At 37.0% G+C, this 57,671-nt stretch carries 54 protein-coding genes and 1 tRNA gene (1 of these 55 running past the window's edge); 18 read left to right on the forward strand and 37 right to left on the reverse strand.

The features are described from left to right. Window positions 1-2,154: 2,154 nt before the first annotated feature. The 4 genes from EGI31_RS20375 to EGI31_RS20390 form a co-directional block, all read right to left on the reverse strand. A tRNA-Arg gene (locus EGI31_RS20375) sits at window positions 2,155-2,228 on the reverse strand. 52 nt (window positions 2,229-2,280) lie between these two features. Further along, window positions 2,281-2,586: an NADH-quinone oxidoreductase subunit NuoK gene (gene nuoK, locus EGI31_RS20380; RefSeq protein ID WP_255039008.1), complete on the reverse strand. Its 306-nt coding sequence runs from the start codon at window positions 2,584-2,586 to the stop codon at window positions 2,281-2,283. Beyond that, on the reverse strand, window positions 2,579-3,097 hold the full coding sequence (locus EGI31_RS20385; RefSeq protein ID WP_255039009.1) for an NADH-quinone oxidoreductase subunit J family protein: 519 nt from the start codon (window positions 3,095-3,097) through the stop codon (window positions 2,579-2,581). Before EGI31_RS20385 ends, nuoK begins: the two co-directional genes overlap by 8 nt. Then, on the reverse strand, window positions 3,098-4,513 hold the full coding sequence (locus EGI31_RS20390) for a 4Fe-4S dicluster domain-containing protein (RefSeq protein ID WP_255039010.1): 1,416 nt from the start codon (window positions 4,511-4,513) through the stop codon (window positions 3,098-3,100). A gap of 54 nt (window positions 4,514-4,567) precedes the next feature. Here EGI31_RS20390 and EGI31_RS20395 point away from each other — a divergent pair, with 54 nt between their 5' ends. Together EGI31_RS20395 and EGI31_RS20400 are read left to right on the forward strand one after the other, a co-directional pair. Next, the gene (locus tag EGI31_RS20395) at window positions 4,568-6,151 is read left to right on the forward strand and encodes an NAD(P)/FAD-dependent oxidoreductase (RefSeq protein WP_255039011.1); all 1,584 of its coding nucleotides are present in this window, start codon (window positions 4,568-4,570) and stop codon (window positions 6,149-6,151) included. Window positions 6,152-6,212: 61 nt separating this feature from the next. Continuing rightward, entirely contained in the window at window positions 6,213-6,833 is a 621-nt protein-coding gene (locus EGI31_RS20400) for an NUDIX hydrolase (RefSeq protein ID WP_255039012.1), read from the forward strand. On the opposite strand, the gene EGI31_RS20405 is transcribed toward EGI31_RS20400, so the two are convergent. Further along, the gene (locus EGI31_RS20405; RefSeq protein ID WP_255039013.1) at window positions 6,830-7,711 is read right to left on the reverse strand and encodes a serine hydrolase; all 882 of its coding nucleotides are present in this window, start codon (window positions 7,709-7,711) and stop codon (window positions 6,830-6,832) included. The genes EGI31_RS20400 and EGI31_RS20405 overlap by 4 nt on opposite strands. 76 nt (window positions 7,712-7,787) lie before the next feature. Here EGI31_RS20405 and EGI31_RS20410 point away from each other — a divergent pair, with 76 nt between their 5' ends. From EGI31_RS20410 to EGI31_RS20430, 5 genes are all read left to right on the forward strand, one after another. Beyond that, window positions 7,788-9,185: a PQQ-dependent sugar dehydrogenase gene (locus EGI31_RS20410; RefSeq protein ID WP_255039014.1), complete on the forward strand. Its 1,398-nt coding sequence runs from the start codon at window positions 7,788-7,790 to the stop codon at window positions 9,183-9,185. Between the two features lie 65 nt (window positions 9,186-9,250). After that, window positions 9,251-10,192, forward strand: coding sequence for a formylglycine-generating enzyme family protein (locus tag EGI31_RS20415; RefSeq protein WP_255039015.1), 942 nt, complete (start codon window positions 9,251-9,253; stop codon window positions 10,190-10,192). Window positions 10,193-10,288: 96 nt separating this feature from the next. After that, entirely contained in the window at window positions 10,289-11,596 is a 1,308-nt protein-coding gene (locus tag EGI31_RS20420) for a Gfo/Idh/MocA family protein (RefSeq protein ID WP_255039016.1), read from the forward strand. 28 nt (window positions 11,597-11,624) lie between these two features. Then, window positions 11,625-12,308 carry a hypothetical protein gene (locus EGI31_RS20425; protein WP_255039017.1) on the forward strand — a complete coding sequence of 228 codons (684 nt, stop codon included), beginning with the start codon at window positions 11,625-11,627 and terminating at the stop codon, window positions 12,306-12,308. Then, window positions 12,301-13,020: a hypothetical protein gene (locus EGI31_RS20430; protein ID WP_255039018.1), complete on the forward strand. Its 720-nt coding sequence runs from the start codon at window positions 12,301-12,303 to the stop codon at window positions 13,018-13,020. Before EGI31_RS20425 ends, EGI31_RS20430 begins: the two co-directional genes overlap by 8 nt. Here EGI31_RS20430 and EGI31_RS20435 read toward each other — a convergent pair. The 3 genes from EGI31_RS20435 to tsaE are packed head-to-tail and all read right to left on the reverse strand — an operon-like array spanning window position 12,992 to window position 15,037. Further along, on the reverse strand, window positions 12,992-13,396 hold the full coding sequence (locus tag EGI31_RS20435) for a hypothetical protein (RefSeq protein WP_255039019.1): 405 nt from the start codon (window positions 13,394-13,396) through the stop codon (window positions 12,992-12,994). The genes EGI31_RS20430 and EGI31_RS20435 overlap by 29 nt on opposite strands. A gap of 11 nt (window positions 13,397-13,407) precedes the next feature. Further along, window positions 13,408-14,625, reverse strand: coding sequence for an alanine dehydrogenase (locus EGI31_RS20440; RefSeq protein WP_255039020.1), 1,218 nt, complete (start codon window positions 14,623-14,625; stop codon window positions 13,408-13,410). Between the two features lies 1 nt (window position 14,626). Continuing rightward, a complete protein-coding gene (tsaE, locus tag EGI31_RS20445) occupies window positions 14,627-15,037 on the reverse strand; it encodes a tRNA (adenosine(37)-N6)-threonylcarbamoyltransferase complex ATPase subunit type 1 TsaE (RefSeq protein WP_255039021.1) in 411 nt (136 codons plus the stop codon). 159 nt (window positions 15,038-15,196) lie between these two features. Between tsaE and EGI31_RS20450 the strand changes: the two genes are divergently transcribed. Both EGI31_RS20450 and rodA read left to right on the forward strand, forming a co-directional pair. After that, window positions 15,197-17,155, forward strand: coding sequence for a peptidoglycan D,D-transpeptidase FtsI family protein (locus tag EGI31_RS20450; RefSeq protein ID WP_255039022.1), 1,959 nt, complete (start codon window positions 15,197-15,199; stop codon window positions 17,153-17,155). Next, window positions 17,155-18,429 carry a rod shape-determining protein RodA gene (rodA, locus tag EGI31_RS20455; protein ID WP_255039023.1) on the forward strand — a complete coding sequence of 425 codons (1,275 nt, stop codon included), beginning with the start codon at window positions 17,155-17,157 and terminating at the stop codon, window positions 18,427-18,429. Before EGI31_RS20450 ends, rodA begins: the two co-directional genes overlap by 1 nt. On the opposite strand, the gene EGI31_RS20460 is transcribed toward rodA, so the two are convergent. The 3 genes from EGI31_RS20460 to EGI31_RS20470 form a co-directional block, all read right to left on the reverse strand. After that, window positions 18,426-19,145, reverse strand: a complete 720-nt coding sequence (locus tag EGI31_RS20460; RefSeq protein WP_255039024.1) for an alpha/beta fold hydrolase — start codon at window positions 19,143-19,145, stop codon at window positions 18,426-18,428. The two genes, rodA and EGI31_RS20460, sit on opposite strands and share 4 nt — an antisense overlap. Further along, complete coding sequence (locus tag EGI31_RS20465) at window positions 19,142-19,681, reverse strand: phage holin family protein (protein WP_255039025.1); 540 nt, start codon at window positions 19,679-19,681, stop codon at window positions 19,142-19,144. The genes EGI31_RS20460 and EGI31_RS20465 overlap by 4 nt, the downstream gene beginning before the upstream one ends. Before the next feature lie 92 nt (window positions 19,682-19,773). Beyond that, a complete protein-coding gene (locus EGI31_RS20470) occupies window positions 19,774-20,130 on the reverse strand; it encodes a hypothetical protein (RefSeq protein WP_255039026.1) in 357 nt (118 codons plus the stop codon). A gap of 221 nt (window positions 20,131-20,351) precedes the next feature. On the opposite strand from EGI31_RS20470, the gene EGI31_RS20475 reads away from it, so the two are divergent. Then, the gene (locus tag EGI31_RS20475; RefSeq protein ID WP_255039027.1) at window positions 20,352-21,074 is read left to right on the forward strand and encodes a DUF11 domain-containing protein; all 723 of its coding nucleotides are present in this window, start codon (window positions 20,352-20,354) and stop codon (window positions 21,072-21,074) included. Between the two features lie 315 nt (window positions 21,075-21,389). Here EGI31_RS20475 and EGI31_RS20480 read toward each other — a convergent pair whose 3' ends face one another. Further along, complete coding sequence (locus EGI31_RS20480; RefSeq protein ID WP_255039028.1) at window positions 21,390-21,731, reverse strand: hypothetical protein; 342 nt, start codon at window positions 21,729-21,731, stop codon at window positions 21,390-21,392. Between the two features lie 696 nt (window positions 21,732-22,427). On the opposite strand from EGI31_RS20480, the gene EGI31_RS20485 reads away from it, so the two are divergent. The 3 genes from EGI31_RS20485 to EGI31_RS20495 are packed head-to-tail and all read left to right on the forward strand — an operon-like array spanning window position 22,428 to window position 27,342. Continuing rightward, complete coding sequence (locus tag EGI31_RS20485) at window positions 22,428-23,327, forward strand: class I SAM-dependent methyltransferase (protein WP_255039029.1); 900 nt, start codon at window positions 22,428-22,430, stop codon at window positions 23,325-23,327. A gap of 8 nt (window positions 23,328-23,335) precedes the next feature. Beyond that, window positions 23,336-25,831 carry a putative glycosyltransferase family protein gene (locus EGI31_RS20490; RefSeq protein ID WP_255039030.1) on the forward strand — a complete coding sequence of 832 codons (2,496 nt, stop codon included), beginning with the start codon at window positions 23,336-23,338 and terminating at the stop codon, window positions 25,829-25,831. Window positions 25,832-25,851: 20 nt separating this feature from the next. Then, complete coding sequence (locus tag EGI31_RS20495) at window positions 25,852-27,342, forward strand: polysaccharide biosynthesis C-terminal domain-containing protein (RefSeq protein WP_255039031.1); 1,491 nt, start codon at window positions 25,852-25,854, stop codon at window positions 27,340-27,342. Here EGI31_RS20495 and EGI31_RS20500 read toward each other — a convergent pair. The 7 genes from EGI31_RS20500 to EGI31_RS20530 form a co-directional block, all read right to left on the reverse strand. Then, complete coding sequence (locus tag EGI31_RS20500) at window positions 27,331-28,401, reverse strand: TDP-N-acetylfucosamine:lipid II N-acetylfucosaminyltransferase family protein (RefSeq protein WP_255039032.1); 1,071 nt, start codon at window positions 28,399-28,401, stop codon at window positions 27,331-27,333. The two genes, EGI31_RS20495 and EGI31_RS20500, sit on opposite strands and share 12 nt — an antisense overlap. A gap of 4 nt (window positions 28,402-28,405) precedes the next feature. Continuing rightward, complete coding sequence (locus EGI31_RS20505) at window positions 28,406-29,023, reverse strand: acetyltransferase (RefSeq protein ID WP_255039033.1); 618 nt, start codon at window positions 29,021-29,023, stop codon at window positions 28,406-28,408. Between the two features lie 55 nt (window positions 29,024-29,078). Next, window positions 29,079-29,978 (reverse strand): Gfo/Idh/MocA family protein, encoded by a 900-nt coding sequence (locus EGI31_RS20510; RefSeq protein WP_255039034.1) that lies wholly within the window; start codon window positions 29,976-29,978, stop codon window positions 29,079-29,081. Beyond that, complete coding sequence (locus EGI31_RS20515; RefSeq protein ID WP_255039035.1) at window positions 29,975-30,553, reverse strand: acyltransferase; 579 nt, start codon at window positions 30,551-30,553, stop codon at window positions 29,975-29,977. The genes EGI31_RS20510 and EGI31_RS20515 overlap by 4 nt, the downstream gene beginning before the upstream one ends. Beyond that, window positions 30,543-31,679 carry a DegT/DnrJ/EryC1/StrS family aminotransferase gene (locus tag EGI31_RS20520; protein ID WP_255039036.1) on the reverse strand — a complete coding sequence of 379 codons (1,137 nt, stop codon included), beginning with the start codon at window positions 31,677-31,679 and terminating at the stop codon, window positions 30,543-30,545. The genes EGI31_RS20515 and EGI31_RS20520 overlap by 11 nt, the downstream gene beginning before the upstream one ends. Window positions 31,680-31,811: 132 nt before the next feature. Then, a complete protein-coding gene (locus tag EGI31_RS20525; RefSeq protein ID WP_255039037.1) occupies window positions 31,812-32,522 on the reverse strand; it encodes a DUF5672 family protein in 711 nt (236 codons plus the stop codon). Then, window positions 32,519-33,655, reverse strand: coding sequence for a glycosyltransferase family protein (locus tag EGI31_RS20530; RefSeq protein ID WP_255039038.1), 1,137 nt, complete (start codon window positions 33,653-33,655; stop codon window positions 32,519-32,521). Before EGI31_RS20530 ends, EGI31_RS20525 begins: the two co-directional genes overlap by 4 nt. Before the next feature lie 114 nt (window positions 33,656-33,769). On the opposite strand from EGI31_RS20530, the gene EGI31_RS20535 reads away from it, so the two are divergent. Beyond that, window positions 33,770-34,531: a glycosyltransferase family 2 protein gene (locus tag EGI31_RS20535; protein ID WP_255039039.1), complete on the forward strand. Its 762-nt coding sequence runs from the start codon at window positions 33,770-33,772 to the stop codon at window positions 34,529-34,531. Here EGI31_RS20535 and bshB1 read toward each other — a convergent pair. From bshB1 to EGI31_RS20575, 8 genes are all read right to left on the reverse strand, one after another. Further along, window positions 34,514-35,233 (reverse strand): bacillithiol biosynthesis deacetylase BshB1, encoded by a 720-nt coding sequence (bshB1, locus tag EGI31_RS20540; protein ID WP_255039040.1) that lies wholly within the window; start codon window positions 35,231-35,233, stop codon window positions 34,514-34,516. The genes EGI31_RS20535 and bshB1 overlap by 18 nt on opposite strands. Next, window positions 35,233-36,450: a peptidoglycan DD-metalloendopeptidase family protein gene (locus EGI31_RS20545; protein WP_255039041.1), complete on the reverse strand. Its 1,218-nt coding sequence runs from the start codon at window positions 36,448-36,450 to the stop codon at window positions 35,233-35,235. The genes bshB1 and EGI31_RS20545 overlap by 1 nt, the downstream gene beginning before the upstream one ends. Before the next feature lie 79 nt (window positions 36,451-36,529). Further along, a complete protein-coding gene (locus EGI31_RS20550) occupies window positions 36,530-37,666 on the reverse strand; it encodes a glycosyltransferase family 4 protein (protein WP_255039042.1) in 1,137 nt (378 codons plus the stop codon). A 2-nt stretch (window positions 37,667-37,668) separates the two neighbouring features. Next, window positions 37,669-38,751: a DegT/DnrJ/EryC1/StrS family aminotransferase gene (locus EGI31_RS20555; protein WP_255039043.1), complete on the reverse strand. Its 1,083-nt coding sequence runs from the start codon at window positions 38,749-38,751 to the stop codon at window positions 37,669-37,671. A gap of 52 nt (window positions 38,752-38,803) precedes the next feature. Next, window positions 38,804-40,045, reverse strand: coding sequence for an ABC transporter ATP-binding protein (locus tag EGI31_RS20560; RefSeq protein WP_255039044.1), 1,242 nt, complete (start codon window positions 40,043-40,045; stop codon window positions 38,804-38,806). 13 nt (window positions 40,046-40,058) lie between these two features. Then, on the reverse strand, window positions 40,059-40,898 hold the full coding sequence (locus EGI31_RS20565; protein ID WP_255039045.1) for an ABC transporter permease: 840 nt from the start codon (window positions 40,896-40,898) through the stop codon (window positions 40,059-40,061). A gap of 10 nt (window positions 40,899-40,908) precedes the next feature. Beyond that, window positions 40,909-42,000 carry a hypothetical protein gene (locus EGI31_RS20570; RefSeq protein WP_255039046.1) on the reverse strand — a complete coding sequence of 364 codons (1,092 nt, stop codon included), beginning with the start codon at window positions 41,998-42,000 and terminating at the stop codon, window positions 40,909-40,911. A 2-nt stretch (window positions 42,001-42,002) separates the two neighbouring features. Next, entirely contained in the window at window positions 42,003-44,501 is a 2,499-nt protein-coding gene (locus tag EGI31_RS20575; protein WP_255039047.1) for a polysaccharide biosynthesis/export family protein, read from the reverse strand. 159 nt (window positions 44,502-44,660) lie between these two features. On the opposite strand from EGI31_RS20575, the gene EGI31_RS20580 reads away from it, so the two are divergent. Both EGI31_RS20580 and pheA read left to right on the forward strand, forming a co-directional pair. Continuing rightward, on the forward strand, window positions 44,661-46,544 hold the full coding sequence (locus tag EGI31_RS20580; protein WP_255039048.1) for a DNA topoisomerase IV subunit B: 1,884 nt from the start codon (window positions 44,661-44,663) through the stop codon (window positions 46,542-46,544). Between the two features lie 12 nt (window positions 46,545-46,556). Then, window positions 46,557-47,630, forward strand: a complete 1,074-nt coding sequence (gene pheA / locus EGI31_RS20585) for a prephenate dehydratase (RefSeq protein ID WP_255039049.1) — start codon at window positions 46,557-46,559, stop codon at window positions 47,628-47,630. Here pheA and EGI31_RS20590 read toward each other — a convergent pair. The 10 genes from EGI31_RS20590 to EGI31_RS20635 all read right to left on the reverse strand — a co-directional run bounded on the left by EGI31_RS20590 (window position 47,627) and on the right by EGI31_RS20635 (window position 56,137). Next, the gene (locus EGI31_RS20590; RefSeq protein ID WP_255039050.1) at window positions 47,627-49,315 is read right to left on the reverse strand and encodes a hypothetical protein; all 1,689 of its coding nucleotides are present in this window, start codon (window positions 49,313-49,315) and stop codon (window positions 47,627-47,629) included. The two genes, pheA and EGI31_RS20590, sit on opposite strands and share 4 nt — an antisense overlap. Further along, window positions 49,308-50,243 (reverse strand): bifunctional riboflavin kinase/FAD synthetase, encoded by a 936-nt coding sequence (locus tag EGI31_RS20595; protein WP_255039051.1) that lies wholly within the window; start codon window positions 50,241-50,243, stop codon window positions 49,308-49,310. The genes EGI31_RS20590 and EGI31_RS20595 overlap by 8 nt, the downstream gene beginning before the upstream one ends. Continuing rightward, entirely contained in the window at window positions 50,227-50,910 is a 684-nt protein-coding gene (gene truB / locus EGI31_RS20600; RefSeq protein ID WP_255039052.1) for a tRNA pseudouridine(55) synthase TruB, read from the reverse strand. The genes EGI31_RS20595 and truB overlap by 17 nt, the downstream gene beginning before the upstream one ends. Beyond that, complete coding sequence (locus EGI31_RS20605; RefSeq protein WP_255039053.1) at window positions 50,910-51,701, reverse strand: undecaprenyl-diphosphate phosphatase; 792 nt, start codon at window positions 51,699-51,701, stop codon at window positions 50,910-50,912. The genes truB and EGI31_RS20605 overlap by 1 nt, the downstream gene beginning before the upstream one ends. Before the next feature lie 3 nt (window positions 51,702-51,704). Continuing rightward, complete coding sequence (locus EGI31_RS20610; RefSeq protein ID WP_255039054.1) at window positions 51,705-51,938, reverse strand: DUF3098 domain-containing protein; 234 nt, start codon at window positions 51,936-51,938, stop codon at window positions 51,705-51,707. Between the two features lie 4 nt (window positions 51,939-51,942). Beyond that, complete coding sequence (locus EGI31_RS20615) at window positions 51,943-52,821, reverse strand: cell division protein FtsX (RefSeq protein ID WP_255039055.1); 879 nt, start codon at window positions 52,819-52,821, stop codon at window positions 51,943-51,945. A gap of 87 nt (window positions 52,822-52,908) precedes the next feature. Then, window positions 52,909-53,769 (reverse strand): lysophospholipid acyltransferase family protein, encoded by an 861-nt coding sequence (locus EGI31_RS20620; RefSeq protein ID WP_255039056.1) that lies wholly within the window; start codon window positions 53,767-53,769, stop codon window positions 52,909-52,911. 39 nt (window positions 53,770-53,808) lie between these two features. After that, a complete protein-coding gene (locus EGI31_RS20625) occupies window positions 53,809-54,393 on the reverse strand; it encodes a bifunctional nuclease family protein (protein ID WP_255039057.1) in 585 nt (194 codons plus the stop codon). A gap of 61 nt (window positions 54,394-54,454) precedes the next feature. Further along, a complete protein-coding gene (locus EGI31_RS20630) occupies window positions 54,455-55,231 on the reverse strand; it encodes a TIGR02757 family protein (protein ID WP_255039058.1) in 777 nt (258 codons plus the stop codon). Between the two features lie 12 nt (window positions 55,232-55,243). Then, a complete protein-coding gene (locus EGI31_RS20635; protein ID WP_255039059.1) occupies window positions 55,244-56,137 on the reverse strand; it encodes a LysM peptidoglycan-binding domain-containing protein in 894 nt (297 codons plus the stop codon). Between the two features lie 112 nt (window positions 56,138-56,249). On the opposite strand from EGI31_RS20635, the gene kdsB reads away from it, so the two are divergent. Continuing rightward, window positions 56,250-57,005, forward strand: a complete 756-nt coding sequence (gene kdsB / locus EGI31_RS20640) for a 3-deoxy-manno-octulosonate cytidylyltransferase (protein WP_310586236.1) — start codon at window positions 56,250-56,252, stop codon at window positions 57,003-57,005. 35 nt (window positions 57,006-57,040) lie between these two features. Further along, window positions 57,041-57,671, forward strand: partial view of a T9SS response regulator signal transducer PorX gene (gene porX, locus EGI31_RS20645; protein WP_255039060.1) — the 5' end (the start) only. 935 nt of this gene lie beyond the right edge of the window; only the first 631 of its 1,566 coding nucleotides appear in the window; its start codon is at window positions 57,041-57,043; its stop codon lies beyond the right edge, outside the window.

Consider the following 57,671-nt stretch of genomic DNA (forward strand, 5'->3'; position numbering starts at 1 on the left):
CCCAACCTTCTCATCCGTAGTGATACTCTCCAAAACAAAAAAAGCGAACCTTTCGATTCGCTTTGTGACGACACCTTGTCGGCCACGTAGTGATCCAAAGTCGGAAGCGACCCCTGCCCAACCTTCTCATCCGTAGTGATACGCTCCAAAATAAAAAAAGCGAACCGTTCGATTCGCTTTTTGATCGCACCTTGTCGGCCACGTAATGATCCAAAGTCGGAAGCGACCCCTGCCCAACCTTCTCATCCGTAGTGATACTCTCCAAAACAAAAAAAGCGAACCTTTCGATTCGCTTTGTGACGACACCTTGTCGGCCACGTAGTGATCCAAAGTCGGAAGCGACCCCTGCCCAACCTTCTCATCCGTAGTGATACGCTCCAAAATAAAAAAAGCGAACCGTTCGATTCGCTTTTTGATCGCACCTTGTCGGCCACGTAATGATCCAAAGTCGGAAGCGACCCCTGCCCAACCTTCTCATCCGTAGTGATACTCTCCAAAACAAAAAAAGCGAACCTTTCGATTCGCTTTGTGACGACACCTTGTCGGCCACGTAGTGATCCAAAGTCGGAAGCGACCCCTGCCCAACCTTCTCATCCGTAGTGATACGCTCCAAAATAAAAAAAGCGAACCGTTCGATTCGCTTTTTGATCGCACCTTGTCGGCCACGTAATGATCCAAAGTCGGAAGCGACCCCTGCCCAACCTTCTCATCCGTAGTGATACTCTCCAAAACAAAAAAAGCGAACCTTTCGATTCGCTTTGTGACGACACCTTGTCGGCCACGTAGTGATCCAAAGTCGGAAGCGACCCCTGCCCAACCTTCTCATCCGTAGTGATACGCTCCAAAATAAAAAAAGCGAACCGTTCGATTCGCTTTTTGATCGCACCTTGTCGGCCACGTAATGATCCAAAGTCGGAAGCGACCCCTGCCCAACCTTCTCATCCGTAGTGATACTCTCCAAAACAAAAAAAGCGAACCTTTCGATTCGCTTTGTGACGACACCTTGTCGGCCACGTAGTGATCCAAAGTCGGAAGCGACCCCTGCCCAACCTTCTCATCCGTAGTGATACGCTCCAAAATAAAAAAAGCGAACCGTTCGATTCGCTTTTTGATCGCACCTTGTCGGCCACGTAATGATCCAAAGTCGGAAGCGACCCCTGCCCAACCTTCTCATCCGTAGTGATACTCTCCAAAACAAAAAAAGCGAACCTTTCGATTCGCTTTGTGACGACACCTTGTCGGCCACGTAGTGATCCAAAGTCGGAAGCGACCCCTGCCCAACCTTCTCATCCGTAGTGATACGCTCCAAAATAAAAAAAGCGAACCGTTCGATTCGCTTTTTGATCGCACCTTGTCGGCCACGTAATGATCCAAAGTCGGAAGCGACCCCTGCCCAACCTTCTCATCCGTAGTGATACTCTCCAAAACAAAAAAAGCGAACCTTTCGATTCGCTTTGTGACGACACCTTGTCGGCCACGTAGTGATCCAAAGTCGGAAGCGACCCCTGCCCAACCTTCTCATCCGTAGTGATACGCTCAAAAATAAAAAAAGCGAACCGTTCGATTCGCTTTTTGATCGCACCTTGTCGGCCACGTAATGATCCAAAGTCGGAAGCGACCCCTGCCCAACCTTCTCATCCGTAGTGATACGCTCTAAAACAAAAAAAGCGAACCTTTCGATTCGCTTTGTGACGACACCTTGTCGGCCACGTAGTGATCCAAAGTCGGAAGCGACCCCTGCCCAACCTTCTCATCCGTAGTGATACGCTCCAAAATAAAAAAAGCGAACCGTTCGATTCGCTTTTTGATCGCACCTTGTCGGCCACGTAATGATCCAAAGTCGGAAGCGACCCCTGCCCAACCTTCATGTCTATAGTGAGACGCTTCAAAACAAAAAAAAGCGAACCTTTCGATTCGCTTTGTGACCGCACCTTGTCGGCCATGTAGTGATTCAAAGTCGGAAGCGACCCCTGCCCAACCTTCTCATCCGTAGTGATACGCTCCAAAACAAAAAAAGCGAACCTTTCGATTCGCTTTGTGACGGCACCTTGTCGGCCACGTAGTGATCCAAAGTCGGAAGCGACCCCTGCCCAACCTTCTCATCCGTAGTGATACGCTCTAAAACAAAAAAAGCGAACCTTTCGATTCGCTTTGTGACCGCGTAGGGATTCAAACCCCAAACCTTCTCATCCGTAGTGAGACGCTCTATTCAGTTGAGCTACGCAGCCAATTGGACTGCAAAAGTAGTGGTTTTCTTATGTATTCCAAAAAAAATGTCAGTTAATTTTTCAATTCTGTTAGTTTTTCTGGGTTGATATTCTCGTAATATTTCTTTATTTTCAGGATAATTGCCAAGCCCACAGCTACTTCCGAAGCCGCAACTAGCATTATGAATAATGCAAAAATTTGACCCTGCTCTGGGATTTTATCAAATTTACTAAAGGCCACAAAGTTTATATTTACGGCATTTAGCATTAATTCCACACCCATAAGCATCAAAATTAGATTTTTTTTGGTAACTATTACCGCAAATCCTATGGCAAACAATATGGCTGAAACAATAATATAGGGTGTTAAATTATTCATCTTTTTTAGCAATATAAGTGGCACCAATCAAGGCCATCAGCAATAACACACCAATAATCTCTAGTACCAAAACCGAGTCGGTCATTAAATTATATCCAAGGTTTTTGATGTGCTGTTGTGGTTTGAAACTGCTGGTGCTAAACTTTGACTCCAAAACCAAAAATGAGAGTAATAAAGACAAACTGACGGCTATGGTTAGACTAAAAACCATATCCATGTTCTCAATATTAAGCTTACCTTTTCCCATTTTTTTGTTGGAGCTTAGCATGATACCAAAAATAAGTAGTATCAATATGCCGCCTATGTAAATCATGATTTGGGCAGCAGAAACAAACTCTCCACCAGCAAAAACAAATATACCCGCTACGCCCAAAAAGCTCACCAAAAGTCCATAGGATGCATATAAGACGTTTTTTGAAAACAAAACATACAATGCTCCGATAACTGCTATCAAACAAAATATACCAAATGCCACATTGCCATTTTGTAATTCCCTAAGTACTATTTCCATTTATGATTTTGGTTTAAGTTTAGGTACAAATTTGGCTGGACTTACTGGCGTTTCTATCCTTGCTTCAGCCTCATTAATTGAATCAATTGGGGTACTTTCGGTAACTACGGGTTTGAGTTTAGGTACAAATCCAACAGGTTTTGGCGTTTCTCTCGTCTCATTGTTAGCAACTTCCGGTTTTATTTTTGGAATGAATGCCGACGGTTTATTTTCTGATGCAATTTGTTCTGGCTTTGCTTTCGGAACAAATTTTGGCTTGGCATTTTCAACATTTGGTACTGGTTGATAGACTGCCTCCGAAACTACTTCTACTGGTTTTTTGGGAACGAATTTCGGTTTAGAATCACCATCTGATACTGAACTCACTGATTCGTCAGTAGCAATCACCGTCGGTTTTTTGGGAACAAACTTAGGTTTCGTTTCTGCACCTGAATTTTCATTTGCTATTTCAACTGGCTTTTTAGGTAGAAATTTAGATTTTTCTGTTGGAGCAACATTTTCAGTCAGGATCTCTGAAGCACTTAACGGTTTCTTCGGAACAAACTTTGGTTTCGTATCTTCTGATTTAGCTTTAATCGCTTCTGCATTATCTGCTGCAGCCATAATTGGCTTCTTAGGACTGAAAATTGGTTTTGGTTTATCAGCGGTTGATTGTTCTAGGTTTACTGGTGTTGATTCTGACTGAATAGGCTTTTTCGGAGCAAAAATTGGTTTTTTCACGGGTTCAACCTCCGTTTTTACTTGATCAGTCGCTGGTGGCTTAGGCTGAAATGCACTCGGTATTTTTGGTTTAAAAACAGAATCTACCTCTGGATTGGGTGTTGCATCAGTTTTGGCCAATTTGGCTGCCTCTTTTTCGGCAACAAATTGCTCATAAAGATTTCTTTTTTCCTCAGCTTCTTTTTCTGATAAATTAGAGAAGGCCAAGTTTAAAAGATTGACATCTAGCACACTGTAGTCATACTCACTATTCATCGTAAGGCACTCGGTTGGGCAAACAGTGGTGCAAAGTCCACAAAAGCAACATTTGGCCAAGTCGATGTCGAATTTGGCCGCATGAAGTCTCACAGGAGAGCCATCTGAGGTGGTTCGGATCAATTCTGGCGACTTTATGGCTTCTATTTCGATACAATCTACCGGGCAGATTTTGGCACATTTATCACAAACTATACAGTCGTCAATCTCGCAATCTAACTGATATCTACCGATTTCTGGAACAGAAATGCTTTCGTGGGGATACTGGAGCGTTACAAATCCTTCCGAAATTTTGAAATAATTTTCGTCCTGAACATTCAAGGCACCTTTGGTTTTTCTGGCTGCCCACAAATGCTTCAAGGTCAGACTTAAGCCCTTGGTGGTGGTTTTGATTCCTCTTTTTATGTTCTGAAAGAAGGCCATGTGCAAATATAGCTTCATTTTGAAACAATTTTAGTAGTTTTGAGAGAAAATTAAAGGATAAAAACCTTTCCGATGGAAAATATACATGCATTTGTCTTACCTCCAAATATTGCTCTTGATGAGCAACTTTTAGAGCAATTTCTCAGAGATAATTTTAAAATTTCAGCTGACAAGAACTTTTATTTCAGGAAGTTAAAGCAGTCGATAGATGCCCGAAAAAGAGAAGTTAAGATCAATCTAGAAATAGAAATCTCGCTTAATAGTCCTTTTCAAAATGCAGATTTTGTAAAGTATGATTATTTCAAAAAGCAATTTACCAAGACTTTAATAATCGTTGGATCAGGGCCAGCAGGTCTATTTGCTGCACTTAGGTGCCTGGAGCTGGGCATAAAGCCAATAGTATTGGAAAGAGGGAAAGACGTCAGAGCCAGAAGGCGAGACATTGCGGCCATTAACAAGGAGCATATCGTAAATTCGGATTCCAACTATTGCTTTGGCGAAGGTGGGGCAGGGACGTATTCCGACGGCAAACTTTATACCCGTTCAAAAAAACGCGGCGATGTTAGGCGGATTTTGGAAATATTGGTCAATCACCAAGCCACAGAACAGATTTTGGTGGATGCCCACCCACATATAGGTACCAACAAACTTCCAGTGGTAGTGGCCAACATTCGGCAGACAATTCTGGATGGTGGTGGTGAGATTCATTTTGAGACCAAAATGACAGATGTCCTGCTAAAAAACAATAAAATTTTAGGAATAGTAATTAATAACCAAACTGAAATCCTTGCTGATGGTGTCATCTTAGCAACTGGGCACTCGGCCAGAGACATATTTCAGTTGTTGTTCGAAAGAAAGGTCCTGATTCAGGCTAAACCTTTTGCCATGGGTGTAAGGGTAGAACATTCGCAATCGTTTGTGGATCAATGCCAATATCATTCAGACGACAGAGGGCTTTTGCCGGCGGCATCTTATTCTTTGGTTGCTCAAACTTACTACAATCAAATCCAGAGAGGCGTTTTTAGTTTTTGCATGTGTCCAGGAGGTTTCATTGTTCCGTCCTCAACTGAACAACATGAGCTAGTGGTGAATGGAATGTCGCCATCTAGAAGAGATTCTGTATTTGCTAACTCGGGGGTTGTAGTGGCTGTTAATGAGCATGACTGGAAGGAATTTGAGTCATTTGGTCCATTGGCGGCACTGGAATATCAAAAATCTGTTGAGCAAAATGCTTATAAAAAGGTAAGGGAGGCAGTGGGTATGTCCAAAGAATATGTACAAACTATGCCTGCCCAAAAAATCAAAGATTTTTATAGAAGCAAGAAATCTTTTAAATTAAACGATACCTCCTATCAACCTGGACTTTTGGCTATGGATTTCAATGATGTTCTGCCCAAGTCAATTGCGGAGCCATTAAAGGAGGGATTTAAGCAGTTCAGTCAAAAAATGCGTAATTATGACGAAGGCCAGATGATCGGTATTGAAAGCAGAACTTCTTCGCCTGTGAGGGTTCCAAGAGACAAGGAGACGCTGGAACATCCAGAAATTGAAAGGCTCTTTCCTTGTGGAGAAGGTGCTGGTTATGCAGGAGGTATAGTTTCAGCCGCAATGGATGGCGAAAGATGTGTAGAAGCATTTGCAAAGAAGTATTTATAGGTTAGTTATTTCAATTCTCGTTTTTTAAGCCTATCTTTAACTATCAAACTAGAGTCCAAACGTGTATTTTGAACCCTTCGTAAACTCGCTTTCAAGCAAACTAAAAGGTCCTCTACCAGGTGTAGAGTTTCAGAGGAAATTTATGCATGAGGAACGCCTGTTATCTCACATTCAGCCTAACGAAACTACCAGACAAAGTGCAGTTTTGGTAGCTTTTTACCCGTCAGATGGTGAAGTGTTTTTACCATTAATACTCAGACCTGCCTATGACGGAACCCACGGTGGGCAAATGGCACTTCCTGGCGGAAAAATGGAATACGCCGATGAAAACTTGGTAAGAACAGCATTGAGAGAGGCTCAGGAGGAGATTGGGGTAAAGGCGATGGACGTAAATATTATAGGCGAACTAACGGATGTTTTTATTCCGGTTAGTAATTTCATTGTAAAACCTATCGTGGGTTATTTGGACTACAAACCTGATTTTTTCCCTGACAAAAGAGAAGTAGAAAAAATAATTGAGGTTAAGTTTTCGGAGTTTTTAAAGCTTGAAAATAAAGGTATTCGGAGCATCACCGTTGGGAAAAGAAACCTAGTAGTACCCGGCTTTGATATTCAGAATCAGTGGGTTTGGGGTGCTACTGCGTTGATAATTAACGAGATAGTAGAGGTTGTGGTTTCTTAATTCATGTAATCATAAATGAGTTTTGATATTTGGGCCAAGGTTTTGACGCCATCATCTTCATTTTTTAGGTTTTTTGAAAGTAGTATTAATACATATTTTCGTCCGTCGGGTAAAAAAACAATTCCAGAGTCATGCTGAACTCCCTTTATAGAACCTGTCTTATGAGCCACTTTTACGTTTTTCGGTAAATTAGCAGGTATAATCTCATTAAATTTCTGGTCGAATAAGATGTTCATCATCAAAGAGTTATGTGCTTGTGTTGATGCTATGTGTTCAAAAATTTGCATAAGACCGTAAGGGGTGGTTTTGTTATTCAAGCCCGCCTCAAATGCTTTTTGGTCCTCTACACCCCTTAGAACAATGTTTTCTTTGATATTTAAACTTTCCAATAGTTTTGTGACATTTTCAGCACCCACTTTATCTATCAGAATATTCGTGGATAGGTTGCTACTTTTGGTCATCATTTCATAAGTCAGGTCTTGAATAGTCATTTTTTTGCCAATTTTTGCATAAAGTATGTCGTCACTATCGTCGAGTATGCTTAAAGAATAACTGCTTTTATCTACAATACTCTGAAATTCATTCTTTACAATAATTGAATCCGTAATTTTGAATTTTGCTTGTTTTTCCTGATTAAATACCTCCAACATCACGGGAGTTTTCATAGTGCTGGCGGCATGAAAATACTCATGGGCATTAATGAAGATGGTGTCGTTGTTTTGTAGGTTTTTAAAAGCAATGCCAAAACGACCTTCAGTCTGTTCTATCAAACGATTGATTTCATTTACAAGGCTCACGGTCTCTTGGCTTTTTTGGCCTGAAACGCTCACAATTTTAAAACAAACAAAAAGCAAAGAAAGAAGGGCGTATTTTTTCATTATTTTAAAATCAAGAAGAAAAAAAAATTAATTACGTCAAAATTATTTAGTTTCGCAATTGAACCAAGAATCAAATATGAAAAACATTTTACTCGGGCTATTTTTAGTTTCTCATTCTATTATTTCTTTCGCAAAAGAAAATAATGTAATTGACCCTAAAGCTGATGCCATTTTTACCCAATATTGCTCTAGTTGTCATGGTGAAAAGATTGAAGCCTTTGTGGATAGGAAATGGAAATATGGTACCTCTAAAACCGAAATAATCAAAACCATCACCACAGGAGCGGTAGATGCGGGTATGCCTTCTTGGAAAAATACGCTTTCTTCAAAACAAATAGACAATTTAGCTGCCCAAATAGTTAAAAGTCTGGCAAATGTTGATCAATACAAGTTCTCTTCTAAACCTAAAACAAACGTTTTTCAATCTGGAACGATGACACTAAAGTTGGATACTGTTGCTACAGGATTCGACAGTCCGTGGGGAATTACTCAGCTTCCAGACGGTCAGCTTTTAGTAACCGACAGATCCGGTAAACTTTATAAAATTGACCAGAATAAACAGAAAATCGAAATAAAGAATACTCCCAAAGCTCTTTCAAAAGGACAAGGTGGCTTACTAGATGTGGAGATTCATCCACAATATTCGGCCAACGGTTGGGTATATTTGAGTTACTCCAAATTCAAGGAGGAAGCTGGATCAACCTGGACGACAACCGCACTCGTAAGAGGGAAAATAGTAGGGGATGAGTTTACAGAGTCAAAAGAAATATTTGAAGCCAACCCTTATACCAAAACTACCCATCACTACGGTTCTAGAATTGTTTTTGATGGCAAAGGGTATCTTTATTTGAGTGTGGGCGAAAGAGGAAAGCATTTTGAGTATGCACAGGGAACCGATAATGACCTAGGTAAAGTGCATAGAATGTATGATGATGGAAGAATTCCAGAGGATAATCCATTTTATGGCAAATCACCTAATAGTCAGACTCTTTTTACCTATGGCAATAGAAACCCTCAAGGCTTAACACAAAATCCTGTAACAAAAGAAATTTGGGAGCATGAACACGGTCCAAGAGGTGGTGATGAGATAAACATTGTAAAGAACGGAGTGAATTATGGCTGGCCTACAATCAGTTACGGGATAAACTATGACGGAAAACCTATTACCAATCTCTCTAAAAAAGAAGGAATGGAGCAACCACTTCACTACTATTTGCCCTCTATTGCTCCTTCGGGTATGGCCTTTATTACAGGTGATAAATATCCTGCTTGGAAGGGAAGTCTTGTAATTGGTTCTTTAAGGTTTAATTATTTGGAAAGAGTGGTTTTGAAAGATACAAAAGTTATTGAGAACCATAAAGAACTTCTAAATATTGGAAGAATGAGAAGTGTAAAAATGGGTCAAGATGGTTACATTTACATTGGAGTTGAGAATCCAGGAATGGTTTTCAGGTTGCTTCCTTCGGGCAAGTAATTATATTCCTGTGGTTGGTTTGATTTTTTAGTATGTTTTTAAGTATTTAATTATAAGTTTATTATATGTTAAAGGTTGTGCTTTTTGTGTCGTTTTTTCTTTCACTATTTATGGTGGATGATTTTGCGTCTTATACCCAGAATATACCAAATTCTAACGAAAAAATAGAAATGGTAGCCATAAAGGGAGGCAAGTTCTTAATTGGTAGTCCCGAAACAGAGCCCTCTCGAAGACAAGACGAAGGGCCGCAAAAAGAAATTGAAATAAGTCCGTTTTGGATGTCAAAATTTGAGACAACTTGGGATACCTATTTGATTTTTCAAAATAGGGAACTCGAAACGGAGAAAAATCTTAAAGTAGATGCGATTGCCAGACCTACTAAACCATATGTGGAAATGAGTTTCGGGCAAGGCAAAAATGGAGGATTTCCGGTATGTAATGTAACGCAATTCGCCGCAAGAGCTTATTGTAAATGGCTTTACCAGACTACAGGTATTTTTTACAGATTACCAACCGAAGCAGAATGGGAATATGCTGCCAGAGCCGGTACAAATACTCCATTTTATTTTGGAAATAATTCCAAAGAGCTTGGAGAGTATGCGTGGTTTTTCGATAATTCGGATGGAGCCTACAAAAAAGTAGGTGGTAAAAAGCCGAATGCTTGGGGATTCTACGATATGTATGGCAACGTGGCAGAGTGGACCTCGGATTTCTATGAAGAAAACTACTATGCTAAAGTTTCGGTTAAAGATCCTAGTAATCAAAGGTTTGAGCTGTATCCGCATACCATAAAAGGTGGGCATTGGGACGACGATGCTGACATGTTGCGAAGTGCAGCTAGAAGACCGTCAACCCCTCGATTGAAACAACGTGACCCCCAGATACCTAGATCTAAATGGTGGCTAACAGATGCTCCTTTTTTAGGTTTTCGTATTGTGAGACCTTTGTTGGTACCATCTCAAAAGGAAATTGACGCCTATTTCGCCCTTCCCCCTGTAGACGAGTGAAAGTGCGGGCTTTATTTTCCAGCATAGTTTGAAATCCAATTTAAAAAGTCTATTTTCGATAAAAAATAAAATTCAACCATTTTAAAAAATATTAATATGAGCAATTTGGACAGACGATCCTTCTTAAAAACTTCAAGCATTGCTTCTGGAGCATTGTTAACAGCTGCACCTCAAATGAGTTCTGCTTTTTATGCTTCGGCTGCGGATGAAATCAAAGTAGCACTGATAGGCTGCGGTGGCAGAGGTACTGGTGCGGCATTTCAGGCTCTCTCAGTGAAAGAAAATGTTACTCTGGTGGCAATGGCAGACGCCTTTAAAGATAGAGTAGACAAATGTTACACCTCTTTAATGTCAGATAAAAACCCAAAAGTGAAGGCCAGAGTAAAGGTTGCTGAAGAAAATAAGTTTGTGGGTTTTGAGGGTTACAAAAAGGCCATAGCCCTGGCCGATGTGGTGATTTTAACTACACCTCCTGGTTTCAGGCCCATACATTTTGAGGAGGCAGTGGCACAAGGAAAGCACGTTTTCATGGAAAAGCCTGTTGCTACAGATGCTTTAGGAATCAGAAGAGTGTTAAAAGCGGCCGAAGAATCAAAAAAGAAAAACCTCAAAGTGGTAGTAGGTTTACAAAGACATTATCAGAAGTCTTACCTAGAAACTTACGAAAGGGTCATTAATCAGAAAATGATTGGAGATATTGTGTCGGCTAGGTGTTATTGGAACAACGATGGTGTTTGGATGGTGAAGCGTGAAAAGGAAATGACCGAAATGGAGTACCAAATGCGTAACTGGTACTATTTTGTTTGGTTATGTGGTGATCATATCTGTGAGCAACATATACATAACATAGACGTAATAAACTGGTTTAAAGGAGGTCATCCGACGGAGGCAATAGGAATGGGCGGCCGTGAGGTAAGGAAAGGAAAAGAGTATGGTGAGATATTTGATCACCACTATGTGGAGTTTCAATACGGCGATGGCATGATTCTAAACAGTCAGTGCAGACATCAGCCGGGTACGGTTTCCAACGTTTCGGAGCATTTGGTCGGAACTAAAGGTCGTGCCACAGAGGGGAAAATAACTGATATTGCAGGAAACAGCATTTGGAGGCACCGTGATACTGACGACAAAAATCCTTACCAAGTGGAGCATGATGTATTATTTGATTGCATTGTGAACAACAAACCTATAAATGATGCTGAAAATGGTGCAATGGCTACCATGACGAGTATATTGGGTAGAATGGCCACCTATTCGGGGCAGAAAGTTAAATGGGAAGATGCACTTAACTCAAATATCAATCTTATGCCAGATAAGTTTGATTGGAATGCTATGCCAAAAGTACTACCAGACAGCAACGGTTTTTATCCAATTCCTGTACCCGGTAAAGATAAAATCATTTAATACTTTCAGAATTAACACTGATTTTTGAATGAGAAGAATTTCTTTTATTTTTCTAGTAGGCCTTGGCATTACTGGTATTTGCACCAAGTTATTGAAACTCGAAACCTATTTCGATATCTTTCTTGGTTTGTTCATACCAATCTTGATGTTTTACTATACGGGAAAAAAAAAGAATGATAATTTAGATCCTGAGTATGCCGTGATAGGTGGCTTGGTTTTACTTTTTGTATCTGATATTCTTGAACTTAGTTATTTCAAGAATTTTATATTTAAGGATAAGATTCAAATTGTTCTTCATTTATTGGTTCAGTTTTTATTTCTAACAGTTTTTAGAAAAGAGGGAGCTATATTAGTGCAGGAATCAAAAGTCGATGTTTTTAAGATTTTTATTCCTGCACTTCTTGTTTTTTTGATGTTTGGTTATTTCGTTTTTGAAGAAAATGAAATTCTAAACTATTTCTTACTAATTGTTTTTGCTATACAGCTAGCCATATTTTTGATCTTAACCATGTTCAGGCCTGTCAACAACTATTCTTTTTATTTTGGAGTGGCCGGTGTTAGCTTTCTTTTATTGTACGGGCTATTCTATTTTTTATTTACCTTTGGACCTCATCATAAAACCTTCTATGACATTAGTTTCAGCTTTTATGTATTTTCACAGGTCTTCCTGATTGAGAGTTTCTCAACAAACGTAAAAACTGAACATGAATAGGAATCTACTTCTTTTTGGCTCGATAATTTTACTTTTGATCGTCGAGATTTTCCTCTATCGGTTTGGTTATATTTACTTAAACATTCTCTCGAAATTCTTCATAGCTGCTCTGCTTATTTATTTTTACAAAATGCAGCACGGCGGTAATATTATTTACACCGATAAAATTTTCTTTACAGCTTCTTTTTTTGGTTTTCTGGGCGAAATAGTCTTTGTATTTCAAAACACCGAAGTTTTGAAGTCTATACTTTTGTTTTTGTATCTTATTGAACACCAGTTGTATATCGTGTTGCTAAGGTATCCAGGATTTCAGAAAAAGAATATGACCAATTTAGATTTACTTAGAAAAGGCTGGCCATATATACTAACAGCTTTTCTATTTTTCGGTTTCTTTTTGATGGAAATAGTACCAGATTCAATATTCGTATTGATGATATTTTACGTTTTTCAGTTTGCTATTTTGGGTGCTTATTCTCTTATGCTCAACAATAATTTTGAAGGTAAAAAATACATTATTGCGGGCGTGTTTGTGATGGCGGCTACTGACATTATATCGTCTTGGTATGTTTTTCTTGGCGATTTTTGGAATGATTATCCAATTATACGAACACTGTATATCGCTTCGAAATTTCTATTGGTATGGGGTTTTGCACTTAATCGCAAAAGAGTCATTTCTGACTCTGTTAATCATTGGGGAACGGAAGATATATAAAACCCGCAAACGCATTGTCTATCACAAAAAGGCAGCAATATTCTTCGGGGTCTTTGTAGTTTTCCTTAAAAAACTCAATCGATTCTTCTCCTATCATTCCTCTAGTTAAAAACTCTTCCAAATAGCTTGCTTTGTATTCGTAAATGGTCTTGAAATCTTGTTTTTGGAACAAGGTAACGCCAATTTCAACCGAAGTTTCAGCTAAGACAAAAATAGGATTCTCAGAGTATTTGCGTTTTATTATCTGATAGGCGGCCTCTTTTAAGTGTTCGGATACTTTTATAAAATCAGAAGAAACCTTCCCCATCAATTTTTGATTGATTTCTGGTGAATTTGCATCATCCATCAATGCGTTTTCGTTACTATGACTTATCATCTTTTATTGAATTAAAATCTGGCCGATAAAATCAGTCCTAGGTCTTTATATTTTAAATTATATCTTTTGGCAAGGTGTAGATTGGTCACACTTCCTTTGTAACACACCACACCTTTCATAAACCATTTATTTTGAAAAATCATTTCATTTACTCCTCCCAATCCTTCCGTTTTTATTAGAACTGGTGTGAAAATATTGCTTAAAGCTATGCTGGCCGTATGAGCAAAACGCGATGCGATGTTTGGCACACAATAGTGAATAACCTCGTGTTTTTTGAAAACAGGTTTGCCATGACTCGTCATCTCGGAAGTTTCGCAGCAGCCACCTTGGTCAATGGCTACATCAATAATCAACGAATTGGGTTTCATTTGACTCACCATTTCTTCTGTTATTACTTGTGGTGCCATGCCTATTTCACTTCTTAATGCTCCAATTACCACATCTGCCTCTTTGATGGCTTGACCAAGGTTAACTGAGTCTATTATTGAGGTGAAAATCCTACTCCCAACGGCATATTGTAATCTCTGCAGTCTGTACAATTGCCTGTCAAATACTTTAATATTGGCTCCCAAACCCAGTGCAGACCTCGTTGCAAATTCACCTACTGTTCCTGCTCCGAGTATGACAACATTTGTTGGAGGCACCCCCGTTATACCACCGAGTATTATACCTTTTCCGTTGTTTACACTACTCAAATACTCCGTTGCAATCAATAATACCGCACTTCCCGCAATTTCGCTCATCGCCCTAATGATAGGAAATTCGCCAACTTTGTCCTCAATAAATTCGAAGGCGATAGCCGTAATTTTCTTTTTGTTGAGGTTACTAAAATAGGTTTGATCTAAGGTTGGCAGATTGAGCGTAGAAATTAACGTGGTGTTGGGTTTAATAAAGTCAAACTCTTCATTTTTAAGAGGTTCTATTTTTAAAATTATGTCATTTTCGAAAATCTCTTTGTGGCTGTAAACTATCTGAGCTCCAGCATTGGCATAATCTACATCGGAATAGTTGGCACTTTGACCTGCGAGCGTTTCCACTGAAACCGACATGCCATTTCTTACTAAAATAGCGACGGCATCTGGTGTTAATGCTATGCGTTTCTCAAATTCAGACGATTCCTTGGGCAAACCTAGGCTTAGATTAAACTGTTTGGCTTGAATCGCGAATGGGGATTCTTTCGGACTAATGGCCGATGCTCTCGCCAACTCTTTTAAAGTATCAGTTGCCATCTTAATTAATAGTTTTTACAGAAATATTTCGAGAAAAATTTTGGGCGTGTTCAATCACAATTTCAAGCTTGGGGAGAGGAATAATACTCTCTATGATTTGCGGCCATTCGACCCAACACATTTTGCCTGAGTCGAGGTATTCTTCAAGTCCAAAGTCTAGAGCTTCCTCTACTGATTGCAGTCGATAACAATCAAAGTGAAAAATTTTGTGGTCGTATTCATTAACATACGAAAAAGTAGGACTGCTGATGGGGTCTATAATTCCTAGTTTTTTTGCCAATATTTTAATCAAAGTTGTTTTGCCAGCACCAAGATTACCCTCAAATGTCCAAATCGGAATTTTACTTCCTATTCGAATAATTTCATCGGCCACCGCAGACATATCCACTTCTTTGATTTGTAAAAAATTCAAGCGTTTTAATTTTTTACAAATTTAATATTTTTACTTGGACGACTTAAGCTTTTGGATTTTTTTTGAAGGTATGGTGACTTCTTTATAAATGAAAATGCTAAAAATCAGCTTTTTATCCAAAATTGTAAATTCTTGGTGATTTTGTAAGATTATAACAACATGCTCAAATATTTTTTATTGATGTTTGTACAAAAATCATCCAAAATTTTCGGAACTTTGGGGTGTAATTTTGTCCTCATTACATTCATGCTCGAAAGTAGAAAACCAGTTATTTTAATATTCTTTTATTCTATAGGTATCATCTATATCCTTAGATTATTTTATTTACAAATATTAGACCCCAAGTATCAGTCTTTAGGTGCTTTGAATTCCATTCGTCGAGAAATAAATATACCACTTCGAGGGCAGATTTATGACAGAAATGGTAAGCTTATTGTGGCCAATGAAGAGGTTTACGACGTATATGTAACCCCCAAGAAAGTTGTAAATTTTGACACCACTTCGTTTTGTAAATTATTTAACATAACAAAAGGGTTTTTAGATAGCACACTTACAGCTGCCAGAGAGTATTCCAAAGACAGACCCTCTCTCTTTCTGCGTCAACTGACCAAAGAAGAATATGCAAGCGTAGTAGATGCCATGATTCAGTATCCAGGCTTTACCTTCGAGCAGTCGTTCTTTAGAACTTACCCAGGTAAAACAATGGCAAACGCCTTGGGATATATTGGTGAAATTCCCCAAAAGAAATTTGAGGAACAGGAGGAAGAATATTACAGAAAAGGAGATTATATTGGTCTTTCGGGTTTAGAAAAATATTACGAGAATGAACTTCGAGGAATTAGGGGCGTGAAGTTTACTTTGATGAATGTGAAAGGTGAGGAGAAAGGTCAATACAATGATGGCAAATATGATACTTTAGCAGTTATTGGTCAAAACCTTTACACCTCAATCGATCTAGAACTTCAACAGTTGGCGGATACGCTGTTTAGAAACAAAGTAGGCTCGGTTGTGGCTATCGATCCTTCCACTGGAGAAATATTGGCCATGGGTTCATACCCAACCTATGATCCAAGTTTATTATCAGGTAAGCAATTTTCGAAAAATTACGCAGCACTTAGCCGAAATCCTGATAGACCACTTAACAACCGTGCAATTTCGGCCTTTTATAGACCCGGTTCAACTTTCAAATTGGTTCAAGCTGCTATAGGTTTAGAAATGGGCGTTATAACGCCAAGAACTTCCTTTGTTGGTTCTCCAACAATGTTCGCTTATCACAGTGGCACCTATGAGGCAGCCAATCTTTACAACGCAATTGAGAAATCAAGTAATCCATATTTCTATAATGTTTTTAGAAAAATTATAGCCAATAATAGTGAGACCAGCCCTTTTGCACAAGCTAGGGTAGGTTTAGAGACTTGGGGCGAGATTGTTTCTAAATTTGGATTTGGTAAAAAATTGGGAATTGATCTTCCATCAGAAACCAAAGGAGTACTACCAGATGTCAAAAGATATGATAAAGTTTATGGAAAAAATCAGTGGAAATTTTCAAATATCTATTCACTTAGTATTGGGGAGGGTGAATATGGGGTAAATGTACTTAAACTTGGAAACCTCTGTGCCACATTGGCCAATAGAGGTTATTGGTTAACACCTCATTTGGTTAGAAGCACTGGAGTTAGTAAGGATAATATCAAGGGCTTCAAAGTAGAAACCCACCGCACCGGCATAAGTCCGAGACACTTTGAAGAAGTAGTGAAGGGTATGGGCTTGGTGGTATCTAATGGTACTGGTAGGTCAGCACAAGTTGAAGGAATAGAGGTATGTGGTAAAACCGGAACATCACAAAACAAAAGAGGCAAGGATCACGCGATATTCATAGCATTTGCACCAAAATATAAGCCTAAAATCGCCATAGCAGTTGTAGTGGAAAATGGAGGATTTGGTGGCGTGGCCTCAGCTCCAATCTGTGGACTTATGATAGAACAATATTTAAAGGGTAAAGTGTCAAGGTTGGCCTACAAAGAACAGGTTTCAAATACCCGCTGGACCACCGTAGCAGCATCGTCTTCTAGTAAATCTTTAGAACCGAAAAGCACACCTGTAAATACTAAAAACTGATGGCAAAAGAGATAGATATAAAACAAGGAATAGACTGGACTACCATCTGGATTTATGTGGCTTTACTTTTGGTAGGCTTAATGAATATTTATGCGGCTGTTTACAACGTCGACAATCCGAAACCAATTTTTTCATTAGAACACAATGCTGGAAGACAAATCCTGTTCATGTCTGTGTCTTTTATGCTTATTTTGATTATACTTTTCGTTGATTTTAAAGTCTACGATACCTTTGCATATATATTTTATGGCATCTGGATAGTAGTCTTGATAGGGACGATTTTTCTGGGCAGCGACATTAAAGGTTCTAAGTCTTGGATTAAATTTGGTGCCTTTTCGCTTCAACCAGCTGAGTTTGCCAAAACCTTTACGGTAATGGCCTTAGCCAAGTATCTGAGTACGATGGGGGTGAATGTATCCAAAATGAAGTATGCCGTGCGTGCTGCTTTGTTTATTTTTGTTCCACCAATCATTATTATTCTACAAAAAGAAACGGGTTCTGCACTAACCTTTGCAGCACTTATTATAGTCCTTTATAGAGAAGGCCTTCCAGGTGTTTATCCGGCTCTTATTATATCCTTTATCGTCTTATTGATATTGGCCTTAATTTTTCCAAACTGGGTGGTTGTTTTGGGTTTGGCTTTGTTTGGGGTATTGTTTTGGTATTTGTTCTTGAAACGTTATGAACGCAACAAACAGAACCTTCAACGGGTAATTGGATTATTTATTTTGTTTTCAGGGTTTGTTCTTACAGTTGATTTTATCATCAATAATGTTTTAGCACCACACCAACAAAAGCGTATTAAAGTATTGGTAAACCCTGATATTGACCCTTTGGGTGCCGCTTGGAACGTTACGCAGTCAAAGCTTGCCATCGGCAGTGGCGGAGCAATCGGAAAAGGTTATTTGAAAGGTACCCAAACAAAGTTTGACTTTGTGCCTGAGCAATCCACCGATTTTATTTTCTGCACAGTGGGTGAGGAGTGGGGCTTCTTCGGCAGTTTCGTTTTGCTTGGTTTGTATTTTATTTTACTTACTCGTCTGCTCAGTTTAGCGGAAAAACAGAAGTCTAAATTCGCTCGAGTTTACGGTTATGGTGTGGCCAGTATTTTATTCTTCCATATTTTAGTAAACATAGGTATGACAGTGGGTCTTATGCCCGTGATTGGTATTCCGCTTCCATTCGTAAGCTCCGGAGGATCTTCCTTAATGTCGTTTACACTTTTACTTTTTGTTTTTCTGAAGCTGGATGCTCACCGAAGTTATAAGGTTTAAAAGGAAGACAGAAAAGAATTGATGAACTGAGCACATATTTTTGGACTTTCGAACATACCTGCGTGGCAAATGTTGTCCATTAGCAACAGATTTGGTCTCTGCATTCTTACGGTTTGGTCTAAAGCATCTTTGTAATTTACAAAAGTATCTTGTTGGCCAAGTATTTGAAAAATTGGAAATTTGAAGTCACTGATGTTTTCTACGTGGCTTTGTCTACTTTTCATAGCTAAGGTAGACGCAAGCAGAGCTTCATTAGGGATTTTACTAAACTCCTCAATGTTTTTTTGTATGAAATCACTGTTGCTGGCCTTGAATTCCTCCGTAAACATGTTTGGATAAAAATGTTTTATGAAGAGATTCGTGTCGTGTTTTATCAAAAACTGAATGGTTTTATCCCTGTTTTCCTTTTTTTCTTCGCTGTCGGCAGCCACCGAGGAGTGAAATAAACCAAGGCCCAGAACCATTTCGGGGTATTTATGGCAAAATTCAACAGATATATAACCACCCATGGAATGACCTATAATTACCGCCTCGTTTATTTTTTTCTTGTCCAAATAATTCTTCAACCAATCGGCGTACTCGGGTATGGAGAAACAATCTTTCTTTTCCGAGAAGTCAGGAAAGTGATATTGGTTTTGAGGATTTAATAGTTTTGTGAATTCCGACCAAATTGATGCATTCTCACCAAAACCATGTAAAAAAACGATGTTTTTCATTTTTTAAATATATCTTTAATTTTCTCCTTTCTAATTTGATTATTCTCTTTTCGAATTTTCTTTTTCTTGATTTTTGCCCTGCGGTTGAAAAGCTTTTTGAGCCCAATGAACAAGAATACCATGGCTACCACTGCAAACAAAACAGCAAGTTGGAGTAAAGCAGGCACAAACGCTAAAGCCGAGGCAATTAATAAAAATACAAGACCTATCTTTAAACTGTCATTAAAAACTGGATTCCGTTTAATTGGCTTCAAATTAACTTTCTCGGTAGATTTTTCTGATATTGTAGTTTCACCGGCAATCTGACTTGTTTGTATTTTCGAGTTGTTTCTGATTCTATTGACACTTACAGGGTAATGTTTAATTTCCGACGCAAGACTTTCTATTCTAAGTTCGTTAGAATTGTTGGCTGTAACTTCTTCAAATTCGGGTCCTAGTTTTTCTGTTAAAATAGGATTTTCAGATACAAGAGGCTGGCTAGCATTTCGAGTTTTTGTAGTGAATGTTTCTCGCGTAGATCGCTGAAAGCCGCCCATTTTTTTATGACATGAAAGTAGAGAGAGACAAAAAAGTACAAATAAGGTAAGTCTTAACATGAAAAATATTTTAATGATGCAATTTACTACGTTTATTCTTTGCTTCTATTGTCTTTTACTATCAAAAAAAAGTCATTGTCAAGTTCTAAGTATCCATAATCGTATACAAACAAATAAACTGAGCCGGCCTGAGTTTTTCGTTGATGAGTGATAAAGTTAAAGTCAAAACCCTTCTTATTTAATGTAGCTCTGGTTGTTTTTTGTTTTTCTTCAGGGCAGATTTCTTCTAAAATTCTTCTATTTTTTTTAAGAATGTTGTTGATATTGCGAACATAATTTACATCTACAGCCTTTAGCTTATTATTGAAATTATTGCGGCACATATCAGAGCAAAACTTTTTGTCTACTCTTCCTAAAATGATATTTCCGCATTCCGGGCAGTTTTTCATTGTTTTTACGGATTTTTCGAACGACAAAATACAAACTTTGAATTAATAATTGGATGAATTACCATAATTTTTACAATTCAACAAACTTCGTGAAGCACACTATTCTCTTCGTTTTATAACCTTTGTCGCTCAAATGTATCCGTATAATAATTTTTGGCATACTTCTTGACCATAACAAACAAGTTCCTAATAAGAAAATGATTCTTTCAAAATAAGATATTATGCTTAAGTATACTTCCCTAATCACATTGCTGATCCTCCAGCTTTCTTTCGTTTCGTTTGGACAATCAAACATTGATTTGTCATTAAGATCCTCTTCCGTTAGCCAAAAGGTTGAGATTGGAACCGAAGGTACCATTACCTTTACCTTAGAAAATCAGGGCTCTGCAAATGCGAGTAACATAAAGGTTTTTATCAACATACCATATTTCCCACCTTTCGTAAAGTTCGTTTCTGCAGTAGGTTCGAAGGGTTCTTTTGATGTTGCTACAGGTATATGGTCATTGCCTGGTTTAATTGGTCAAGAGACTGCAATCTTAACCATGAAATATACACCAATGGAATATGGAGTGTGGTATGCCGAGGGAGAAGTTTATAGTGTAAATGAGGTAGATTCTGATTCATCACCGAACAATGGTCTAGATACCGAAGATGATTTCACAAGGAGTTGTTTTACAATGCCCATTAAGGTATCTGGATCTTCGTTCGGCGGTAGACAAATTATTCTTGAAGATTCTAAAATTACAAATGTAGTTTGGAGGAAAGGCGGTCAAGTGATTCAAAACCAAAATGCTAATACCCTTTCAGTTACGTCAGAAGGTAGTTATACATTTGATAGCCCAACCTTTATTTGCCCTAGCCAGGGTTGTTGTCCTTTTATTTTCGAACAAGGTACCCAAACCCTTTGTTGCGAGCCTTTGGAGTATTTTTTTACCAGGAAATAATTTAGCAACATATCGTTCCTTGCATTTTCAACGAAGTCATTCTTCAATTTAAGAATATGCTAAAATTAGGACATTGATTGGTTAAACTGAAACTGATAATTTTATTATTGTGATTCTTCAAAAAAAATGACCTTGTGGTTTATTGCTAATATGTTTTAAACCGTACTTTTCTGGTTAATCTCTCGTTTTGTTGGTCTTAATAATTTTATACCGAATTTTAATGCCTCACCTCAACTATACGGGTATTTAGGAAGATTATAAATTCTGTAATTATAAGATTTTAGTCTTTCAAGATTTTCATTGTTTGGTTTTTCTTTAAAGACTATAATCGATAAATGCTGATAGGGAATTATTGTTAAAACGCATAAATAGGTCATTCAGTTTTCTTTTTATGGCCTGGAAGGTTTTTGATTGATATTTTTGCTCCCATTGCAGAATTACAGCCCTTGCAGTAAGTGTAGGGAGACCTAGTCCGACCGCCATTTTTTTAAACTCTCGCAACGAAATTTTAAATACATAGTTTCCAACTGATTCGTAAGAATACTGATTTTTCCAAATTCTCTTCATCAAGGAAGTGTTTATTCTGTATAGGATATTTCTGACAAAAGAAAGTGCGGGAAAGGAAATACCAATATCATTTGGTTCTATAATTTTCACCCCATTTTTAGCTGTTCGAATTAGCTCCTAAAACCCAGTAGAAGGTCTCGAAAAATGATAATAAGCTTCTGTACAGCATACAGAATAAATTGAATTATTTTCAGAAGAAATTTTCTCCACATTCTGAGTGGTTCATTCGTCTATTAATCCCAAAGGAATGTTATCTTCCACAAGTGTTTTGTGCTCAAGTCCGATGCCATAGTACATTCACCTTTTTTTCTTCATGTAGGCGGCACCTACGTCCGAAAATTCCCCGACCTTAAATCATTTTTCGCCTTTAATATTAACGGGTCAATGTTTTTGAAAAAAGTCATTTTGAAATGATACGGAGGATGTGTTTCATCAAAAAGTATTGAATTGTATTTTTTACCAATCCCTCCGTCTATTAAACCTTGGTGGCTAAGAACTTTCAAAGTTAGATATTGGTATTTTGGGTTTTCTTTCAGAACAATGTCGATATTTAATGATTTTTCTAAACCTTGCTTACATAGGTAACTAAACAGGTTATGTACTTCAATCGGCTTTATAATTTCAATTGGAATTTTGCATTTTTAAGAAAAATTGACTTCAAAAACCACACTTATCCCGTGATATTTTGAATTTTATTGTTAATCTCGTTTACTTATTTCTAAATTTGGTCAAGTTTTTGGTATTACTAATTCGTAGCAACCAAAAACTAGTACTATTTTCCTAAGAATGCAGTTAATTAACAAAGAAAATTCGGAGTTTTATTCTTCAAAGACTGGCTTGCCTATTCATGTCTTAGAAGAAATGTATGTTTCAGAATCTAAGTTCCATGAAGAGATTTTAGCCGAAAATGACTTTGATAGGAGAACCGCACTTTATGAGTATATTTATACCAAGTCAGCCAAGGCAACAGCACCTTACTTAAAAGAATATTTCTTTGACTTAATAGATGCGAAAAAATTAATTCTAAATATTTACAAAAAGGAGTTCGAGGGAAAGTCTATCATTGATATTGGTTGTGGCAGTGGTGCTTTTTTGTATGTGGTTGCACAATCAGGACTAAGTTATAAAACCCTGTATGGATTGGATGTAAAAGCTCCGACTTTTCCAAAGGATGCCTTCTCGGAAAACATCAAAACCATTCAATCGAGTATTATAAAATTCTCTGTGCCTCAACAATTTGAGGCCGCTATGTTAGATAATGTGTATGAACATATAGTCCCAGCAGACAAAGCTTTCTTTTTAAAATCACTGTCAGATAGTTTGGTCATTGGTGGTAAATTGGTTTTGATTATTCCTAGTAGACTTTTTGGCCCGGCGGATTGGACATTGCTTGTAGATAGAACTTTTTCAGGGAATTTGGAAGCAACCTGTCTACATGTAGATGAAACCACTTTTAAAGAAACGATGGATAATCTGGAGAAGTATGGTTTCGGTAACTTTAAGTCACCCATTCCCTTTATTGCTTTGAATCCATTAAAACAAATATTCCCAAATTTCAGGTTGCCAAGTAGTTTTTATGCTGCCATTGAGGATTCTTGGTTGATGAGATTATTGAAGAAAATTAAGTTTAGGGGTAAATCCTTGTTCCGTATGGAAGTAACAATTATTGCTGAAAAAATAAAATAATTATATAGATGAAAAAGTTGATTTTCAACAAATCCAATTTAAACCATTTATTCGTAGCTGTGTTTTTTGCATTGCTTTCTGTTGGTTTTATGAGTCCAATTTTGAGTGGTAAATCTTTACTTCAAAGCGATACCTACCAAATGAGAGCCGTACAATCCGAAATTCGAAAGTTTTCTATCGAGAACAACAACGAGTACACAGGTTGGACCAACAGCATGTTTGGTGGGATGCCTACCTACTTTGTGGGAGGGGACTACTCCGAAGGTATATTTGTTAAGCTCCAGCCATACATATATTATTTGTTTACCCAAGATGGTACATTTATATTTCTATATTTGATTGGTGCGTACCTACTTTTAATTTCTTTAGGTGTTGGAGTTTTTCCCGCAATTATGGGAGCCATAGGTTATGCATTTTTCTCCTATAACATACTTATTATTGAGGCAGGGCATTTGGCGAAAGTCTACGCTTTGGCTTTTGTGCCTTTGATGCTTTCGGGTCTTATTTGGGGTTTCAGAGACAAGCCGTGGTTGGGTGCTGCAATATTCAGTTTGGGTTTAGGATTGGAATTAAACGCCAACCACTTTCAAATAACCTATTATTCTGCTTTTATCATCATTATTTTAAGCATTTTTGAAGTCGTAAGGGCTATTAGAAACAAGAAATTGGGTAATTTTATACTGGCTTCTGGCTTATGTTTGACTTTGGGTTTGTTGGTAATTGGTACTAACACCTCAAGACTTTGGACATCAAACGATTATGCCAAATATACCATGCGTGGTGGAAGTGAGTTAAGCGATAACGGCAGTAGTACAAAAGGTCTTGAGAAAGATTACGCTTTTGAATGGAGTTACGGCAAATTGGAATCTTTTTCGTTTTTAATACCAAATTTCTCAGGTGGTGGTTCAGGAGAATTGGACAAAAATTCAGAGTCTTTCAAGGCACTTACGTCTTTAGGCGTGGACTTTGAACAAGCTCAACAATTCGTAAAAAGCTTACCGACTTACTGGGGTGATCAACAGTTTGTGAGTGGCACAACTTATTCCGGAGCAATTTTATTATTCTTGTTTCTTTTAGGTCTTTTTTATGCTAACGAAAGATACAAATTACCGTTTTTGGTAAGTGGAGTGCTTTGTTTGTTTATTTCATGGGGAGGAAATCTAGGATTGTTCAATAATTTATTGTTTGATTATTTACCCTATTTTAATAAGTTCAGAGCTGTGAGTATGATTCTAACATTATTCCAGCTCTGTGTAGTAGCTATTGCGGCTATGGGTCTTCATACCATTATTACCAACAAACCTATATGGAGTGATTTTAAAAAGCCTTTTCTTGTTAGTTTGGGTATAGCTGGGGGCTTATGTTTGATTTTCGCTGTTGTGCCAGGTATTTTTAACTTTACATCTACGAAAGATGCCCAGTTTAAAGAAGTGCTTGGACAAAGTTTTGGAAATAATCAAACCGCCGTAAATCAGGTTTACAATGCTCTCTTGGCTGATAGAGAATCTCTAATGAGTTCGGATGCCATAAGAAGTTTAATCCTTATCTTAGTAACAGCCTTGGTGCTATGGCTTTATGTCAAAAACACTTTGAAAAATACGACTATCGTTGGGGCTTTGGTTGTGATTTTGGTATTGTTTGACCTTTGGTCGGTCGACAAGAGATATTTAACAAAGGATGATTTTCAGAAGAAACCTGACGCTATTGATAATTTATTTTCTCCAACGGCTGCAGATCAACAGATATTGCAAGATAAGTCCTTGTCTTACAGGGTAATAGATGTTAGTTCAAGTCCTTTTACCAATTCCTTAACTTCGGTTTATCATAAATCTATAGGTGGGTATAGTGCAGCAAAACTAAGTAGATTTAATGACCTCATAGAACAGCAGATATCGAAAAACAACATGGGAGTTTTGAATATGCTGAATACCAAATATTTTATTGTGAAAGGTCAAGACGGTAACCCAACTTCTCAGCTGAATCCGGCAGCACTGGGCAACGCATGGTTTGTGTCTGACCTGAAAGTTGTGAGTGGTGCTAAGGAGGAGATGAAAGCTCTTGATAGCCTGAACCCCGCAAAAACATTAGTGGTTGAGAAAGCGTTTTTAACAGACCTGGGTAACACGAAACCAGCGAGTGACCCGACGGGCAGCATAACTTTAACCAGTTACAGTCCAAAACACTTGGAATATAACTTTGAGAGTGAAAAAGATCAGATTGTGGTGTTTTCTGAAGTTTACTATAAAGGAAACGTGGATTGGGTTTCAACTATAGATGGTAAACCAGCCAAGCATATCAGAGGTAATTATTTGTTGAGAGCCATGGCCGTACCGGCAGGGAAACACAAAATAGAATTTACCTTTGATCCAGTATCTATAAAAGTGGGTCAAAAATATGACCGCAACACCTCAATAGCCTGGGTTGTTTTAGTATTTGGTTCTTTGTTTATGCATTTTAGGGAGATAGGAAAAAAGGAAGAGACTAAAGATAATTCGAAAAACTAACAAGGCTCAAACAGCAAATAATGGGTATTATAATCCGTCAGAGTATTAAATCAAGTGTAGGCTATTATTTGGGAGTAATACTTGGTGCAGTTAATACCCTTTTCATTGCAACACATTTTTTATCAACTGATCAACTAGCAGTTTCAAGAATATTGCTTGAAAACAGTTTGATTTTTGCGGCATTTATTCATTTGGGGGCCCCACATATTAGCGATAAATTTTTTGCTAGATTTAAGGATGAAGCTAAAGGGCACAATGGGATATTGGGTTATTTGATGCTTTTCCCATTAATTGGTTCACTTTTATTGTGTTTAATTTTCTTTCTATTTAGGCAAAATATTCAGGAGATTTATGTGGCAAAATCGCCTTCAATTGTGCCTTTTCTTTGGTTGAGCCTGCCAATGTCATTCTTCTGGGCTTTCATTATGATTTTGGAAGCCTACTCCAGAGCAAACAATCGTATTGCATTTCCAACTTTTTTTAGAGAGGCTGTTTTTAGAATTCTTAATATAAGCTTGATAATTGCTTTTGGCCTAGGTTGGATTAGTTTTGAAGCCTTTCTATATTTAAATGCAGGGGCAATATTTCTAATAATTATTGCACTGATGATTTACCTAAAAGTGTTAGATAAACTTTATTTGAATTTCGGATTTTTGAAAATCAAAAAAGAGCTATTTTGGGAAAGTGTAAAGTTTGGAGGTTTGGTAATAATCGGAGGTTTGGGCGTAAATCTGATTCTCTTTCTGGATAGAAACATTATTGCACAAAAAATTGGTACAGAGGCGGTTGCAATCTTTTTAGTAGCTTCATATATAGCTTCTACCATTGAAATTCCCGCCAAAGCCGTTAAGCAAATTTCAGGGCCAATTTTATCGGAGTATATTTTTAATTCTAATCTAAAAAAAATAGATGAGCTATATAAAAAGTCGGCCCTCAACTTAATGATTATCGGTGGTATTATGTTTGTTTTGGTCAGTATAAATATTGAAGCTTTATTGGGTGTTTTACCCAAAAGTTCAGTTTACACCCAAGGAAAGTGGATTGTTATAGTAATTGCTTTTGCGAAATGGATTGATATGAGTTTGGGCCTCAATAATGAAATGATTTCTTATTCTAAGCATTATAAGGTGAATACCTTGTTGATAATACTCATGGCTGGCTTGGTTGTTTTGTTAAACTATTTACTTATACCAATGTATGGTTTATTGGGTTCAGCAATTGCCACTGGTTTGGTTACATTGGTTTCTAGTTTTGTTAGACTATTTTACGTTAAGTATAGATTTAATCTCAATCCCTTCTCTTTAAAAGAACTTCTGTTGGTTTTATTTTTAATTTTACTGATGGTTTTGGGTTCTATAATTCCAAGTTTTGGGAACTCAAAAATCCAGTTGCTTTTTAATATTGGGATAAAGTCTTTACTGGTTTTGTCAATTTATTTCTATGTATTGATAAGATACAGAATCTCTGAAGATATTTCGTCTTTGTATAATAAACTGAAATCAATTATTTAGAACCTCTGAAATAATTTTGGAAGTCTTTTGATGAATATATTCTTTGCCAAAGAATTTTTCCACCAACAGTCTGTTTGTTTCTTTGTTCTCTAATGTTAGTGTTTTCAAGCCATTTAGGTCCTCGAGCGTAGAGACTTTAAATTCTTTTGAGATTAGGAATTTATAGATATTAGATTTTTTGTTGAGATATAGGTGTGAACCATTAAAAATTAGTTTAACAATATTGCCTAGAGCTTGCTGCCTGATATGAGGCATTACACTTATTTCACATGTATTTAAAAGCTCTACATAATCACCAAAAGGCATAAATCCCGTTAATACTTCTGCCTTATTTCCTAATTTTTCCTTGGCATACTTTTCTACGGCTTTGCTATTAGTTTTGTCACCATAGCTAACGGGAATTATTACTTTTCTGTTTGCAAGTTCTAATGTCGAAAGTATGTCAATAGCTTCGTAATGATTATTAGTATATTCAGCTGAATTGCCAAGCAGAATGTTATTACCTTCATTAAATTTAGTAGGTAGTAAATTTATGAAAATAGGGTCTAAATAATTCAAATGATAACTATTTGCCACTAAACCATAATGTTTCTTCAATTCAATATCGTCGCCCGGTGCTAAAGTTATGACATTTTTTATTTTTTTTATGCAACTTATTTGCCTTTGAAACATCGTTTGATAGTCAAAAAGAGTGGGGCTAATTATTCGAACACAATTTAATAAACCCTTATAAAATCCTTTTGAAAATTCATTGAGGAATCTATGCTTTTTAGTCTGAGGCATTAAATGAAGGTTAAAGTACCTTCCAAGTTGAAAGGCGTCTGCTCCCCAAATGGTCCAAATGATTTTATCGACCTCAAAATATTTCCCACTTAAAAGGGGAGCATATTCTCTCCTTAAAAAATGAATGATAATAAGGTCAAAGGATTCTCGTAAATTAAACAGGTCAATATCAGAATATGTAGAATAATAGTTTTCATAATTGTTGATTTCATAAGTAGCTTTTACGTAATCTATGAAATTACTTCCATCAATTATATGCAGTATTCTTGCTCCCAACTGATTACAATGATTTAATTATCTTGCCAGGGACGCCTACAATGAGTTTATTGTCGGGTACGTCGGAGGTGACAACAGTACCTGCTCCAACTATTACATTATTTCCGATTCTTATTTTTGGCAGTATCGTACAATTTCCGCCTAAACTACATAGATTTCCAACCTTAACTTTGCCCAAAAGTAAAGCTCTTGGTGAGATTTCTGTGAATTCACCAATTTCTACTTCGTGATGTATTTGGGCCCCAGTATTTATCAAAGTACCTTTTCCGATGTTTGTTTCTGGTCCAAGGTAGCAAAGGTTCATTAAATCGAACTCTTTGTTTATTAATTGGGAAGAATGAACACTTTTGTTAGAAATAACACTTGAAAGATCACCGCCTAGAGATTTAAATTTTTCATACATATTCTTTCTATGAATCGGATTCCCAATACCCAAAACGAAGAAAAAGTTGGCAGGGTAAATCTCTTTAAGCATAGTTTCGTTCTTTACGACGGGAAAACCTCTGAACGAAGTCAAAGATGGTGTGATATCGTCATAAAAATATATTGGATGAGGATAATTGTCTTGTAACAAAACATCCAATATCTCAAGAGCATGACCACCCGCACCAATTACTAGCATTTATTTCAAATTTATTTCTTAGAAACCCATTACTTATATTCAAATCTAAGTCTTCTTATCCCTTCTTCTTTCTAATCTCACTAACTATTTCTATAGCTTTCTTTGTTTCAATAACTCCAAATCCAACGCCTTCCAGAATATTTTGATAGCTATGCGTATGAAGTTCGGTAAAACCGTCAGAGAACTCTATTTCTTCTCCTTCCATATTCAATGTCCTGAAAGTTCGTTTTCCTTGTAATCTGACATCTTCAGGTATTTGGTTATAATCGATGCTTAAGAACCAGTTTACGTTGGCTTTTTCTAGAACCAAATGACCTTCTGCGAGGTCATCAGTATGTCTAATCACATTGTTTTCTTTAACATCACCAAATATCCATGTGAGCATGTCAAAAAAATGAACTCCGATGTTGGTGGCTATTCCCCCAGACTTTTGAATTTCCCCTTTCCAGCTGCGGTGATACCATTTACCACGAGAGGTAATATATTTTAGGTCAACATTGAATACCTTATCTTTTGGGCTGTTTTTTACTTTTTCTCTTAAAGCTATGATAGAAGGGTGAAGTCGCAACTGTAGAATAGTATATATTTTTTTGCCAGTTTCTTTTTCAATTTCTACGAGAGAATCAATATTCCAAGGGTTTAGAACTAAGGGTTTTTCGCAAATCACGTCACAGCCAGATTTTAACCCAAACCTTATGTGAGCGTCGTGCAGATAATTGGGCGAACAAATACTTACATAATCAATCGGATTTCCCTGTCTGCGTAATTTATCGATGTGTCTGTCGAACCTTTCAAATTCTGTAAAGAAATCGGCATTTGGAAAATGACTGTCCATTATTCCAACACCGTCATATGGATCAAAGGCCGCTACAAGGTCGTTTCCTGTATCCTTTATGGCCTTCATATGTCTTGGAGCGATGTAACCAGCAGCTCCTATAAGTGCAAATTTTTTCATTTTATTTTTGTAACAATCCCGTTCTCTAATTTATACTTTTCCTTTGATTCCAAACAAACGGCCAATCCTTCTTTATCAAAATTGAGTTTATGACCATACTCGCTCATCCAGCCTGTTTGTTTGGCAGGATTGCCTACCACCAACGCGTATGGCTTTACATATTTGGTTACCACAGCACCAGCTCCAATAAAAGCATATTCTCCTATATCGTGCCCACAAACAATGGTGGCATTTGCCCCAATTGAAACCCCTTTAGAAACCCTTGTTTGCGTATATTGACCCCGTCTGTTTACTGCACTTCTTGGATTTATGACATTGGTGAAAACCATTGAAGGTCCAAGAAAAACATCATCTTCACAAATCACACCCGTGTAAATTGAGACGTTGTTTTGGACTTTCACATTGTTGCCAAGAATAACTTCTGGTGAGACCACAACATTTTGCCCTATGTTGCAGTTTTGTCCAATCTTACTACCCGACATGATATGAGAGAAGTGCCAAATTTTGGTTCCTTCACCGATTTCACAGTTTGCATCAACAATAGCACTGGGGTGAATATAAACGCTACTTTCCATTAAAAAATGATTTAATGGAGTCTGTAATATAGTTCAATTGTTCGAGGTTCATTTCCGTATGTATTGGCAAAGATAAAACTTCCGAACAAAGTTGGCTTGAAACCTCCAAATTACCAACGATTTTGCCTAAGTTTTCAAATGCTTTTTGCTTGTGTAAAGGTTTTGGATAGTATATCATAGCAGGAATCTCCTTCGATTTTAGATAATCCTTCAAGTCATTTCTTAGATTATTCTTGACCTTTATGGTATATTGATGAAAAACGTGTGTAGAATTGGCTTGCCTGTAAGGAATCTCTAAGTATTCTATTTGACTTAATTCTTTGTCATAATGATTAGCTACTAAATTTCGTCTTAAGGCAAAATCATCCAATTGTTGAAGCTTTACCCTTAAAATAGCAGCTTGAATTTCGTCCAATCTTGAATTTATACCAATGATATCGTGCACGTATTGGACTGATTGACCATGATTGGCTACCATTCTCATTTTTTCGGCTAGTTCCAAGTTATTTGAAAAAACAGCACCACCGTCACCATAACATCCTAAGTTTTTGGATGGGAAAAATGAGGTAGTTCCAATATCGCCGATGCAACCAGCTTTTCGGCTTTCTCCATCACTGAATCGATATTCAGCTCCGATAGCTTGAGCGGTATCTTCAATTACTTTCAGGTTATTTTTGCCGGCTAATTTCATAATGGGTTCCATATCTGTACATTGCCCAAATAGGTGTACAGGAACAATAAGCTTTGTTTTTTCAGTTATAGCTTCTTCAATAATGTCAGCCGTGATATTGAATGTTTTTTGATCAACATCCACCATAACTGGTGTTAAACCTAGTAAACCTATTACCTCTGCAGTAGCTACGTATGTAAAGGCTGGTACAATTACTTCATCACCAGGCTTCAAATCGAGGGCCATCATGGCTATCTGCAAAGCATCAGTACCGTTACCGCAAGCAATCAATTTCGCAACGCTCAGATATTCAGCCAATTCGTTCTGGAAGGCATTAAAATTATGACCTTTAATAAATTGACTTTTTTGTATGGTTTCAAAAATAGCATGGTCAATGTCTTCCTTTAGTCTAAGATATTGCTGCTTTAAATCTACCATTTGGATGCTGTAGTCCATTTTTTCTATTGAGGTTAAATATTTGAGTGATTCTACACTCTAAACTTCATGCAAAAGTATGAAATTTGATAAACGATTTTTTAGTTTGTTCGCATTTAAAGAAGTGAATTATTTACAAAATACTTATGAAGTTCATTTTATCCATTGTTTCCAAAACTCAGGGTCGTATTTCTCCCAAGCATGTACTCCAAAAGGTAACTGGTGTTTTGTGATTTCAAAAGCTTTTCTGGGTTCCATTTCGAAGGCAAAATAAAGGGCTTCTAAAGCCTTTGGTCTTCTAAAAAATGGATTAAGGAAATACAAGAATAATCCCCAAAACATATCTTCGTTTTTTACGAAATTCTTTAATAATGGCATAAATATCAGGCAATTCCTATAATGGCTTTTTACTTTTCTTAATGATAATCCTCCATTTCCAACTCGGTTTACGAAATAAGGACTTAAGTCAAACTTTGGTTTGCCCCTGGTCAAAGGAGGCTTTGATATCCATGGTGCTCCAATATAATCATAACCTTTATTACACCATTTTTCAAGAGCATCTTCAAATACCCAAGCGTCGAGTTGGTAAATCAGTATGTACTCGTAACTAAAGAATTGTTTGTAAAAATTAGGCGAAAGCATAAGGGCACTATATCCGTCAATGGAGTTGAAATAGGTGGGTTCAAAGCCAATCCATTCAAAATTTGGGAGGATTTTTTTATAGTTTTCAAGATTCAAACTATACGGTCCAAATAATATAACTTTATATCTTCCGAGTATATTTTTAACTTGAATCAAAGATTTCTCCTCGCTTTCAGATAGAACTTCTTTATATATTGGTATAACGACTGCTACTTTCTTCAATTCTCTATAAATTTATCTCTTACTGGTTTTAACTTTGACTCCCATGTAAAGTTTTCAATGGCATATTTATTCATTACGAGGTGATAATTCGGGAATTCTTTGAGTTTCTCAACGAAGTTCACAATCAGATTTACGTCAATTGCCTCATCAGATGCTGGTAGTTTTAATATGAAAGGGTAGCCGTCAGGGAAACCGAAATCATCATGCGATGCCATAAATGGCAGACCTCTGGAAGCAAATTCTCTGGCTTTTAAAGCGGAAGCATGGCTTAAGTTCACCCTATGTAAGCCTAAAACGCCGACACCCATTTGGCACTTGGCAAACATTTCAATGAGCTCATTTCCACTTAAGAAACCATGGAATTTTACATAATCGGATAAATTGTTATCTTTGGTTTGCTTTTTCAAGTCTTCCAAAACATCTCCATTGCCTACCACATGAAGTATGACTTTTTTAAGAGGGTTGGTTATGACATAATTTGATATGCCAGCAATTAGTCGGTCAAAGCCGTGCCAACTTTGAACGTTTGCGAGCCCTAATAAATTCAAGATGCCGTCTTCGGCATGCTGTGGTTTAATTGGGCCGAATTTTTCGACATCGATGCCATTATCTGTTTTGATAGTCGGAATATCAAAAATGGTATCATGGAGTGAAATAGTGACTATTTGATCAATGTACTTTTTGAAAAAAGGAGTACAGACTTCGTCGATTTTTTGTTGAATTCTTAAGCTAAAACTCAGTTTGTTGTTTTGATATTTATATGGATATGTAGGTAACTCCATATAAATTTTGATACTCGGGTTTTGTTTTTTTATGCTTTTCAGCATCCATAAAAAAAGTGGGTTTGTCAGGAAATGTCTAATGTAAACGAAATCATATTTTTTTACATCTATTGCCGATAAATAACCAAAATATAGAAATTTAAGAAAGTCGATTTTAGATTTGCAGAAGCTTTGTATATTTTGATTTTTGCCCTCAATTTTAATGGTTTTGTTTTCAAAATAAAGAACATCTGTGGCCAATCCTAAGTTATTAAAAGCTTTAGCCTGTGCAAAAACTTTGTTTTTTATGCCAGAGTTAGCAACATTTCCAAAGTTCATTTTTGTATAAAACAATAACCTCTTCTGATCCATTATTTGATTGTTATTATTATTTCGACCTTGTTTTATGAAATAATAAAGGATTTGATTCTATTTGAAATAAGCGTAAAATTAACCAATTTTGGAGGAATTTACTAATCGTAATCAATGCCTTTAATCTCTATTATAACCATTACCTACAACGCCCAAGATTTCCTTGAACGAACGCTGGATAGTATTCGTAGGCAGACGAGTTCTGATTTCGAATATATTTTGATAGATGGTGGCTCCAAGGATGGTACCATGGCAATAGTTGAGGCGAATAAGGCAATGTTTTCGGTAATAGTATCTGAAAAGGATAAAGGCCTTTACGATGCCATGAATAAGGGTTTAAGAAAGGCAAGTGGCAATTATGTTTGGTTTATGAATGCTGGTGATGAAATTGCTGAATTCGACGCCATCGAGAAGTTAAAAACATTGATACTTAAAAATCCAGATATTATCTACTCCGACACCATGATGGTTGATAATTCGGGAGATTTGATTGGGCTTAGAACGGAAATTACCCCGCATAAAATTCCTCCGAGCCTTTCATGGAAGGCCTACAAAATGGGCATGTTAATTTGTCATCAATCCTTTATAGCGAGGAGGTCAATAGCCCCAAGCTATATTGAAAATAACTTGAGTGCGGACATCGATTGGGAAATAAAATGCTTGAAATCATCTAAAAGTAATCTGCCTTACCCTGGTATTTTGGCCAAATATTTAGAAGGTGGAACGTCACACCAACAACTTTTTAAATCTTGGAAAGATAGATACTTGGTACTAAAGACACATTTTGGTTTTTTTTCAAATCTATGGAATCATTTCAAAATTATCCTGAGAGCAGATATTTTTAATATCTTCAGAATCTCAAAGTATATCAAATAGGTCATTGACGGCTATGGTTTTGGTCTTCGTGTAACCTTCACCATATTTAACACCGATTTTATGCCCCATTTCTCTAGAACGAGCCTCTACGAATTCGATGAATTCTAGCGAAGATATATAACTTGCAGGTTCAGGAGAATTTGGATCAAAAAACTGGCTCTTAAATGCTTTAATAGAAGCTACTTTTTTATCCCATTGTGCCGTTATATCTACAACAAAGTCAGGTTCAATATACCTGTCTTGTATGTAGTGGAATAAATTCTTGGGTCGCCACGCTGCTTGCTCTTCGCCATTCTGACCAACAGTTTTTATCATCCGTAAACCACTGTAAAAACAAGCATCTACGGCAAGTTGAGCAGCTCTTCCGTGGTCTGGATGTCTGTCTTCAACTGCATTAGCAAGCACTATTTCTGGTTGATATTTTCTAATTGCTCTAATTACTTCGAGTTGGTGTGCTTCATCATTTTTAAAGAATCCATCTCTTAAACCTAGATTTTCTCTTGCACATAGTCCAAGAATCTGTTTCGAATCTTCAGATTCCTGTAGTCTAATTTCTGCGGTACCTCTTGTTCCCAGTTCACCTTTTGAAAAATCAACAATAGCTACTTTTTTACCTAGTGCTATTTGCTTAAGTATTGTTCCTGAGCAACTTAGCTCCGCATCGTCAGGGTGAACAGCAAGAACCAATATATCAACTTTCATTATTTTACTCTAAGTTTTAGGCCGACATATAGCTTTTTGTAGGCACTTATTTTATTTAATCTGCAAATTTCACCAACCGACGAATGAAACTTTCTAGATATTTCTGTTAAATTATCTCCATGTCTAACGGTGTACCAAACTTTCTTTTCAACCTTCACTGGCACCTCTTCCTCATCGTCTATTTCTTCCTCTATATCTTCCACTACACCACTGCTTTGCACCGAGCTCGGTTCGGAAATTATGCTATTTGGACGAGATGAACCACCCCTTAAATAATCAAAAACTTTGGGAGACAAAACAAACTCCGAGCTGCGAAGTTCCATCGGGTTGTTTTTGAAATTATAAATATTTTCAGGGTCAAACTGATTGCCTTCAAATCTGGTTTCGTAATGCAGGTGAGAACCCGAACTTCTTCCGGAGTTTCCGCCACGGCCAATCTCTTCGCCCGCTTTTATAAATGTGCCAGGCTCGTAATTAAATTTTGACAAGTGACCGTAAAGGGTTTCAATGCCATTATAGTGTCGTAGTATAATGGTTCTACCATAACCAGAGTGTACACCAGAAATCCTTACGACCCCATCAAATGGAGCATAAATTTTATCGCCTGTTTCAAGGTCTAGATCAGTGCCTTTGTGCCATCTGCGATTTCTCCAGCCAAAATGTGACGTAACCACACTTTTGTCTAATACGGGTGACCAATTTCTTCCTTCACTTACATTATAAAGTGTGATCGGTACCACTTCTTCAAATTCTTTGGGGTTTAAACCGTAAGGATTCAGACTTTTCGTATCCCAAACGGAGTAGTACGAGGCTATTTCCACCATATTATCAGCACCTTGAAATTGGGCATCCTCTTCAATTTCTACGACCAATAGTTCTCCCTCGTCAATGCTTGAAGTATCCTCGTGAACAATCTGATTTAGTTCTCTCAAGGGTTCTATTTTTATCCCCTCCAAGCTCTTTTGAGTGGCATTTTCGGTATTGGAAACTTTATTTGTTGAACTGTTTTCGTATTGATTGGAAAATCGCAGTTTGGGTTCATCTTCAAATTTAAAATCAAACTCGTCACTTGATTTCTGATTAGGATTCTTAGTGTTAGTATTGGTAGTTTTGTTATTTTTTGGAATTTTCGGAGCATTTAGCTTTCCCTTTTCTTGTGAAAAGGCCGAAAAACTAACCATGACTGATAGAAGAGTAATATTTAAAAATAACTTCATTTCATTTGCTTTATATATACAACTTAGCGAATCAAAGATTATTACTGATAAGCTAACAAAAATGTCAATTTTTAAGAAATTAACATTTTTCAATAATTTCATTTATAATAGTCTCAATTTTTTTTATCGAAATATTGAAACCATAGTTGTTCAAGACTTTATTTTTGGCATTTATTCCAAGTTTAGTAATCTTTTCAGTGTCAAGTTTTATTATTTCGCCAGACATTTGTGCTACATCGAGATAATCGGCTTTGTAACCACAAGTTTCATCAATAAACTCATCGGCTCCGCCCGTATTCTTGAAACCGAAAATAGGTTTTTCTGAAAGGGCAGCCTCCAAAACAACCAATGGGAATGGATCTTCCCGAGAACTCACCAAAAATACATCACTGGCGTTGATTATCTCCACAGCTTCCTTAGTTGGACTTATCCATTTTATGGCAGCTGAAACACCAAACTTATTTGCATCGTACGTCAGTTGATCAAAATGTTCTCCTTCATTCGGAATACCAATCCATAAGAAACCATATTTATCACTATTCTTAAGGGTTGCGGCAGCTATTTGAAGAAAAATATCTGGAGCTTTTCTCCAATCTGCATTTCCGCAAGCACAAATCCATATTTTGTCATTCGTCAGTTCATATTTTGTCCGAATGGCAGCCTTATCTGACTTCTTGCAAATATCAAGAATTTGGTCATTTTCTACAAATGAATGAACAACGCGTAGCTGGTCCGAGGCTTTGTATAAAGAAAGATTATCCGCTACAGCCTGCGAACATGCAATTATCTTTGTAGAAAAATTGAATAACAATTCCATCGAATTCGTCGGTCCATATTGTGCTATGGAGTACTGTAACTCGTGAATATGACTGATAATTGGTGCAGAAAACAAGGAATTGAGTTTTGGCAATAAGTCAACACTGGCAATGGTGTTAAGATAAATTAAATCAATTTGATGCTTATTTTGAATTATTTCTAAAGCTGTTTTTTTGCTTCCCAAAAATGACTTTTTCTTAGGCTTGGCGGTCTGGTTTAGAAAATAAACTTCAAATTGTGACTCAAGCTCACCTTTTAGATTACCCCAATCGTTGATTATTAAAAGAATTACCTCGTAGCCCTTAGCCTTAAAGTGCTTCATGACGCTCAATAAAAAAAGTTGAGCACCCGCCCTGTTGGCATCGTGACTAACGAAAAGTATTTTCTTTAATTTACTCAATATCAAATATTTGAATTAATTATTGCTGAAATTTTTTCAACAATAGAATGGTCTAAATCAGGGTAGAGTGGGAGTGAAAGGACTCTGCTCGAAATATCCTCGCTCACTGGACAACTTTGGTAGTTGGTCAGATAGGTTAACTGATTGAGTGAGGGATAAAAGTATCTTCTTGGGAAGATATTTTCTTTGTTTAGAGCTTGAATAACCCTATCCGTAATGATATTACTCTCGAAAACTACTGGATAGTATGCAAAATTATAGTCTAAATTATCAGTTTTTTCTGTTGGCTTTTCTAGGTGATTCCAGTCCAATAAACTGTCGTAAATCCTGAAAATATCTTTCCTTCCCTGGATTATGCTCTCAAGGTGATTGAGGTTACATAGCCCCATAGCTGCATGAAACTCAGAGTTTTTTCCATTTACACCCGCCACGTAATAATTGTCAAGGATATGTCCGAAACTTCTCAAAAGTTTAATTTTTTCGTGGAGTTCAGGATTATGACAAATTATTGAGCCCCCCTCTACAGTATGAAAAACCTTGGTGGAATGAAAACTACAAGTGGAAATATCACCATAATCAAGTAGAGACTTACCTTGATATTTTACGCCAAAAGCATGTGCGGCGTCGTAAATTATCTTAAGATTATGTTTTTTTGCAATGCTTTCAATTTTCTCAACATCACAAGGGTTACCATAAACATGGGTAGCCATTATGGCTGAAGTTTTTTCTGTTATCGCAGCCTCAATGAGATTAGCATTGATATTCAAATCTTCTTTGTTGATGTCAACAAAAACAGGCACTAAATTTTCCCAAATAATAGAGGTAGTGGTGGCACAATAGGAAAAGGGCGTAGTAATGATTTCTCCCTTTAGATCCAGAGCTTTCAATGCTATTTGAAGTGCAATGGTTCCATTTCCTAGAAATGAAAAATAGGGGGTATTCAGGTATTGCTTTAACTTTTCTTCTAGTTCTACTACCAACGGTCCATTATTAGTCAACCAACTCGAATCCCATATTCGGGTGAGGTATGATTGATATTCCTCTTTTGGCGGTAAAAAAGATTTTGTTACGTTAATTCTCTCCAAAACTATTTTATTTTTTGCAATACTAACTTCAAAATTAATCTGAAAATATGATTTACAGCAATTCTTTTTGAACAGAATTAACGGTAATCAATTTTGGTCGAACCGCACCTGGCCATTTTCCGTACCAATCGGTTCCTTCTCGGTAATCGAGAATATCAAAGGCCAATGCATCTTCAAAGAAAAATACAGGTGCCAATCTGTCTTTCACGATCATGGCTGATATATAGTATGACCCATCATTTAAGAAGTCACCTGGTATATTACACTCCGCTCTGACAATACCTTTTTGATATATTTTGGCATCATCGCCGATATTAAAAACACATTCTCCAGTCATACTGTATAGAAAAATGCTGACATTAAGTTCGGCATTATCCATCATGTTCCAGTATTCAAACACCATTTTCAAGGGCGTGCGTGTATCAAAATTGTCCACCACTATTTCTTGATTAGGAGTTAGACTGATACTTTTTATTCTTACTTGATCATTGCCAGGTGCTTCGTTGGGATCTGCCCATTTTTGCTTAAGCTGAAACTTCGAAACCGTCTTCACATACTCGTTCACGACTTCATCTATTTTACCGGCTTTAATCAGTTCTCCGTTTCTTAAATATGCTCCTTTGTTGCACAAACCTTGTACGGCAGTGAGGTTATGACTTACGAATATTAGCGTACGACCACTGTTTGAAACATCACGCATTTTACCTATACTTTTCTTTTGAAAGTCAGCATCGCCCACAGCTAAGACTTCGTCTACCACCAATATTTCTGGCTCAAGATGGGCAGCAATAGCAAAACCAAGCCTGACGTACATTCCTGATGAATAGCGTTTTACAGGGGTGTCGATAAACTTGTTTATGCCAGCAAAGTCTACAATTGCATCAAAATGTCTTAAAATTTCAGCCTTCTGCATTCCCAAGATAGCACCGTTCAAGAAAATGTTTTCTCTTCCAGTCAATTCGGGGTGAAAACCTGTACCCACTTCTAAAAGACTGGCCATTCTACCTTTCACTCTCACTATTCCGGTGGTTGGCTCTGTGATTTGGCTTAGAACTTTTAGTAGGGTAGATTTACCGGCACCATTGGCACCAACTAAACCTAACCTATCACCTTGTTTTACATCGAGATTAATATCTTTTAAAGCCCAAAAGTCTTCTTTGGTATTTTTGTTCTTGGAAGGTTTAAATAAGGAGTTTGACCAACGGGTGATTGTATCCCTCAGGTCGTCGGTAGAGTTCCCTTTTTGGTTGAGTTGATACCGCTTCGTTACGTTTTCTATGCTGAGTACGGTCATTGATTTGAGCTAATTAAATATGGTCAACAAAAGAGTTTTCGTGTTTACGGAAAAATCTAATGGAATAGAAAAAAGTAACGACTATGAAAATCACCAATGGTACAAAACTGTCCCAATTAAAGGCAGCGAAGTCATCTAACATACACCATCTTAAGGCATCGATACAACCTGTAACGGGGTTAAGTACAAATAACTTATAAAACCAAGGTTGACCAGTTGAACGAACGCTTTCAGTAAGATAACCAACTGGCGAAATAAAATAGCCGAACTGTATAACGAAAGGGATTATCTGCCCAATATCTCTAAACTTTACATTCAAAACCGCCGAAATTAGGCCAATGCCAAAAGCCGCAAGAAAAGTCATTAGAATAAATAATGGAACCAAAAGCAATTTCCAATCCGGTAAAAATTGATACCAGATACAGATTATAAAAAAAAGTATTATCGAAATGAGTACATCTACCAAACCAAGAAAAATGGTAGAAAGAGGTATGATTAACCTTGGGAAATATACTTTGGAAACCAGGTTTGAATTAAGCACAATACTTTGGCTTAATGCCTGCAAAGATTGCGAGAAAAATAGCCAAATGATAACTCCTGGGGCCACAACTAAGGTAAATGGAATAGCAGTGTTCGTATCTAATTTGCCTATTTTACCGAATGCAAAAGCCATCACAATCATGGTCACCAGCGGTCGGATAACACTCCAGCCGATTCCAAGAACAGTTTGCTTATATTTAACCAAAATATCTCTTTTGGCCAATATCCAGAAAAGTTCTTTAAAACCCCAGATTTCTTTCAAATAGTCAGTAGTGGATTTCTTTGCGGTAATTATTCGCTCTCTTGAATTCATAAAATTTATTTCAGTTGCTATTTTCAGACATTATATCGAGATAAGTCTTGCGTATGGTAATGATCAAAATCATGGCCACAAAGGCAATTAAACCACTCAATCGTGTACTGAAACCAGTTTTCTTTATTACCGATAAGGGTAACCTCACTGGTTCTAAGACGGTAAAAATAGGCGTTTGTTCAATTATTAATCTATTCAATCCTTCTACGTTCGCCAGTTGCGTATAATATTGGTTCGATAAGTAGGTGTTGTCACGACTTATCTGTTGTTGCTTCATAATGCCTGACGGATCCACAACATTAGGATTGTCAAAAGTCAGTCGTGCAATTCTCTTGTCATTGTATTTCATTGCATAGGCAAGACTGTCAAGTCGACCTTCCTGAACTTTCAAGATCTGTTTGGTCTTTTTGGTCTTCATTTCTCTGTAAAAATCCTCGGTACTGGCCATCAATACCTCAATCCAATCTTTAGTTAACTGCTCATTTGTCGTTGTAGCATAAATACTTATTAGGCTCGAGTTTTCATCAGGTTCTACACGTGTAAAGTTGTATATTTTGGTGTAAACGTCAGAAAGTATCTGATTTTCGTAAGGTGTAAACTCTGAAATAGCTTTCTTTTTGAATCTGTAATTAGCAAATGGTGAGGCTGGCTTTATTAGACTTCCGGCCCATTCATTTCTTTTTATATCACTGCTGTCAATAAAATAATTGATAAACAAGTCTGTTCTGTCTCCAATTTTCACTTCTCTCATAAAGGCATTCTGGAATACATTTACAGAAAGAATAATTGCCTCAAAATTCGAAGATGCCAAAAGGCTTCCACCTTGTTGCTGGTTAGCGGCTCCACCCAAGCCGAATGCCGAAGCGAAACCTCCTAATTGGTTTTGTGCTCCCGCTCCTTCAAGCTCCAAGTGAAATGTTGTTTGTCCACTGTAGGTATCCTCGGAGTCCAAGAAAGTATTGTTGAAAGTATCATAAATAGACCCTACTATGAGAGCCACGAAAAGAATCTGCCAATTGTTTCCGAGAAATTTGAAATATTTAAATACCGATAAAAAAAACTCTCTGGTTGATACTTGGTCGTCTTTAATATTTTGATCCATTCTTAATTTTGGTTAAGTTTTAAGAATCCGAAGATAGTCACAATGGTTGTTAGTGTAGCACTAAGAGTGGCTACTAGACCTCCAAATTGAGCAATTTGTGCCTGCGTATTTTCGGTTTTTCCAGGAATAATTATTTCACTGCCAGGTTCTACTTTTGGGTGAATTTTTACGAAAACAAATTTTCTTGTCCTATCTACAGAGCCGTTGGGATAAATAACAAATGCTTTGCCTCTTGCTGATTTTTTGGTAAAACCACCAGATTTTGAGACGTAATCAATGAATTTCAAGTCAGGGTGGTATTTAACCGTAGTAGGGTAAAGTACTTCACCTTCAATACGTATAGTTTGAAGTTTTTTGGGAATGTTTATTTCATCACCGTCTTGCAGGATTAAGTCCTCAACAGAACCTGGACTCTTCAAAATCTTTTCAAGATCTATTCCAACTGATTCTGTTATCATATTGTTCAAAACCTCACCCTCCTCCGTCAATTCGGGTTCTTCTTCTTCTAAGTTCTCGGTAACTGTTTTAACTTTTACATTGATATTCAAGTTATTCAGGACTTCCTCCCTTTGAGTTTTTTGGAAATCACTTATCAAGGTTTTTCTAACCAAAGTAGCCCCTTTTATATAAGCCTGAGGAGACAGACCCCCAGCTCTCGAAATAAGGTCAGAGATTTTTTCGTCTTTGTATTTGATACCATAAATACCAGGATAAATCACCTCACCTTTGGTGATAGCGAAATTTTGTTTTTCGTAGTTTGGAGATGTTCTTACAAATACTTCATCATATGGAAGTAGTTTAACACTTTCGTTTTTCGAATCGAAATTCAAGTCAGAGCGAATCTCAAATTCAATTATGTCAGATATTTGAGCGTCAATTTGCTTGGCATCTACGTTTCTTTTTCTCCTGACAATCTCTATTTTAGATAATGATGCCGCTTCGGTAAGTCCGCCAACTTTGACAATCAAATCCTGAATGGTCATTTCCTTAATATACGGCACTTGTACACCTGTTAAGGCGTCAGGATTGTTTATGGCACCTTGTATCTTTACATAAGAAGTCTCAGTGAGGTCAAAAATACTTGGTATAATAACCTTATCCATTCTCCTCAGAGTTTGGTCTGCACTTTTACCGCTTTTTATGTCAAAAAGATTGACGGTGATATTTGAAATAGACAAATCTTCATTGGTTCTAATAATATTGACTCTACCTTGAAGCGACTCTTCTCTTAGACCTTCGGCCGAGTTTATTAAAGCCAATAAAGTTGGGTTACTGTCTAAAGAATATTCACCCGGACGATAAATGGCACCTTGAATAGATATTAAGTTTTCAAAACGTTCAAGTAATTTCTCTACTACAATCGAATCACCGCTGTACACCTGACTTGTTTTGAAATCCGAATTTTTGATGTCAATGATGCGTTTTTCCTTCGATGTATTTCTGTAAACTTTGACTCTTTCGGAGTAGGCATATTGGTCAAAACCACCCGCATAGTTGATTACAGTACTCAAATTTTCATTAGGAAGGACTTCAAATAATCCCTTTCTCTTCAAGTTGCCTTCCATCGCTATTCTCGAAACATAGGGCCCAACTTGAATAATATCTTGGTCCTTGAGTAACATATCACCTTTCGAAAATCCTTTTGTTATGACATCATAAAGGTCCAAAGTACTCACAACTCTGTTGTTTCTTACTAGTTTTATATCTCTGTAGGTACCTATGTCATTAGGGCCTCCAGAGGCATAAAGTGCATTCAGTAAACTCGTAAATGAAGTAACGGTGTAGGTTCCAGGTGCAACTACCTCTCCTGTGATTTTAACCTTAATCATTCTGTAGCCTGTTAAAGAAACCTTCAGAAATGTATTTGCAGGATAGCCGCTACCACCGTTCAAACCTAAAAATATTTTTGAGAAAGCGTTCTTTATTTTTCTTTCGGCTTCTTCTATGTTCAAACCAGATACATTCACTACGCCAGCTTTTTCTAAAACAATAAATCCGTCTGGGTTAACTGTAGCAGTTTGTTTAAACTGTGAGTAACCATAAATATCCATCACGATCTTATCACCAGGTCCTAATACGTAGTTGTTTGGTGTAGAAACATTAACTGTGGCGGTTGGATCAAATTTAGAATTCGTAAATATGGAACTACCAAACGTTCTCTTAATGATTTTACTTTTTTCTAAGTCGGCAGCAAGTTCCGTTTCTTTTTCAATTCGTTGCTTTTCTTCGGCATCAATCGCTTTTTGATCTGCTGGAGCGAGTTCAACTTCTCGGGTATTTGTTGGGTCATTTAGTGGAGTCCTATTTACAGGAGTTGTTCTATTATTATTGGGAGACTTCTCTTTTGTAGTGGCAGGTGTTGTGGTGGTCGGAACTGTAGTCGGAATTTGAAGTGCGGGAGTAGTTTGGGCAAAAATGGTGTTTTTTATAGCAAATTGTATTAATATTAATACGAGTGCTTTTGCTATTCGATTTGTCTTCCTAAATTTGGGAGATTTCATAAATTAAAAATTTGCTCTTTCTAGGTTTTTGCTTGATAAACTGCAAAATTAACAGAAGAATTTTGGTTAATTAAATTAAAAAGTCTTTATTTTAAAAAGTACTTTGAATTGCAAAGTTAAATATTAAATTGATTTTAACCTCATTATTGATAAAAAATTATGTCAGAAGAAAGTAAAGTGTTATATGACGAAGACAGTATTAAATCTCTAGACTGGAAGGAGCATATTCGTTTACGACCTGGAATGTACATTGGAAAACTTGGCGATGGTACCTCACCTGATGACGGTATCTATGTGTTGTTGAAAGAGGTAATGGACAATTGTATTGACGAATACGCCATGGGACATGGAAAATCAATTGAAATTGGTATAGATGAAGGTAAAGTGACAGTGAGAGACCACGGTCGTGGTATACCACTTGGTAAGGTGGTGGATGTTGTTTCGAAAATCAATACAGGAGCAAAATATGACAGTAAGGCTTTCCAAAAATCTGTTGGTTTGAATGGTGTCGGTACCAAAGCGGTGAATGCCCTATCTTCCTATTTTAAGGTTATATCATACAGAGAAGGCGAATGTAAAAGAGCGGTATTCGAACGAGGTGAGTTAATTGAAGAATCTCCAGTGGAGCTTACTTCTGAAAAAAATGGTACCTATGTTGAGTTTATTCCAGACAATACTGTCTTCAAAAACTATCATTTTATTCCGCATTACGTTGAAAACATGATTTGGAACTACTGTTATCTTAACGCCGGTTTGGCCTTGAACTTTAACAGGAAAAAATACATCTCTCAAAACGGCTTATTGGATTTATTGCTTAGAAAAACTGATGAGTCAACACTGAGGTATAACATTATTCACCTGAAAGGACCAGATATTGAAATTGCCTTAACGCACGGAAATCAATATGGGGAGGAGTATTATTCGTTCGTAAACGGCCAAAATACAACACAAGGAGGAACTCACCTTTCGGCTTTCAAAGAGGCCATTGTAAAGACCGTTCGTGATCACTTTAACAAAGATTATGCCCCCGAAGACATACGTCAGTCCATTATTGGGGCAGTTTCCGTAAGAATTCAGGAACCGGTTTTCGAATCCCAAACCAAAACCAAACTAGGTTCGACCAATATTTCGTTAGAAGATAACGCTCCAACCGTAAGGACCTTCGTCAATGATTTCATAAAAGAACATCTTGACAATTTCTTGCACATGCACCCAGAGGTGAAAGACGCGTTAAAAAAGCGTGTGGAACAGTCAGAAAGAGAACGCAAAGAACTGGCAGGTGTAAAGAAAATTGCAAATGAGAGAGCCAAAAAAGCCAATTTGCACAATAAAAAGCTTCGTGATTGTAGGTTCCACTTGCCTGATGAAAAATTTGAAGGACGCCTGGATACCATGCTGTTTATAACGGAAGGAGACTCTGCCAGTGGTTCTATCACCAAAGCTCGTAATCCAGAAACGCAGGCCGTATTTAGTCTACGTGGAAAACCGCTGAATTGCTATGGCTTGAGCAAAAAGGTAGTTTATGAGAATGAAGAATTCAATCTCCTTCAACATGCCTTAGACATAGAAAATGGCATAGATACTCTGAGGTACAATCAAATCATCATAGCCACTGATGCCGACGTTGATGGTTCGCACATTAGGTTGTTACTATTGACTTTCTTTCTTCAGTTTTTCCCTGATGTTGTACGGGAAGGCCATTTGTATATACTCCAAACACCACTTTTTAGGGTAAGAAACAAGAAGGAAACTTTTTATTGTTACAACGACGAAGAAAAGCAAGCAGCTATCGCTAATTTAGGAGGCAAGCCTGAAATAACTCGATTTAAGGGTTTAGGTGAAATATCTCCGAATGAATTTGAAGCATTTATAGGAAAAGAAATTAAGCTGGATCCAGTAATTTTCGAGAAAGAATCATCAATTCCGAAAATATTGGGATACTACATGGGCAAGAATACTCCTGAAAGACAAGTGTTTATCATTGACAACCTCATCATCGAGCAGGATATTTTAGAAGAAAAAGAATTGATTATTGAAGACTAAAAAAATAGGATAGTGACTTTAGACGAAGTAAGGAAAGAAATTGATAAAATTGACGATGACCTTTTGCAACTTTTAAACAAAAGAATGCTTTGGGTACAAAAAGTAGGAGAAATTAAGAATAAATCGAAGGAGATTATTTATCGACCAGAGCGGGAAAAACAAATAATTGAAAGACTAAACAACCAGTCCGACGGTTTGCTTTCAAGAGACGCCATAGAGGCCATTTTTCTCGAGATTTTTGCCACAGCCCGCAACATTGAACTTCCCGAACGCATAGCCTATCTTGGGCCGGAGGGTAGTTTTACCCACCAAGCTGCTGAGAGTCGCTTTGGAGCACTTTCTGAGTACATGACTTTGCCAACTATTAAGTCTGTTTTTGAGGCTGTGGAGACAGAAAGAGTAAGGTTTGGAGTTGTACCTATCGAAAATAATCAGGAAGGCATAGTTTACGAGACAGTTGATTTGCTTAACGAAACCAACGTTAACATTGCGGCTGAACTCAAGATTCCTGTTCATTTTTGTCTGGCAACGGAGGCTGAAAATCCAGCCAAAATCAAAAGAATCTACTCAAAAGATATAGCATTTAGGCAGTGTAGAGGCTTTTTGAACAAATATTTTGAGCAACATCAGCCAGAAGAAATACAGGTAGAGTCTACTTCAAAAGCAGCAAAATTAGCGGCTGAAGATCCAGAAGCCGCAGCTATATGTAGCGAAATTGCAGCAAAGTTGTTTAGAATACCAGTGTTGTTTCACAACATTGAAGATAACAGCAACAACCGCACGAGGTTCTTTATCCTTTCTAAGAAATTTGAGAACCTGCCATCAGGAAATGACAAAACCACCTTAATAGCTCGACTACCGCATACAGACGAAGCTGGTGTTTTGGCAAGTTTTTTACAAGATTTTAAAGATTTTAATATCAACTTGACAAAAATAGAAAGTCGCCCCTATAAAGGAGATGAGGACTTTAATTTTTGGTTTTTCATAGAGCTTTTGGGTTATTTTAAAGATGATAACTTCCAGAAAGTGTTGGAGAAACATCACGAAAGTATCAAGATATTAGGTAGTTATGTCAGAAATGCTTAGATGATAATCGGACTTGGGCCATAAGTTTTGCCCAAGTCATATTTCTTAACTTCTCCGGCCTTCACCACAATCTTATAGATACGGTACTTGCCTTTCGGTATAAGTTTTACAGGGTAAATAGTTCTGTAGAATCCCGAAAAATATCTCAGCGATAAAATACTTTTTAGAGGGTTGTTTTTCTGGTGAACCGCTGGGAAAATGAATTGCTTTTCGTCATTTTCTAAAGAAAAATAGATCCCGTCTTCATCATTTACAGGGTGAAAGTTTTCTGTTAATTCACCTGAAATCTCTAAAATGCCATCATTAATTCCATAGCTTAAGTTTTCACGAGAACTTTCTGTTGCCAAATTATTAAAGTTGTCTAAAACAGATGTCGGAAAAACATATTTCTTGGCTTTGTAAGGTTCCTCGAGAAGTGGGTTTAACTTGACACTGTGCACTGAATCAATGTATTGGTTGGACCAAGTTCCTACTTTTTGATAATTTATTCCATCTGAAATGGCATTCTTTTTATTGAATATAGCGACTTCATAATTATTGAAATAGCTAAAAATTAACAAAGAAAAAGTAAATATACTCGCCAATGTGGCGATGACTTTTTTATGTACAATGTTTGAAATCAAGAAAAGATAAACAGAAATAACCATAAAAGAAGAATTTATGGTGTACCTGCTTAACATCGCAAATCCTGTTCTTGAAATACCAATCATCAGGCCTGGGGCGAATACAAAGCCAAAAACGCAAATAATAAATTGATCTTTTTTTGAATGACGCAGCTTTTCGAAGACTTCTTTTCTGTTTTTACCGAATATGGGATACTTTCGAAGAAAAAGAACCAAGAAAATAAGTACCAAAAATAGTCCAAACACTTGTGAAACAAGATGCGAATATTGGTTTTTTGCCGTTGTGGAAAGGTCTGTAATGTTTAGTGAATAAGCACCAAAAAACTCAAAAACGTATCTTATCGCCGCCACGGGCTGTGAAATGGGAGAAACACCTGAGCTCCATTCTGGTTTTTCATAACCCCAGAAATACATCAAAATTGTAACAATTGACAATAAGCTCCAAATTATTAAGTCCTTTGTTCTTTTATTGGCTGCAAGAATTATTATACCTATCAAGAATGCCAAGATGCCATTTCCATGAGAAAATATGGCAAGAAGGGCAAATATAAATGCTGGTAATAGACTGTTTATCTTTTTGTAAATCAAAAAATAGAATGTCAGAAAAACATATAAGATTACCGAGAAATTCTGAAACGGAACCATCAAAGACTGAAGACTTTCATAGTATTGGGCATGAAAAATCAAGAAAGGGATAGGTAGCAATAGAAGCAAGTTTCCTACTAGTGGTTTTGCTATTCTGAAAATTAGAATAAAGATGCCTATTAGGTTAAGGAAGCCCAACATGGCCAATGTTTTTAGCTCAAATTTGCCTGATATTAAATAAGTTAGTAGTAAAAAAAGTCGGTCGTTAACTACTCTGTGTTCATTATTTAAAGAGAAGAACAACCTGAGTTTTTCTGATACAGGAATATTAGAAAAGAGATGAAAAACGGGAAGGATAATGCCGTGAAAATCGTCCCACCAAGGGATGTTTACAGAAATTTTATATTGAAAAAGCCATAATAATGCAATAAGTATTGAGGAAACTGACCAAAATATGTACTTGTTTCTTTTATGCATTTTTTGAAAATATTGATTTTGCTAATTGACAATCTATTTCTATTTGTTTTATCAATTCTCCAATATTCTCAAATTTAGTCTCTTCTCTTATAAATTCCAATATTTCTACTTTTATGGTTTCGCCATAAATGTCATCCGAAAAATCAAAAATATGTACCTCTTGTGTTCTTCCAAGGCCTTCTACAGTGGGTCTATTGCCGATGTTCATAATTCCCTGATATCTCTTATTCCTTAGAAACACATAAGTGGCATAGACACCGTTTTTGGGTATTAGCTTATATTTTTTTTGAACTTGGATGTTTGCAGTTGGAAAACCAATGGTTCTACCAAGTTGTCTTCCTTTAACTACTGGGCCCGAAAATTGATAATCTCGCCCAAGTAGCTCATTGGCTGTTTTTACATCACCCGTCAATATGGCATTCCTTATTTTGGTAGAACTGATTGTGATGTTTTCTAGTTCTTGTCTTGAAATTTCCTCTATTTCAATTTTAAATCGCTCAGAATGTTGTCTGAGATAATCAATTCCACCTTCACGGTTTTTGCCGAATCTATGGTCATACCCTATCACCATAGCTTTTGTACCTAGGCCATGAAGTAATATTTCTTCTATATATTTTTCAGAACTAAGCTCTGAAAACTCTCTGGTAAAAGGTAAAACAACAAAGTGGTCAATTCCTAATTTCTCAAGAATTTCTGTTTTTTCGTCTATTGTAGTTAAAAGTTTAAGATTGTCATCATTCGGTGAAATAATCAACCTGGGGTGGGGCCAAAAAGTCAATAAAACAGATTCGCCGTTTATTTCTTTTGCTTTCTCTATTAATCGCTGAATTATTTTTTGGTGGCCCACATGTATACCATCGAAAGTGCCGGTGGTCACTACGGCATTGCCTCTAGGTTCAAAATCAGAGAGTTTATTGTAAATCTTCATTAGAATCTTTGATTTTTTGCACCATATTTTCTACCGATTCGGCATTGTCTACCGAAAAATCTCCAATTTTAGTCCTTCTAAGTTCACTTAAATAAGAACCAGAACCAACCGCCACACCGAAATCACGTGCCAAACTTCTAATATAGGTACCTTTAGAACAAACTACTCTGAACCATATTTCAGGGAAATTTGTGGTGTCTATTTCAAATTCCCTGATTTCTATTTCTCTAGCTTTGAGTTCCAAAGTTTTTCCTTCTCTGGCAGCTTCGTAGGCTCTTTTGCCTTTTACTTTAATGGCTGAAAATAGGGGAGGGATTTGTGAGACATGGCCAACGAATTGTTTCCTTGCCTTCTCCAGTGTTTCCTCTGTAATATGGTTAATTGGAAAAATAGAATCTACTTCAGTTTCCAAATCTACAGATGGGGTAGTTTTTCCTAGTATAAACTTCCCCGTATATTCTTTTTCTTGGGCTTGATATTGATCTATTTCTTTGGTTTTTTTACCTGTACAGAGTATGAGTAAACCAGTGGCCAAAGGGTCAAGAGTACCTGCATGACCTACTTTTTTAAATTTGCCAGCATATCTGACTTTATTGACCACATCAAACGAAGTCCAGGTGAGCGGTTTATCGAGTAGCAGAACGGAGTCGTTGTATTGGGTATTCATCAAACTATTTTTAAATCAACACCCGCAAAAAGCAAAGCCAAAAGTATTATTCCAAGCACAATCCGATAGTAGCCGAAAATCTTGAAACCATGTTTTTGTAGATAACCAATGAAGAACTTAATGGCTACAATTGATACCAAAAATGCCACTAAATTACCAATGCCTAATAACATAAGTTGTTCATTATCAAATGTTAAGTCTCCATTTTTATAACCCTTTAGTAATTTATATCCCGCAGCAGCAAACATGGTTGGTACTGCCAAGAAAAATGACATTTCTGCAGCAGCTTTTCTAGTTAAACCCATAAACATACCACCAATTATGGTTGACGCTGAGCGTGAAACTCCTGGTATCATGGCTATGCATTGGAACAAACCTATAACGAAACTGTCTTTAAAACTTGGTCCGTCTTTGTGTGTTTTATCTTCAAAATACTTATCAATAAAAATAAGAATAATGCCACCAATCAATAGGCTTATCGCCACCACCCATACATTTTCGAGAATGGAGTCTATGAAATCATTGAGTAAAAAGCCAATAATGGCGGCCGGTATAAAGGCCACGAATAGTTTGTAGTAGAAATCAAGATTTTGAAAGAAGCGTTTCCAATAGAGGAAAATCACGGCTAGAATAGCTCCAAACTGGATGTTAACCTCAAATATTTTAGTAAAAGGGTGCTCCGCTATCCCCAAAAAAGAAGCTCCAATAATCATGTGACCAGTAGAGCTTATTGGAAGATATTCGGTAATACCTTCAATGATAGCCAGTAATATGGCTTGAATTACGTTCATGAATTATTTTTTAAGAAGGGCGTAAAATTCTATCATAAAACCTACAAAGGCCACGATAGGTCCAAGGGTTATGCCGAAAAATCCAAAACCGAATTCTTCCTTGTCTAACGTCATAATGATGAAACCAATCACTATCAGGGCTATTCCAATCAACATTATGGTGTAATTTCCTTTTTTGAAAGGTAAGTCAGAGGCTGTATTTACAGCGGTTTCTTTAGTTTCTTTAGTGTTTTTCATTATTTCAATATAATTTATCTAAATCCATTTTATGATATCTTACAATAGACTGAAAGGTACTTAAAACTCCTATCGTAGGTCCTAATATGAGTAAAATTACAAACAAAAGAACAATATTCGTATTGTTCTGAATAAGGTTTAAACCATCTATTTGACTGGTCGAAACATATTTTGTCAAAAATATCAAGATGATACTGATGATACTAGCAATTAGTCCTTGTACAAATCCTTTAATCAAAAAAGGTTTCTGAATAAAGAAATCAGTTGCACCTACCAATTGCATTGTTCTGATGATAAATCTTTGCGAATACAGTGCCAATTTGATGGTATTGTTTATCAAAAGTAAAGTTGCTACAAAGAAAATAACGACAATAAGAGCTAAAACTTTGTAAACTTTGTTAACGTTACTGATAATTCCCTTTAAGAAATCCTTGGCATATTCTACCTCAAATACACCTTGTATCTTTTCGATTTCGGTCTTTATAAGCACAAGCTTGTCCTCCGTTATGTTTTCCTCTTTTAAACGAACGCTAAAGGCATCACGGAAAGGATTATCTCCCAATACATCTTTAAAATCTTCTTTGGTGTCCTTGTAGAATATTTCCGCTGCTTGTTCTTTTGAGGTTAGAGTAATCTGAGGCTTTCCATTTTTTACCTCTGCAAAACCAAAACTTTCTATTTTTTTAGAAATGGCGGCTAATTCGTCTTTTCCCAAATCCCTTTCTAAATAAACCTGAATTTCAATATTTTGCTTTACGTATTTTATCAGTTCTTTTGAAGAAATAGCAATCCAGCCGCAAAATCCAATTAAAAACAATGCAACAGTTAGACTTATGGTTATAAGTATACCTGGGTAACTGCCTAATTTTTTGTTAAAACTCATTTTGATTGCGAAAAGCTTAAGTACAAAGATAAATAATTATTTAGGTTTGAGATTTAAAGCAGATTGATTTTAAGGTTTTTTAATTAATTATTCGCCCTTTTTTGCTAATTCTTTTAATGCGTTCCACTCTGATATCATTTCTGGCATATTTTGCTCTATGATTTCTTCCACCGTTTTGGTGATGTAGTCTAAGCTATGGTTTTCGTCAAAATAGATGGGCTTTTTGAACTTTACCGTCAAAAGTGTATTTCTTCTTTTGTATTTTAGTCCTGTTTTGTTGAAAGCCCTTCTAAATCCGTTTATGACAACAGGCACTACGATGGGTCTGTTGGCCAAAATAATGTGGGCAGTACCTTTTCTCACAGGAGCATAAGGGCTAGTTGTTCCTTGCGGAAAGCTTATCACCCAACCCGAGCCCAAGCCTTTTGAAACATTATCTCCAGCAGAAGAGTCCACTTCGCGTTTAACATTTACTCCCTCTGCACGCCAACTTCTTTCTACCAATATGGCTCCGGCCAAACTAAAAAGTTTGGGAATTAAGCCAGCTTTCATGGTTTCCTTAGCTGCTACATAGTAAATAGAGGCTCTTGGTGAAAAAAGATAAAGAGGCATTAATTTCTTTCCAAAGCCCCATTTGAGATTACAAAAGATATGATAAAAAGAAATAACGTCGGCAAAGTAGGTTTGGTGATTGGAGATAAAGAAAACGTTCGTATTTGGTAAATCTTTGAGGTTTTCTAATCCTTCTATTTTCAACTTATTGGCTACGGCTATTCTCCAATAGGTTGGCCACCCAGCTATAAAGATTACTATTCTTTTCAACACCATCCAGTTGCCAAATGGGTCTTTTTGGAACAAACCCAGTACGTCAAAATAAGACAAAGTCCTAATGAACGGGTTGGCGTTTTTAGCAGGTATTGGTAAGAAATTCTTTAAAATTTTTAGCATTTGGGTTAAATTTATAAGCCGTAAAACCGCTGGTTGCCCTCAATTACGCTTATCTATTTCGTCTCTTATTTTGGCGGCCTTTTCGTATTCTTCGTTTCTGATGGCCTCATCGAGCATTTTGAGTAAGTCATCGGCAGTCATTGACATTAGGTCAGAGCTTGACTTCACCTTTATGTTTTTGGGGGCAGTTTTTGGTTTTTCTTGGCCACCAAGGTCATCGGCACTAATTCCAGCTTCATTCAAGACATTTTCTGTGGTGTAAATAGAGGCATTGAAGCGTAGAGCTATAGCGATGGCATCGGATGGACGGGCATCGATATTTTTCTGGCGTATACCATCCGTACAAATTATTTTGGAATAAAAAACTCCTTCTGAAATGTCCGAAATGTGAATTTCTTCGACCGAAAAATCAAAGGATTTCGAGAATGACTTAAATAAATCGTGCGTTAAGGGCCGGGTAGGAGTTATTTTCTCCATTTCGATGGCTATAGCCTGTGCCTCAAACATGCCTATGATTATAGGTAAACGACGATCTCCATTCGCCTCTGTAAGAATCAAAGTAAACGAACCAGCCTGCAATTGGCTTGGCGAAAGGTCTAATATTTCTAGCTTTATTTTATCCACGATACAAATATAGTCTCCTTTGGTTTATTAAGAGTTAAGTTTTTACAGAAAAATAACTTTTTTAGGTGCCAAAATATTTTTCAATTCCCATTCCAAATAAGGCAAAATCATATTTTGATGGGTCTTCGGGGTCTAAATGTGAGAGGTATTCGGTAATTTCCTCCGCCATTTTCCAGTCGGCCTTTGGTCGGTTAGTTAAATTTAATCTTCTGGCAATGTTTTCAACGTGTACGTCACAAGGAATGACCAACTGAGCGGGTTTCAATCTATTCCAAATCCCAAAATCCACTCCATTATTGTCTTTTCTTACCATCCATCTCAAATACATGTTTATTCGTTTACAAGCACTGTTGGAATCGGGGCTTGAAATATGTTTCCTAGTTCTATGAGGCGAATCTTCCAATGAAAAAAAATATTTCCGAAAGTTACTTAGATTTTCCTTGAGGTTGTTTTCAGAATTATTACCAATCAAAAAAGCATCCTCGAATGATTCATATTGCTTGTAATGTGCTTTGAAAAACTCAATGAAATACATCAGGTCAACGAAGTTGAAAGTGCGATGGACGAAGTTTTCGAGTTTTTTTAAATCTTTGTCGCCTGCATTTTGAATAAACTCAAAAGGAGTATTATCCATTTTTTGCATTAATTCTGTACACTTGTTTATGATGGTTTTACGCTGTCCCCATGCTAAAACAGCCGCAAAGAACCCTGATATTTCTATGTCTTGTTTGTTGGTAAAACGGTGAGGAATACAAATGGGGTCTAACTCAATAAAGTTTAAATTGTTGAATTTTAGGTATTTACTATTCAAGAGGTCAGAAACCTCAGTCGATATCATTCTAACCATTTTTTACTTTATGGCCATTGTTTTTCTGGTAGCAGGGAGATAATACTCTACAGTAGCTCTCATTTTAGAATCTCTAGGTCTAAGTTTGTAAAAAGCATAAGGTGAGAGTTTCAACATGATGTTTTCGTCAGGTCCTTTTTGACTCAAATTGGCCACAACTTTGGCTGTGATGGTTACACCAGTGGCTTCGTTGGTAACTTTTATGTTGGAGCCCACTTTGGCTGTACGGTGTAAAGCTAAATATTTTGTAGTCCTGTTCGAAGTGTTTATAACTTCCGCTACGCCGGTTTCTGACATTTTAATACCAACAGGCTCAACAACCAAGGTTTGAGCCATTTTCTTTTCAAGTGCAGTGCTAATTTTTTCAATTTCTACCTTGTCTATTAATAGCTTATCCCCAACTTTTATTTTGTTGTCGCTTATATTATTGGCTTCTACTAAGTATGAGATATCTAGTTCATATAGTTTTGATATCGAAAAAATGGTTTCTCCTGCTTTAATAATATGAAATTTGCCACTTGGTTGACTAGTTGCTTGTGCTGTTTTGGTCTGATTTTCTGAGTTTTTGGTTGGCTTTGCAAGAGTACTTTTTTTGAGACCCGCTTGATAAGCCCAGGCACTTACATGCTTTCCATTTCTTATCATTGGAAATTTCAGCGTCTGTCCCACTTTTATGGCTACATCAGACTTGAGCGTCGGATTTATGTTTGAAACTTCAGCAACGCTACAATTGTATTTGTTTACCAAACTATATAAAGTTTGACCTGGCTCAACTTTGTGAAGAATGTAAACAATGTTATTTATTATCTCCGTGTTAAGAGTGTCTTTCTGAGGATTCTGACCAAACGCAATTACCGTTACACTTGTTACTAGGAAAAAGAAAATGGTTTTTATCATGGATTAAGGGAAATTGAACTACAAAAGTACGTTTTAATGAATTAAGTGCATAATTTTTTTTATTGATAAACAAATACATTAATTTATTTTAGTTTTGTGTTTCTAAATATCTATGTCTTTGAAAATTCTTGGAATTATACCTGCACGCTATTCTTCATCGCGTTTTCCCGCTAAATTGCTTAAAACTATTCATGGTAAATCCATATTACAAATGGTTTATGAGCAATGCGAAAAAACCCAAAGTTTGAGTAAAATAGTAGTTGCCACCGACCATGAGGCTATCTTTGAGCACGTAGAGGGTTTTCATGGCGAGGTGGTAATGACCAGTACCAAGCACGAAAGCGGAACGGACCGATGTGCCGAGGCATTGAAGCTCTTTGGGGGCAATAGTTCGTATGACTATGTAGTTAATATTCAAGGAGATGAGCCATTGATTGATCCTAATACGATAGATGGTTTATGCAGTATTCTTGACGATAAGATAGAAATTGCTTCGGCGTGTTTTCCAATTGGTAAAATGGAGGATTTGCTCAGCCCCAATGTTGTAAAAGTGGTCATTGGAGAGAAAAAACAGGCCTTGTACTTTAGCAGGTCTCCCATTCCGCATATTCGTGACCAAAAGATAGACCAATGGCTTGAGCATAACGTTTTTTACAAACACCTCGGAATCTATGCCTATCGTGTGGATATACTAGAAAAATTAGGAAAGTATCCGATGGCAAAATTGGAATCGCAAGAGAAACTTGAGCAGCTCCGGTGGCTGTCTAATGGCTTTAAAATTAATATGGTAGAAGCCACAAGTGAAGGTTTTGGGATAGATACCGAACAAGATTTTGAACGTTTAAAGCAATTTTTAGATAAAAAATAGCGTATAAACTATATATCATTAAAATAAACCAATTTATGCAGCGATTCACCATTCTTTGGGCTGACGACGAAATAGAACTTCTCAAACCATATATAGTTTTTCTAGAAAATAAAGGATACGATGTAACACCAGTGCCTAGTGGTGCCGACGCCTTGGATTTGGTCGAAAAAAACAACTACGATATTATTTTTCTTGATGAAATGATGGCTGGTATGACTGGCCTCGACACATTGGTGCAGATCAAAAAGATAAAGCCGTCTATTCCGGTAGTAATGATTACCAAGTCTGAAGAGGAAAGGATAATGGAAGAGGCCATAGGCTCTAAAATTGCCGATTATTTGATAAAACCCATTAATCCGAATCAAATCTTGCTTTCGATTAAGAAACTTTTGGACAACAAAAGATTGGTGTCGGAAAAGACAAACTCAAGTTATATGCAAGACTTCAGACAGTTAAGTATGCAATACAACGACGAGTTGGACTTCAATGAATGGTCTGAAATATACAAGAAGTTGGTTTTTTGGGAGTTAGAAATTGACCGATCTTCTGATAAATCCATGGAAGAGGTTTATCAAATGCAAAAGGCGGAGGCAAATGCAAGATTTTCGGATTTTATCGAGGATAATTATGCCAGCTGGATGACAGATCCGAACGTTAAAAAACCGG

The organism is Lacihabitans soyangensis, from assembly GCF_024343775.1.
Taxonomy (GTDB): Bacteria; Bacteroidota; Bacteroidia; order Cytophagales; family Spirosomataceae; genus Leadbetterella; species Leadbetterella soyangensis.

Excerpts from the sequence above, each read along its gene's own strand:
- nuoK (WP_255039008.1), bottom strand. The coding sequence starts at position 2,586 with ATGAATAATTTAACACCCTATATTATTGTTTCAGCCATATTGTTTGCC.
- EGI31_RS20385 (WP_255039009.1), bottom strand. The coding sequence starts at position 3,097 with ATGGAAATAGTACTTAGGGAATTACAAAATGGCAATGTGGCATTTGGT.
- EGI31_RS20390 (WP_255039010.1), bottom strand. The coding sequence starts at position 4,513 with ATGAAGCTATATTTGCACATGGCCTTCTTTCAGAACATAAAAAGAGGA.
- EGI31_RS20395 (WP_255039011.1), top strand. The coding sequence starts at position 4,568 with ATGGAAAATATACATGCATTTGTCTTACCTCCAAATATTGCTCTTGAT.
- EGI31_RS20405 (WP_255039013.1), bottom strand. The coding sequence starts at position 7,711 with ATGAAAAAATACGCCCTTCTTTCTTTGCTTTTTGTTTGTTTTAAAATT.
- EGI31_RS20410 (WP_255039014.1), top strand. The coding sequence starts at position 7,788 with ATGAAAAACATTTTACTCGGGCTATTTTTAGTTTCTCATTCTATTATT.
- EGI31_RS20415 (WP_255039015.1), top strand. The coding sequence starts at position 9,251 with ATGTTAAAGGTTGTGCTTTTTGTGTCGTTTTTTCTTTCACTATTTATG.
- EGI31_RS20420 (WP_255039016.1), top strand. The coding sequence starts at position 10,289 with ATGAGCAATTTGGACAGACGATCCTTCTTAAAAACTTCAAGCATTGCT.
- EGI31_RS20425 (WP_255039017.1), top strand. The coding sequence starts at position 11,625 with ATGAGAAGAATTTCTTTTATTTTTCTAGTAGGCCTTGGCATTACTGGT.
- EGI31_RS20430 (WP_255039018.1), top strand. The coding sequence starts at position 12,301 with ATGAATAGGAATCTACTTCTTTTTGGCTCGATAATTTTACTTTTGATC.
- EGI31_RS20435 (WP_255039019.1), bottom strand. The coding sequence starts at position 13,396 with ATGATAAGTCATAGTAACGAAAACGCATTGATGGATGATGCAAATTCA.
- EGI31_RS20440 (WP_255039020.1), bottom strand. The coding sequence starts at position 14,625 with ATGGCAACTGATACTTTAAAAGAGTTGGCGAGAGCATCGGCCATTAGT.
- EGI31_RS20450 (WP_255039022.1), top strand. The coding sequence starts at position 15,197 with ATGCTCAAATATTTTTTATTGATGTTTGTACAAAAATCATCCAAAATT.
- rodA (WP_255039023.1), top strand. The coding sequence starts at position 17,155 with ATGGCAAAAGAGATAGATATAAAACAAGGAATAGACTGGACTACCATC.
- EGI31_RS20460 (WP_255039024.1), bottom strand. The coding sequence starts at position 19,145 with ATGAAAAACATCGTTTTTTTACATGGTTTTGGTGAGAATGCATCAATT.
- EGI31_RS20465 (WP_255039025.1), bottom strand. The coding sequence starts at position 19,681 with ATGGGCGGCTTTCAGCGATCTACGCGAGAAACATTCACTACAAAAACT.
- EGI31_RS20470 (WP_255039026.1), bottom strand. The coding sequence starts at position 20,130 with ATGAAAAACTGCCCGGAATGCGGAAATATCATTTTAGGAAGAGTAGAC.
- EGI31_RS20475 (WP_255039027.1), top strand. The coding sequence starts at position 20,352 with ATGCTTAAGTATACTTCCCTAATCACATTGCTGATCCTCCAGCTTTCT.
- EGI31_RS20485 (WP_255039029.1), top strand. The coding sequence starts at position 22,428 with ATGCAGTTAATTAACAAAGAAAATTCGGAGTTTTATTCTTCAAAGACT.
- EGI31_RS20490 (WP_255039030.1), top strand. The coding sequence starts at position 23,336 with ATGAAAAAGTTGATTTTCAACAAATCCAATTTAAACCATTTATTCGTA.
- EGI31_RS20495 (WP_255039031.1), top strand. The coding sequence starts at position 25,852 with ATGGGTATTATAATCCGTCAGAGTATTAAATCAAGTGTAGGCTATTAT.
- EGI31_RS20505 (WP_255039033.1), bottom strand. The coding sequence starts at position 29,023 with ATGCTAGTAATTGGTGCGGGTGGTCATGCTCTTGAGATATTGGATGTT.
- EGI31_RS20510 (WP_255039034.1), bottom strand. The coding sequence starts at position 29,978 with ATGAAAAAATTTGCACTTATAGGAGCTGCTGGTTACATCGCTCCAAGA.
- EGI31_RS20515 (WP_255039035.1), bottom strand. The coding sequence starts at position 30,553 with ATGGAAAGTAGCGTTTATATTCACCCCAGTGCTATTGTTGATGCAAAC.
- EGI31_RS20520 (WP_255039036.1), bottom strand. The coding sequence starts at position 31,679 with ATGGACTACAGCATCCAAATGGTAGATTTAAAGCAGCAATATCTTAGA.
- EGI31_RS20530 (WP_255039038.1), bottom strand. The coding sequence starts at position 33,655 with ATGGATCAGAAGAGGTTATTGTTTTATACAAAAATGAACTTTGGAAAT.
- EGI31_RS20535 (WP_255039039.1), top strand. The coding sequence starts at position 33,770 with ATGCCTTTAATCTCTATTATAACCATTACCTACAACGCCCAAGATTTC.
- bshB1 (WP_255039040.1), bottom strand. The coding sequence starts at position 35,233 with ATGAAAGTTGATATATTGGTTCTTGCTGTTCACCCTGACGATGCGGAG.
- EGI31_RS20545 (WP_255039041.1), bottom strand. The coding sequence starts at position 36,450 with ATGAAGTTATTTTTAAATATTACTCTTCTATCAGTCATGGTTAGTTTT.
- EGI31_RS20560 (WP_255039044.1), bottom strand. The coding sequence starts at position 40,045 with ATGACCGTACTCAGCATAGAAAACGTAACGAAGCGGTATCAACTCAAC.
- EGI31_RS20565 (WP_255039045.1), bottom strand. The coding sequence starts at position 40,898 with ATGAATTCAAGAGAGCGAATAATTACCGCAAAGAAATCCACTACTGAC.
- EGI31_RS20570 (WP_255039046.1), bottom strand. The coding sequence starts at position 42,000 with ATGGATCAAAATATTAAAGACGACCAAGTATCAACCAGAGAGTTTTTT.
- EGI31_RS20575 (WP_255039047.1), bottom strand. The coding sequence starts at position 44,501 with ATGAAATCTCCCAAATTTAGGAAGACAAATCGAATAGCAAAAGCACTC.
- EGI31_RS20580 (WP_255039048.1), top strand. The coding sequence starts at position 44,661 with ATGTCAGAAGAAAGTAAAGTGTTATATGACGAAGACAGTATTAAATCT.
- EGI31_RS20590 (WP_255039050.1), bottom strand. The coding sequence starts at position 49,315 with ATGCATAAAAGAAACAAGTACATATTTTGGTCAGTTTCCTCAATACTT.
- EGI31_RS20595 (WP_255039051.1), bottom strand. The coding sequence starts at position 50,243 with ATGAAGATTTACAATAAACTCTCTGATTTTGAACCTAGAGGCAATGCC.
- truB (WP_255039052.1), bottom strand. The coding sequence starts at position 50,910 with ATGAATACCCAATACAACGACTCCGTTCTGCTACTCGATAAACCGCTC.
- EGI31_RS20605 (WP_255039053.1), bottom strand. The coding sequence starts at position 51,701 with ATGAACGTAATTCAAGCCATATTACTGGCTATCATTGAAGGTATTACC.
- EGI31_RS20610 (WP_255039054.1), bottom strand. The coding sequence starts at position 51,938 with ATGAAAAACACTAAAGAAACTAAAGAAACCGCTGTAAATACAGCCTCT.
- EGI31_RS20615 (WP_255039055.1), bottom strand. The coding sequence starts at position 52,821 with ATGAGTTTTAACAAAAAATTAGGCAGTTACCCAGGTATACTTATAACC.
- EGI31_RS20620 (WP_255039056.1), bottom strand. The coding sequence starts at position 53,769 with ATGCTAAAAATTTTAAAGAATTTCTTACCAATACCTGCTAAAAACGCC.
- EGI31_RS20630 (WP_255039058.1), bottom strand. The coding sequence starts at position 55,231 with ATGATATCGACTGAGGTTTCTGACCTCTTGAATAGTAAATACCTAAAA.
- EGI31_RS20635 (WP_255039059.1), bottom strand. The coding sequence starts at position 56,137 with ATGATAAAAACCATTTTCTTTTTCCTAGTAACAAGTGTAACGGTAATT.
- kdsB (WP_310586236.1), top strand. The coding sequence starts at position 56,250 with ATGTCTTTGAAAATTCTTGGAATTATACCTGCACGCTATTCTTCATCG.